At 58.4% G+C, this 57,671-nt stretch carries 39 protein-coding genes and 2 pseudogenes (1 of these 41 running past the window's edge); 25 read left to right on the forward strand and 16 right to left on the reverse strand.

From position 1 onward, the window contains the following. The first annotated feature begins 311 nt into the window (after positions 1-311). The 4 genes from recC (at position 312) to ACYASS_RS23185 (ending at position 11,093) form a co-directional block, all read left to right on the forward strand. Positions 312-3,788, forward strand: a complete 3,477-nt coding sequence (gene recC / locus ACYASS_RS23170; RefSeq protein WP_463587846.1) for an exodeoxyribonuclease V subunit gamma — start codon at positions 312-314, stop codon at positions 3,786-3,788. Continuing rightward, positions 3,785-7,489, forward strand: a complete 3,705-nt coding sequence (gene recB, locus ACYASS_RS23175) for an exodeoxyribonuclease V subunit beta (protein WP_463587847.1) — start codon at positions 3,785-3,787, stop codon at positions 7,487-7,489. The genes recC and recB overlap by 4 nt, the downstream gene beginning before the upstream one ends. Further along, entirely contained in the window at positions 7,486-9,582 is a 2,097-nt protein-coding gene (gene recD, locus ACYASS_RS23180) for an exodeoxyribonuclease V subunit alpha (protein WP_463587848.1), read from the forward strand. Before recB ends, recD begins: the two co-directional genes overlap by 4 nt. 218 nt (positions 9,583-9,800) lie before the next feature. Then, the gene (locus ACYASS_RS23185; RefSeq protein WP_463587849.1) at positions 9,801-11,093 is read left to right on the forward strand and encodes an MFS transporter; all 1,293 of its coding nucleotides are present in this window, start codon (positions 9,801-9,803) and stop codon (positions 11,091-11,093) included. Positions 11,094-11,275: 182 nt separating this feature from the next. On the opposite strand, the gene ACYASS_RS23190 is transcribed toward ACYASS_RS23185, so the two are convergent. Further along, on the reverse strand, positions 11,276-12,190 hold the full coding sequence (locus ACYASS_RS23190) for a LysR family transcriptional regulator (RefSeq protein WP_463587850.1): 915 nt from the start codon (positions 12,188-12,190) through the stop codon (positions 11,276-11,278). A gap of 186 nt (positions 12,191-12,376) precedes the next feature. Here ACYASS_RS23190 and ACYASS_RS23195 point away from each other — a divergent pair, with 186 nt between their 5' ends. Beyond that, positions 12,377-13,774 (forward strand): M20 family metallopeptidase, encoded by a 1,398-nt coding sequence (locus ACYASS_RS23195; protein WP_463587997.1) that lies wholly within the window; start codon positions 12,377-12,379, stop codon positions 13,772-13,774. Between the two features lie 143 nt (positions 13,775-13,917). Here ACYASS_RS23195 and ACYASS_RS23200 read toward each other — a convergent pair whose 3' ends face one another. The 4 genes from ACYASS_RS23200 to ACYASS_RS23215 form a co-directional block, all read right to left on the reverse strand. Beyond that, positions 13,918-15,429: an amino acid ABC transporter permease/ATP-binding protein gene (locus tag ACYASS_RS23200; protein ID WP_463587851.1), complete on the reverse strand. Its 1,512-nt coding sequence runs from the start codon at positions 15,427-15,429 to the stop codon at positions 13,918-13,920. A 133-nt stretch (positions 15,430-15,562) separates the two neighbouring features. Next, entirely contained in the window at positions 15,563-16,366 is an 804-nt protein-coding gene (locus ACYASS_RS23205) for an ABC transporter substrate-binding protein (RefSeq protein WP_463587852.1), read from the reverse strand. A 66-nt stretch (positions 16,367-16,432) separates the two neighbouring features. Then, on the reverse strand, positions 16,433-17,488 hold the full coding sequence (locus ACYASS_RS23210; RefSeq protein WP_243247087.1) for an isopenicillin N synthase family dioxygenase: 1,056 nt from the start codon (positions 17,486-17,488) through the stop codon (positions 16,433-16,435). Positions 17,489-17,502: 14 nt separating this feature from the next. Further along, complete coding sequence (locus ACYASS_RS23215; protein WP_463587853.1) at positions 17,503-18,354, reverse strand: sugar phosphate isomerase/epimerase family protein; 852 nt, start codon at positions 18,352-18,354, stop codon at positions 17,503-17,505. A 490-nt stretch (positions 18,355-18,844) separates the two neighbouring features. Between ACYASS_RS23215 and ACYASS_RS23220 the strand changes: the two genes are divergently transcribed. From ACYASS_RS23220 to ACYASS_RS23230, 3 genes are read left to right on the forward strand one after another with little or no spacing between them, the layout of a single operon-like run. Further along, a complete protein-coding gene (locus ACYASS_RS23220) occupies positions 18,845-19,297 on the forward strand; it encodes a (2Fe-2S)-binding protein (RefSeq protein ID WP_243247089.1) in 453 nt (150 codons plus the stop codon). Positions 19,298-19,308: 11 nt separating this feature from the next. Continuing rightward, entirely contained in the window at positions 19,309-21,501 is a 2,193-nt protein-coding gene (locus tag ACYASS_RS23225) for a xanthine dehydrogenase family protein molybdopterin-binding subunit (protein ID WP_463587854.1), read from the forward strand. Between the two features lie 11 nt (positions 21,502-21,512). Beyond that, on the forward strand, positions 21,513-22,727 hold the full coding sequence (locus ACYASS_RS23230; RefSeq protein WP_243247091.1) for a cytochrome c: 1,215 nt from the start codon (positions 21,513-21,515) through the stop codon (positions 22,725-22,727). A gap of 392 nt (positions 22,728-23,119) precedes the next feature. Here the strand turns inward: ACYASS_RS23230 and ACYASS_RS23235 are convergent, their stop codons facing one another. Next, positions 23,120-24,013, reverse strand: a complete 894-nt coding sequence (locus tag ACYASS_RS23235; RefSeq protein WP_463587855.1) for a GDP-mannose 4,6-dehydratase — start codon at positions 24,011-24,013, stop codon at positions 23,120-23,122. After that, positions 24,013-25,044, reverse strand: a complete 1,032-nt coding sequence (gmd, locus tag ACYASS_RS23240) for a GDP-mannose 4,6-dehydratase (RefSeq protein ID WP_463587856.1) — start codon at positions 25,042-25,044, stop codon at positions 24,013-24,015. Before gmd ends, ACYASS_RS23235 begins: the two co-directional genes overlap by 1 nt. Before the next feature lie 471 nt (positions 25,045-25,515). On the opposite strand from gmd, the pseudogene ACYASS_RS23245 reads away from it, so the two are divergent. The 13 genes and pseudogenes from ACYASS_RS23245 to ACYASS_RS23305 form a co-directional block, all read left to right on the forward strand. After that, positions 25,516-26,196, forward strand: a pseudogene (locus ACYASS_RS23245) (PAS domain-containing protein); the annotation flags it as partial. Positions 26,197-26,304: 108 nt separating this feature from the next. Beyond that, positions 26,305-26,739 (forward strand): annotated as a pseudogene (locus tag ACYASS_RS23250) (methyl-accepting chemotaxis protein); the annotation flags it as partial. A 302-nt stretch (positions 26,740-27,041) separates the two neighbouring features. Next, entirely contained in the window at positions 27,042-28,214 is a 1,173-nt protein-coding gene (gene mltA, locus ACYASS_RS23255) for a murein transglycosylase A (RefSeq protein WP_463587857.1), read from the forward strand. A 401-nt stretch (positions 28,215-28,615) separates the two neighbouring features. Next, on the forward strand, positions 28,616-29,761 hold the full coding sequence (bcsQ, locus tag ACYASS_RS23260) for a cellulose biosynthesis protein BcsQ (RefSeq protein ID WP_463587858.1): 1,146 nt from the start codon (positions 28,616-28,618) through the stop codon (positions 29,759-29,761). Further along, entirely contained in the window at positions 29,758-31,992 is a 2,235-nt protein-coding gene (bcsA, locus tag ACYASS_RS23265; protein WP_463587859.1) for a UDP-forming cellulose synthase catalytic subunit, read from the forward strand. Before bcsQ ends, bcsA begins: the two co-directional genes overlap by 4 nt. Continuing rightward, positions 31,989-34,265: a cellulose biosynthesis cyclic di-GMP-binding regulatory protein BcsB gene (gene bcsB / locus ACYASS_RS23270; RefSeq protein ID WP_463587860.1), complete on the forward strand. Its 2,277-nt coding sequence runs from the start codon at positions 31,989-31,991 to the stop codon at positions 34,263-34,265. Before bcsA ends, bcsB begins: the two co-directional genes overlap by 4 nt. 206 nt (positions 34,266-34,471) lie before the next feature. After that, entirely contained in the window at positions 34,472-35,623 is a 1,152-nt protein-coding gene (bcsZ, locus tag ACYASS_RS23275) for a cellulose synthase complex periplasmic endoglucanase BcsZ (RefSeq protein ID WP_463587861.1), read from the forward strand. Beyond that, positions 35,599-39,633: a cellulose biosynthesis protein BcsC gene (locus ACYASS_RS23280; protein ID WP_463587862.1), complete on the forward strand. Its 4,035-nt coding sequence runs from the start codon at positions 35,599-35,601 to the stop codon at positions 39,631-39,633. The genes bcsZ and ACYASS_RS23280 overlap by 25 nt, the downstream gene beginning before the upstream one ends. Positions 39,634-39,686: 53 nt before the next feature. Beyond that, positions 39,687-40,310, forward strand: a complete 624-nt coding sequence (locus ACYASS_RS23285; protein WP_243247253.1) for an SGNH/GDSL hydrolase family protein — start codon at positions 39,687-39,689, stop codon at positions 40,308-40,310. Continuing rightward, positions 40,307-40,978 carry an alginate O-acetyltransferase AlgF gene (locus ACYASS_RS23290; RefSeq protein ID WP_243247101.1) on the forward strand — a complete coding sequence of 224 codons (672 nt, stop codon included), beginning with the start codon at positions 40,307-40,309 and terminating at the stop codon, positions 40,976-40,978. The genes ACYASS_RS23285 and ACYASS_RS23290 overlap by 4 nt, the downstream gene beginning before the upstream one ends. A gap of 18 nt (positions 40,979-40,996) precedes the next feature. Then, positions 40,997-42,412 carry an MBOAT family O-acyltransferase gene (locus ACYASS_RS23295; protein WP_463587863.1) on the forward strand — a complete coding sequence of 472 codons (1,416 nt, stop codon included), beginning with the start codon at positions 40,997-40,999 and terminating at the stop codon, positions 42,410-42,412. Next, the gene (locus tag ACYASS_RS23300; RefSeq protein ID WP_463587864.1) at positions 42,412-43,572 is read left to right on the forward strand and encodes an alginate O-acetyltransferase AlgX-related protein; all 1,161 of its coding nucleotides are present in this window, start codon (positions 42,412-42,414) and stop codon (positions 43,570-43,572) included. Before ACYASS_RS23295 ends, ACYASS_RS23300 begins: the two co-directional genes overlap by 1 nt. Positions 43,573-44,026: 454 nt before the next feature. Further along, positions 44,027-44,398 carry a response regulator transcription factor gene (locus ACYASS_RS23305; RefSeq protein ID WP_463587865.1) on the forward strand — a complete coding sequence of 124 codons (372 nt, stop codon included), beginning with the start codon at positions 44,027-44,029 and terminating at the stop codon, positions 44,396-44,398. A 166-nt stretch (positions 44,399-44,564) separates the two neighbouring features. On the opposite strand, the gene ACYASS_RS23310 is transcribed toward ACYASS_RS23305, so the two are convergent. The 4 genes from ACYASS_RS23310 to ACYASS_RS23325 all read right to left on the reverse strand — a co-directional run bounded on the left by ACYASS_RS23310 (position 44,565) and on the right by ACYASS_RS23325 (position 48,427). After that, positions 44,565-45,296: a LysR substrate-binding domain-containing protein gene (locus ACYASS_RS23310; protein WP_463587866.1), complete on the reverse strand. Its 732-nt coding sequence runs from the start codon at positions 45,294-45,296 to the stop codon at positions 44,565-44,567. 200 nt (positions 45,297-45,496) lie between these two features. Beyond that, complete coding sequence (locus ACYASS_RS23315; protein WP_463587867.1) at positions 45,497-45,874, reverse strand: response regulator transcription factor; 378 nt, start codon at positions 45,872-45,874, stop codon at positions 45,497-45,499. Positions 45,875-46,170: 296 nt separating this feature from the next. Further along, positions 46,171-46,824 carry a response regulator transcription factor gene (locus ACYASS_RS23320; RefSeq protein ID WP_463587868.1) on the reverse strand — a complete coding sequence of 218 codons (654 nt, stop codon included), beginning with the start codon at positions 46,822-46,824 and terminating at the stop codon, positions 46,171-46,173. Beyond that, positions 46,817-48,427, reverse strand: coding sequence for a sensor histidine kinase (locus tag ACYASS_RS23325; protein ID WP_463587869.1), 1,611 nt, complete (start codon positions 48,425-48,427; stop codon positions 46,817-46,819). The genes ACYASS_RS23320 and ACYASS_RS23325 overlap by 8 nt, the downstream gene beginning before the upstream one ends. A 376-nt stretch (positions 48,428-48,803) precedes the next feature. Here ACYASS_RS23325 and ACYASS_RS23330 point away from each other — a divergent pair, with 376 nt between their 5' ends. From ACYASS_RS23330 to ACYASS_RS23345, 4 genes are all read left to right on the forward strand, one after another. After that, positions 48,804-49,802 (forward strand): response regulator, encoded by a 999-nt coding sequence (locus ACYASS_RS23330; protein ID WP_463587870.1) that lies wholly within the window; start codon positions 48,804-48,806, stop codon positions 49,800-49,802. Between the two features lie 3 nt (positions 49,803-49,805). Further along, positions 49,806-50,759 (forward strand): sensor domain-containing diguanylate cyclase, encoded by a 954-nt coding sequence (locus ACYASS_RS23335; RefSeq protein ID WP_463587871.1) that lies wholly within the window; start codon positions 49,806-49,808, stop codon positions 50,757-50,759. 52 nt (positions 50,760-50,811) lie between these two features. Continuing rightward, on the forward strand, positions 50,812-52,074 hold the full coding sequence (aroA, locus tag ACYASS_RS23340) for a 3-phosphoshikimate 1-carboxyvinyltransferase (RefSeq protein ID WP_463587872.1): 1,263 nt from the start codon (positions 50,812-50,814) through the stop codon (positions 52,072-52,074). A 365-nt stretch (positions 52,075-52,439) separates the two neighbouring features. After that, positions 52,440-53,366 carry a 2-hydroxyacid dehydrogenase gene (locus ACYASS_RS23345; RefSeq protein WP_463587873.1) on the forward strand — a complete coding sequence of 309 codons (927 nt, stop codon included), beginning with the start codon at positions 52,440-52,442 and terminating at the stop codon, positions 53,364-53,366. A 121-nt stretch (positions 53,367-53,487) separates the two neighbouring features. On the opposite strand, the gene argE is transcribed toward ACYASS_RS23345, so the two are convergent. The 5 genes in view from argE to ACYASS_RS23370 are tightly spaced (each overlapping or abutting the next) and all read right to left on the reverse strand, a layout consistent with a single transcriptional unit that may run on beyond the window. Beyond that, positions 53,488-54,645, reverse strand: a complete 1,158-nt coding sequence (gene argE / locus ACYASS_RS23350; protein WP_463587874.1) for an acetylornithine deacetylase — start codon at positions 54,643-54,645, stop codon at positions 53,488-53,490. Continuing rightward, positions 54,642-55,796 (reverse strand): NAD(P)/FAD-dependent oxidoreductase, encoded by a 1,155-nt coding sequence (locus ACYASS_RS23355; RefSeq protein ID WP_463587875.1) that lies wholly within the window; start codon positions 55,794-55,796, stop codon positions 54,642-54,644. The genes argE and ACYASS_RS23355 overlap by 4 nt, the downstream gene beginning before the upstream one ends. After that, complete coding sequence (locus ACYASS_RS23360; protein ID WP_463587876.1) at positions 55,793-57,169, reverse strand: FAD/NAD(P)-dependent oxidoreductase; 1,377 nt, start codon at positions 57,167-57,169, stop codon at positions 55,793-55,795. Before ACYASS_RS23360 ends, ACYASS_RS23355 begins: the two co-directional genes overlap by 4 nt. Continuing rightward, positions 57,151-57,459, reverse strand: a complete 309-nt coding sequence (locus ACYASS_RS23365) for a (2Fe-2S)-binding protein (RefSeq protein WP_122666842.1) — start codon at positions 57,457-57,459, stop codon at positions 57,151-57,153. Before ACYASS_RS23365 ends, ACYASS_RS23360 begins: the two co-directional genes overlap by 19 nt. Beyond that, positions 57,456-57,671 carry the 3' portion of an ABC transporter ATP-binding protein gene (locus ACYASS_RS23370; RefSeq protein ID WP_463587877.1) on the reverse strand. It continues 1,629 nt past the right edge of the window, so the window shows 216 of its 1,845 coding nt (coding positions 1,630-1,845); its start codon lies off the right edge, out of view; it ends in the stop codon at positions 57,456-57,458. Before ACYASS_RS23370 ends, ACYASS_RS23365 begins: the two co-directional genes overlap by 4 nt.

Below are 57,671 nucleotides of genomic sequence, written 5' to 3' on the forward strand. Positions count from 1 at the left end.
TGAATGTCAGGCAATACACAAGCTGCGGCTGTACCGCACCCCTCGCGAACAAGTTCGCTCCTACCGTCCATGCGCCCACCTCGGTAGGACCGAATTCATTCGGGAAGGCTGCATGTCAGGCGATACACAAGCTGCGGATGTACGGGCCCCTTCGCGAACAAGTTCGCTCCTACCCCTCCAGCGTCCATGCGCCAACCTTGGTAGGCCAGCGACAATTCACCCACAAATTCCCTCCTACACCCCCTCCGTTTTGCTTTAAGGTTCGGCTACAGTTTTTTCCACACCGCATTACCCCAGCCAAGGAAGCAGCCATGCCCGTAACAACCTCTCTCAGCGCCGGTTTCATGGTGGTTCACGGCAACCGCCTTGATGATCTGCGCAGTCTGGTTGTGTCCTGGATGCGCCGTTATCCGCTCGCGCCTTTAGAAAATGAAATCGCTCTGGTACAGAGCAACGGTATTGCCCAGTGGTTAAAACTGGCTCTGGCCGAAGATGCAGAGGACGACGATTTGGGTGGTTGTGGCATTGCCGCAGCAATCGATGTCCAGCTCCCGGGCAGCTTCATGTGGCAGCTGTATCGATCGGTATTGGGCAAAGATGAAATCCCGGCCGCGTCACTCTTGGACAAGGCGCCGTTGACCTGGCGCCTGATGCGTTTGCTACCCGCTTTGATTGATCAACCGCATTTCGAACCCCTGCGCCGGTTCCTCACCGCCGATACGGACCTACGCAAGCGCTATCAGTTGTCTGAGCGCCTGGCTGACCTGTTCGACCAATACCAGGTCTACCGCGCTGACTGGCTGGAGGACTGGGCAGCAGGTCGCCATCAATTGCGCAACGTCAGAGGCGAAGCCAAACCGCTGACCCCGGCAAATTGCTGGCAGGCTGAGTTATGGCGTGCGTTGCTATTGGATGTCGGCACCGAAGGCATGGCCCAAAGCCGGGCAGGAGTGCATCAGCGCTTTATCGAACGTATCACGCAGATGAATGAAGCCCCGGCGGGTCTACCGGCCCGGGTCATCGTCTTCGGTATTTCGTCACTGCCCGCTCAGGCTCTGGAAGCATTGGCCGGGTTGGCACGATTCAGCCAGGTGCTGCTTTGTGTACACAACCCATGTCGTCACCACTGGGCGGACATCGTCGCCGACAAAGACTTGCTGCGGCACCAGTACAAGCGACAGGCCCGCAAGACGGGAATGCCAATAGTGCTTGATCCACAAGCGTTGCATCAACATGCTCACCCTCTATTGGCTGCATGGGGAAAGCAGGGCCGCGATTACATCAATCTGCTGGACAGTCACGATGATCCTGGCAGCTACCGCTCTGCCTTCAAGGACGGGCGTATTGATCTGTTCAGCGAGTCTGATCCGCATACCACTCTCAACCAGTTGCAGGACGATATCCTGGAGTTGCGGCCTCTCGACGAAACCCGGGATCTATGGCCCGCTGTTGACCCGTTGCAAGACCGCTCGATTCGTTTCCACGTCGCGCACAGCGCTCAGCGTGAAGTCGAGATTTTGCACGACCAGCTACTCGCACGATTCAGTAAAGATCCTGATCTGCGGCCGCGCGATGTGATCGTCATGGTTCCGGACATCGACAGTTATGCGCCGCACATCCGCGCCGTGTTTGGTCAGATCGAGCGTGATGACCGTCGTTTCATCCCGTTCACCCTTGCGGACCAAGGGCAGCGCGGCCGCGAGCCTCTGCTGATTGCGGTCGAGCACTTGCTGAAGATTCCGGACAGCCGTTTCCCGGTCAGCGAGATCCTCGACCTACTGGACGTTCCCGCGTTACGTGCGCGTTTCAAGATCAAGGAGCGTGACCTACCGATACTTCATCGCTGGATTGAAGGTGCAGGCGTACGTTGGGGCCTGAACGCCGAGCAGCGTGAAGGGCTCGGTTTGCCTGCTGCTCTTGAACAAAACAGCTGGCATTTCGGATTACGGCGCATGTTGCTCGGTTATGCCGTGGGTGCCGGTGCTGCCTGTGATGGTATCGAACCCTACGATGAAATTGGCGGCCTGGATGCAGCCTTGATCGGCCCGCTAGTGGCGTTGATCGACGCGCTTCAGGTTGCCCACAGCGAGCTTTCCTCGCCTGCGGTAGCGACGGAGTGGGGCTTACGCCTGCAAGCACTGATACAGCTGTTCTTCCAGGCTGACAGCGAGCACGACGATTACCTGCTCGCGCAACTGGAGCAATTGCGCGAGACCTGGCTGGAGACGTGTGAATCGGTTGGCTTGCAAGACGAACTGCCACTGACCGTCGTACGTGAGGCATGGCTGGCAGGGCTTGATCAGGGCCGGCTGTCGCAGCGCTTTCTCGCAGGCTCGGTCAACTTCTGCACACTGATGCCGATGCGTGCGATTCCGTTCAAGCTGGTGTGTCTGCTCGGCATGAACGACGGTGACTACCCCCGCGCGCAGCCACCACTGGACTTCGACTTGATGGGCAGCGATTACCGTCCCGGTGACCGTTCACGTCGTGAAGACGATCGTTACTTATTACTCGAAGCACTGCTCTCAGCACGGGATCAGCTGTACATCAGTTGGGTGGGTCGCAGCATTCGTGACAACAGTGAGCGGCCGCCATCCGTGTTGATCGGCCAGTTGCGTGATCATCTGGCGGCTGGCTGGAGACTCCTGAACGCCCAGGAGCCGATGGACGCTAAAAAGCGCGATCCTGGTCAGCAGCTTCTGCACGCGCTGACCCTCGAACACCCGCTGCAGCCCTTCAGCGCGCAGTACTTTCATGAGAACACCGGCTTCTTCAGTTTCGCCCGTGAATGGCAGGTCTTGCACGAGCCCAATGTTGCCGTGCCGACGATAAGCGCACTGGCAGCCCACGAACAAGATGAGCCGCTGAACCTCGCTCAACTGCAGGACTTTCTCAGAAACCCGGTCAAACACTTTTTCAGCCAGCGCCTGAAGATCTACTTCGAAATCGCCGAAGCTCCGCTGGCTGACGAAGAACCGTTTGTGCTCGATGCTCTAGAGCGTTACAGCCTGAGTGACAGCCTGCTAAACGCCGCGCTGACCAGCTCGCAGGATAGCGATGAGGCCTTGCAGGCTCAGGCGTTAAAACTTCAGGGCAGTGGCTTATTACCCATGGCAGGTTTTGGCAGCAGCTTGCGAGAAGAGTTGATCGAGCCTTTGCCTGACTTGCTGCAGCGTTATCAGAGCATCCTTCATAGATGGCCTGAACCACTCAGCAGCGCGCTACCGGTCAGTTATGCCCATCAAAACGTACGTCTGGAAGGCTGGTTGGGTGGCTTGCATGGCAATGCTCAGGGTGAGTACTTGTTGGTCACCGCGATCCCCAACTCCATCGGCTCGAAGAAAAACCGTAAATGGCATCGCCTGATTCGCCCTTGGGTTCTGCATCTGGTGGGTTGCGCATGCGGGCTGCCGTTGAGCACTGCGCTGGTAGCCAGCGATGAAACGCTGCTGCTGGACCCGCTGGATAAATCTCTCGCCACAGCTGCGTTGAATGACTTACTCACCGCCTGGCTGAGTGGCATGCAGCGACCTTTACCTGTCGCAGTCAAAACCGCTTTCGCCTCACTTGGCCAGAACGACGAAACCAAAGCCGAAGCCGCAGCACGCAAAGCCTACGAAGGCGACGGACAAACCACTGATGGCGAGCGACGCGAAAGCACTGCGCTGGCCCGGCAATTTCCGGACTTCGATGCCCTGATCGAAAGCGAAGAGTTTGCTGGCTGGTGCGATGCGCTCTACAAGCCGATTTTCGACGCGCCTTGGCAAAGCGAAGGAGCCAGCGCATGACCGACATTCAACACACCGCATCCTTGGCTCTGCGTTTCCCGCTGCGTGGCAGCCAACTGATCGAAGCCAGCGCCGGTACCGGCAAGACCTTCACCATTTCGGCGCTTTATGTGCGACTGGTTCTCGGCCATGGCGGTCACGCGTCCGGTTTTGGTCGCGAGCTATTACCGCCGCAAATCCTTGTCGTCACCTTCACCGATGCTGCGACCAAAGAGCTGCGCGACCGGATTCGTATTCGCCTGGCTGAAGCTGCACGCTTTTTCCGTGAAGAAATCAGTGCGCCTGACGAACTGATCAACGAGCTGCGCGAGCAGTTCAGCCCCGAGCAATGGCAGGCCTGCGCCAGTCGTCTGGACATCGCTGCACAATGGATGGACGAAGCCGCAGTATCGACCATCCACAGTTGGTGTCAGCGCATGCTGCGCGAGCATGCATTCGACAGCGGCAGCCTGTTCACCCAGACTCTGGAAACCGACCACAGCGATCTGCTTGGCGAGGTGCTGCGCGATTACTGGCGGCTGTTCTGCTACCCCATGAGCGGCGATGCGCTGAACTGGGTACGAGACAACTGGAGTGGCCCTGCCGCCTTGTTACCTCGGGTACGCAGCCTGTTTGGCAGCGACCGGGCGGTCCCGACGCAAGAACCTGCCGAGTTGATCGCTGCCTCTCTGCAACAACGTCGCGAAGCGCTCAAAGCACTTAAATCTCCATGGACTAACTGGGCGGCGGAGTTACACGCCATCTGCATCGACGGCGTGGCCTGCAAAGTGGTCGATGGGCGCAAGATGCAGGAGCGCTATTTCCGGCCGTGGTTTGAAAAGCTCACTGCCTGGGCGGCTGATGACGAGCTGGAAGAGCTTGATCTGGGCACCGGCTTTACCCGACTGACGCCCGATGGCATCGCCGAAGCGTGGAAGAGCAACCCGCCTTCCCATCCAGCCTTCGAGGCAATGGTCGAACTCAAAGTCGCGCTCGATACCTTACCGACACCCGATGCCGCAGTGCTCGAACACGCCGCCAACTGGGTCGGTATGCGCTTCGAAGCAGAAAAACGTCGTCGTGCGGAAATGGGTTTTGACGACATGCTGCTCAGGCTCGACGCTGCGCTGCAAAGCTCAGGCGGCGAGCGGTTGGCAACGCTGATTCGCGAGCAATTTCCGGTGGCCCTGATCGACGAATTTCAGGACACCGACCCCGTGCAGTACCGGATTTTCGAGAGCATCTATCGCCTCGAAGAAAACGACACCGAAACCGGGCTGTTCCTGATCGGCGACCCCAAACAAGCGATCTACGCCTTCCGTGGTGCCGACATTTACACCTACCTGCGCGCACGGCAGGCCACGACCGGAAGATGGCACACGCTGGACACCAACTACCGCTCCAGCCACTCCATGGTCGAAGCGGTCAATCATGTATTCCAGCGTGCCGAGCAACGCGCGGAAGGGCGCGGTGCATTCCTCTTTCGCGAAGGCGACAACAACGATGTGCCATTTTCGGATGCGCTTTCTCAAGGCCGCAAAGACGCTCTGCAAATAGACGGCACGCCGCTGGCTGCGCTGAATGTCTGGCAACTGGCAAGCGATCAGCCGGTCTCAGGCGTCAGCTATCGCCAGCAACTGGCTGCCAGTTGCGCCAGTGAAATCGTCCGGTTGCTCAACGCCGGGCAGCAAGGTCGCGCCGGTTTCGCTGCTGTGGAAAAAGGCATGAAAGGCCTGCTGCCTGCCGACATCGCGATTCTGGTGCGTGATGGCAAAGAGGCTCAAGCGGTGCGCGGCGAATTGTCGGCGCGTGGCGTGCGCAGCGTTTACCTGTCCGACAAGGACTCAGTGTTCGCTGCCCAAGAGGCTCATGACGTACTGGCCTGGCTCAAGGCCTGCGCCGAGCCGGATTCTGAACGTACCCTGCGCGCGGCTCTGGCGTGCATCACTCTCGCGCTACCGTTGGCTGAGCTTGAGCGCTTGAATCAAGACGAGTTGGCCTGGGAATCGCGGGTCATGCAGTTCCGCGGTTATCACCAGATCTGGCGCAATCAGGGCGTGCTGCCGATGCTGCGCCGATTGCTGCATGACTTCCGTCTCCCACAGACCTTGATCGCCCGCAGCGATGGCGAACGTGTGCTGACCAACCTGTTGCATCTGTCTGAATTACTGCAACAAGCCGCTGCCGAACTGGATGGAGAGCAGGCTCTGATCCGCCATCTGGGCGAGCATCTGGCGTTGTCCGGTCAGGCGGGTGAGGAACAGATTCTGCGCCTGGAAAGCGACGAGCAACTGGTCAAGGTCGTGACCATCCACAAGTCCAAAGGCTTGCAGTATCCATTGGTATTCCTGCCGTTCATATGTTCCAGCAAACCGGTGGATGGCACGCGTCTGCCGCTGCATTTCCACGATGAAAACGGTAAAGCACAGGTCAGCCTCAAACCTACCGCAGCACTGATCGAACAGTCCGACAACGAGCGTCTGGCCGAAGACCTGCGCTTGCTTTATGTCGCCCTGACTCGCGCCGAATACGCCTGCTGGCTGGGCGTGGCTGACCTCAAGCGCGGTAATTCCAGCAGCTCGATGCTGCACCGTTCTGCGTTGGGCTACCTGTTGGGCGGCGGCATGCCGTTGGTCGAATCGGCTGGCCTGGCGTCATGGCTGCGTGATCTTGGCGAAGGTTGTGACGGGATCAGCGTCGAAGGCGTACCAGCCGCGACCGCAGAAACCTTCAGTCCGCCACGCAACGAAGCAACCCTGCTCAAACCGCGCATGCCTAAACGCCGTGCTGCAGAAAACTGGTGGATCGCGTCCTATAGCGCGTTGCGCATTGGCGACACGATCACCGCAGGCAGCGATGAGTCGCCCGACAGTCCACAAGCGCAAAAGCTGTTCGACGACGAACGCCTCGACCCCGAGGCTCCGCGTGAAGTGCTGGTCAGCGGTGGTGATATCCATCGTTTTCCACGCGGACCGAACCCCGGCACCTTCCTCCACGGTTTGCTCGAATGGGCGGGTAACGAAGGTTTTGCCAAAGCGGTCAGCGAGCCTCAGGCTCTCAAGGATGCCGTTGCCCGACGCTGTAACCGACGTGGCTGGGAAGGCTGGATCGACACCCTGACTGGCTGGCTGACTCAGGTTTTGAATCTGCCATTGTCGCTGGCCAGCGCCAGTGTGCCGATCTCTCTGGGGGCCATGGATCAGCCCAATCAGTACCGTATCGAAATGGAGTTCTGGTTCGCCTGCCGCAAAGTCGACGTCGCACACATGGACGCTTTGGTCCGTCGCTACACTCACGATAATGCCCCGCGAGCCGCAACAGAAACGGTTTCCCTGAACGGCATGTTCAAGGGCTTTATCGACCTTACCTTTGAGCATGAAGGCCGTTACTACGTGGCGGATTACAAATCCAACTGGCTCGGGCCTGATGATGAAAGCTACACCCATGACGCCATGACCAGCTCGATTCTGGAAAACCGTTACGATCTGCAATACGTGCTGTACCTGTTGGCGTTGCATCGCCAGCTCAAGGCGCGACTGGCTGATTACGACTACGACCAACATATGGGCGGCGCGCTGTACGTGTTCTTGCGTGGCGCCTACTCAACCAGCCAGGGCGCCTGGTTTACCCGGCCGCCACGGGAGCTGATCGAAGCTCTGGATCTCATGTTCCAGGGCAAGTCAGTGACTGAAGAGTTCGTCCTCACCGGAGAACCCGCATGAGCCGCTCATTCGCTGAACTGCTGCCTACGCCTCTTGATGCACAGAGCCTGGCTGACCTCGCGCCGCTGACCAACGTCCGTGATCTGCTGTTGTTGCTTGAGCGCTGGGTCGAGCGTGGATGGTTGCGGGCGCTGGATAAAGCTTTCGTGGCGTTCCTCAGTGAGCTGGATCCGTCGGCGGACTCGCTGGTGCTGCTCGCCGCTGCGTTGACCAGCCACCAACTCGGTCACGGTCATGTATGCCTGGACCTCTACGAGACCCTCAAAGAGCCGGACTTCGCCCTGTCTCTGCCCCCCGAAGGCGATGTGCAAAGCGGCCCCATGCTGCTGCCGTCGCAATTGCTGGTGGCACTGGATGGCGGCGCATGGTGCCAGGCGTTGCTGGGCAGCACGCTGGTTGCTCGAGGTGATGACTTTAGCGAAGGCGCTGCCAGTAAACCTTTGGTGTTGTCCGACCGGCGTTTGTACTTACGCCGTTACTGGACGTACGAGCGGCGCATCGGCGCGATACTGCGTCAGCGGCTGGCGGAACAGGAGGCCGTCACTGATGACCTCGGCCAGCGTTTGAATGTGCTGTTCCCGCCGGACACCACGCCGGATGCGCTGATCGACTGGCAGAAGCTGGCCTGTGCACTGGCAACTCGCGGCGCATTCAGCATCATTACCGGCGGCCCCGGCACCGGTAAAACCACCACCGTTGTTCGCTTGCTGGCATTGCTGCAAACCCCTGCCGTGCAGGCGGGCCAGCCGCTGCGTATTCGTCTGGCTGCGCCCACCGGCAAGGCCGCGGCGCGTTTGACCGAGTCCATCAGCCAGCAAGTGCAAAGCCTGACTGTCAGCGAAGACGTGCGACAGAAAATTCCTGCCGAAGTGACCACCGTGCACCGACTACTGGGCAGTCGTCCGGGCACGCGGCACTTCCGTCATCACGCCGGGAATTTGCTGCCACTGGACGTTCTGGTCGTCGATGAAGCATCGATGATCGACCTGGAAATGATGGCTAATCTGCTGGAAGCCCTGCCGCCTCACGCACGGCTTGTGCTGCTGGGTGACAAGGACCAGTTGGCTTCCGTTGAAGCGGGCGCGGTGCTGGGCGATTTGTGCCGTGATGCTGAAGCCGGGCTGTACAGCCCGCAAACCCAGCGTTGGCTCGAAGCGATCAGCGGCGAAGATGTGAGCCGTGCTGGGTTGCAGCAGGGGGATGAACAACAGCATCCATTGGCTCAGCAGGTTGCGATGCTGCGTTACTCGCGACGCTTTGGCGAAGGCAGTGGTATCGGCAAACTGGCGCGACTGGTCAATCAGCAGCAGCCTGAACAGGCTCGTGATCTGCTGGCTGCACGAAACCATAAGGACCTGCACGCACTCGCGCTCAAGAGCGAACAGGACCGCTCACTGGAGCAGCTGCTACTTGACGGTCTCGACCAAGGCCCGGAAGGCCCGCAGGGCTATCGGCATTATCTGGGCGTGATGGCCGCGCAGCGGCCGCCACAGGATGCCATGCTGGAAGATGAGCGCTGGGGCCAATGGGCGCGAGCAGTACTGAACGCATTTGATGCGTTTCAGTTGTTGTGCGCTGTGCGTAAAGGGCCGTGGGGCGTTGAAGGTTTGAATCGGCGCATCACGACTGCGCTGTTCGAAGCTCGGCTGATTGAAAGTGATCAACACTGGTACGAAGGTCGCCCGGTATTGATGACCCGCAATGACTACGGGCTTGGTTTGATGAACGGCGACATCGGCATTGCCTTGCGCCTGCCCGAGCGCGATGGGCCGGAAGCGGGCAAGCAGGTGCTGCGTGTGGCGTTCCCGCGTAATGACGGCAGTGGTGGAGTGCGTTTTGTTTTGCCGAGCCGACTTAACGATGTGGAGACGGTTTACGCCATGACGGTGCATAAATCCCAGGGCTCGGAGTTCGCCCATACCGCATTGATATTGCCTGAGGCGCTGAATCCGGTGCTCACCAAAGAGCTGATCTACACCGGCATCACCCGCGCCAAGCATTGGTTCAGCCTCATCGAACCTCGCAAAGGGGTGTTCGAAGAAGCGCTGCGCCGCAAGGTGAAGCGCTTGAGTGGGTTGATGCTGGAGTTGTAAAAACAACAACCTCTATCTGTAGGAGCGCACGAGGGGAAGTGAGCACCAATAACGCCCACAAAAGCCAAAATGTTGCAGTCAAGCTTTGCGTCAAGGGCAATGAAATGTTCTGAAATGCATAATTGTGGGAAAGGTCGCTCGCCCCTACCATCACGTCAAAGGTCAGCCACCTCGTCAGGGGTAAAAGACCCATCCTTTGACGAGTTGGAGAACCTTGCATGACTACTGCGCAGATAACTGCCCAGCCTCCCGTGGTCCGGCCTATGTCACGGGGCAAGCTTTACAAACTGGTGATCGCCTCGTCGATTGGCAATGCTCTGGAGTGGTTCGACCTGATCGTCTACGGCTTCTTCGCTATTACCATCTCCAAACTGTTTTTCCCCACCGCTGACGAGACGGTCTCGTTGCTGTTGGCGCTGGGTACTTTCGCACTTTCTTACCTGATTCGTCCCCTGGGCGCGGCCGTGTTGGGCTCCTATGCCGACCGAGTCGGGCGCAAGTCGGCGATGCTGGTGTCGATCTGGTTGATGATGCTCGGCACGTTGCTGATTGCGATCATGCCGACCTACGCGGCTATCGGTATCTGGGCGCCGATCGGGATATTCCTGGCGCGCCTGATTCAAGGCTTTTCTGCGGGCGGTGAGTTCGGCAGTGCCACGGCCTTGCTGGTTGAGCATGCCCCGGAGCGTAAAGGGCTACTTTCCAGCTTCATGTTTGCCAGCCAGGGCATCAGTGGTTTGCTCGCGTCAGGCTTCGGTTTGTTGCTGACGACGACGCTGACGGTGGACCAGCTTGAGTCCTGGGGCTGGCGCATTCCGTTTCTGTTCGGTCTGATGATCGGCCCGGTCGGCCTGTACATCCGTCGTCACATCGAAGAGGCCGGGGAGTTCAAGGAAAGCGAGCGCAGTCATGCGCCTGTGGGCGAGCTCTTCAAGGCGCACAAATATCGCATGCTGCTTGCGGTGGGCGCGCTGGTGCTGTCGACGTCGGCCACCTACGTGATCATTTACATGCCGACTTATGCCGTCAAACAGCTGGGCCTGAGCGCATCCATAGGCTTCGCAGGCACGCTGCTCAGCGGGCTGGTGCTGACCATACTGACGCCGTTCATTGGTCATATGTCCGATGTATTTGGCCGTACCCGGATCATGCTCGGTGCGTCGGTGATCTTCATCCTCAGCATCTACCCGGCGTTTTCCTGGCTGGCAGCCAACCCGACGTTGCTGGCGTTGTTGGCGGTGCTGTTCTGGATGAGCATCCTCAAGGCGATCTACTTCGGTGGCCTGCCTGCCCTTATGTCCGAGTTGTTCCCGACCCAGGTGCGTGCCACCGGTATGGCCCTGAGCTACAACATAGGCACTACGGTGTTCGGCAGTTTCACGCCTTTCATCGTGGCCTGGCTGATCAGTGCCAGCGGCAACAACCTGGCACCGAGTTACTACCTGCTCGTCACCGGTGTGCTCAGCCTGGTCACCCTGTTCGCGATCCGTCGCCAACTGAAACTGGCCTGATCTTGCGTCCTGCGTCCACACTGTAACCCTTCAAACACAGCAGCTGTAGGAGTGAGCTTGCTCGCGATTCGGTCTCTCAGTCAATGAAGATATAGCCTGTGCTGACGCCATCGCGAGCAAGCTCACTCCCACAGAAAAGCATTCCAAATCAGATAGTTATTTTTTGTTTGATACGGGCAGGATCAGCCATTGGTAATGGAGCTCGCCGTCACCAGTTGTTCTTCCAGAAAGCTCAGGAAGTAACGCACCAGCACCGGCAGTTTGCGCCCGGCCATGATCTGCACTTGCAGGCTGCGCTGGCGCAACTGCGGGTCGCTCATGGGCACCAGAACCAGATTGTCCCGGGTTGTTGAACCACTGACGGTGACGGTGCCGCACAGCGCAATCACATCCAGGGAATAGCGAACCACGCTATAGATCGTGCCCAGCGATTGACTGGTGTAGGCCGGTACTATGTTGACACCCTGCAAGTGACAGGCGATATCGAACAGGTAGCGCAGGGTCGAGCCTGTGTAGGGCAGGGCCAATGGGCAGTCGCGCAGGTCTTTCACCTCAAGGGATTCACGGCTGGCCAACGGGTGGCTGGCGGGCATGAGGGCACTGATGGGAGAGTCGCAACTCAAGGAGATTTCCACGCCTTGAGTGGGTGTCAGGCTGAAGGTCAGGGCGATATCCACCGAACCTTCCTTGACCAGTTGCGATGCACGGGCCGCGTCCACCACATGCACATCGAAACTCGCGCCGGGATGGAAATTACGAAACTCCGCCGTGACCCTTGGCAAAAATTCCCACGCCATCCCTTCCGGGCAGGCCAGCACAATACGATGCTGCTGCAAGGTGTTCACGCCGCGCATTTCGGCGATCACGTTTTTCACTTCCAGCATGTTGCGCGTGGCATAGGCGAGCAGCAGTTCACCCGGCTCAGTCAGTTGCATGCCACGTGGTTTGCGTTCGAACAACTGCAAACCGAGGTTCTCTTCAAGGTTGCTGATCTGGCGGCTGACCGCCGACACTGCGACATGCAGCTCTTCGGCCGCAGCCGATAACGAACCGGTTCGGGCCACACTGTGGAAATAACGCAGCGGCAGATCATGCATATCAGCTCCCCGTTTCTGCCTCATCACTGTGCAGATCTGGTTTGTTCTAAAGGCAAGGATGGCTTGAAAACTTGATAATTGTTGCAAGTCAGGCGGCAACGTTACCCTTGATTTCATTGCTGGTCGAGCTGCTTTCAGCGCGACTGAACGGCCCCGTGAAAGGTAATCCTGATGTCTTCAACCTCCTTGCTTACCCGAGAGCACGCCATTGAGCTTGCCGTTCACACCCTGAATTCAGGAGCGTTTATTCAGACCCTGAGCCGCCGCGTAGCTCAACGTACCGAGAGCCAGAACCCGGAGTGCGCTCAGCCGCTGCGTGACTATTTACTGATCGAGCTGCAACCGTTGCTGGTTCGCCTGGGGTTCACCTGCCGCTTCGTTGAGAACCCGCACAGCGGTAAACCACCGCTGCTCTTCGCTCAGCGCATTGAAGACCCGGCATTGCTGACCTTGCTGACTTACGGCCATGGCGACGTCACCAGCGGTCAGGACGAGCTCTGGCAGGAAGGCACTGCCCCTTGGCAATTGAGCATCAAGGACGGGCGCATTTATGGTCGCGGTACGGCCGATAACAAGGGCCAGCACAGCATCAACCTGGCCGCGCTTGAAGCGGTGTTGCAGGCGCGCGAAGGCAAGCTCGGCTACAACCTGAAAATCATTTTCGAGATGAGTGAGGAAGTCGGTTCACCGGGTCTTGAACAAGCCTGCCGTGACAACGCCGAAGAGCTGGCCGCTGACCTGTTTCTGGCCTCCGATGGCCCGCGTGTACGACACGATCTGCCGACATTGTTCCTCGGCTCCCGTGGCGTCTGCCAGTTCCGTCTGATGCTGGACACCGGTAACGGCAGCCGTCATTCGGGCAATTGGGGCGGGATTATTACCAACCCGGCCATCGTGCTGGGCCACGCCTTGTCATCGCTGGTTTCTGCTCAGGGCGAACTACTCGCTGAATGCCTTCGTTCGGCGCCGATGCCGGAATACGTGTCGACACTGATTCGTGATCTTCCCGTGGGGGGCGAAAGCTTTGACCCGCAGCTCAACCCGAACTGGGGCGAACCGGGCCTGACCACAGGCGAAAAACTGTTCGGTTGCAACACTCTTGAGGTCGTCGGCTTGTCGTCCGGCAGCACGGTCAAAGTGATCGGTGCGATTCCGGGGCGGGCCGAAGCGGTGTGCCAGTTGCGTTTTGTCGACGGTACTGACTGGCAATCGCTGGAGAGCAACCTGCGCAAGCATCTGGACCAGCATGGTTTTGAAGACGTGCAGGTCAATATCGAAGGGGGGTATGCCGCTACTCGTCTGGACCCGCGTCACCCGTGGGTTGGCTTTGTGCAGCGTTCAGTGAGCCAGAGCCTTGGCGAGCCAGTGAGTATTTTGCCGAACCTTGGCGGCACGATTCCCAACCACTGCTTCGCTGACGTATTGGGATTGCCAACGGTCTGGCTGCCGCATTCCTACCCGTCCTGCAAACAGCATGCGCCTGATGAGCATTTGCTTGAGAGTGTTGTGGAACAAGGCCTGAGGGCTGCGACCGGATTGTTCTGGGATCTGGGCGAAGCGCCCGCGAAGTTGCTGAAGCCCTGATCGCTTTCACCGACACGCTTTATTTGCAGTCGCGCACGATCCTTGTGGGAGCCGGGCTTGCCCGCGATATGGGCGACGCTGTTCTGTTGTGAACCGCGTCAGCCCTATCGCGGGCAAGCCCAGCTCCCACAGAGAGGAGTGTATTAGTGGTCCAGCCCCATAAACTGCATCACCCGCTCGCCTGCCTGACCCGCACGAATGGTCTGCGGTCCGGCGTCAGCCTGCACCACGCCGTTTTCCATGAAAATCACCCGGTCGGAGATAGACATCGCGAAGTCCATTTCGTGGGTGACGATCAACATGGTCATGCCTTCCTTCGCCAGGTCGCTGATGACCTTCAGCACATCGCCAACCAGCTCCGGGTCCAGCGCCGAGGTGGGCTCGTCGAATAGCATGATCTGCGGATCCATCGCCAAAGCGCGGGCGATAGCCACACGTTGCTGCTGACCACCAGACAACTGATGTGGATACTTGTGGGCATGCGCGAGCAGGCCAACCTTGTCCAGCAGTGCATAACCGCGTTGTTCGCTGATCACCCGGTCGCGTCCGTGATAACGCGGGGCGAGGGTGACGTTGTCGAGGATCGTCCGGTGCGGGAACAGGTTGAAGTTCTGGAACACCATGCCGATGCGCTGCACCCCGCGCCGGATCTGCGCGTTGTTGGGCTTGTCGCCGGCATGAATAAAACTCTCACCAAACAGAATGATCTCGCCGTCATCAATACTTTCCAGACCATTGACGGTACGGATCAGCGACGTTTTACCCGAGCCAGACGGACCGATGATGGAGATTACCTGACCGGCATTCACGTCCAGATTGATGCCCTTGAGCACCTCATGATTGCCGTAGCTTTTATGAATGGTGTGCAGCTGCAGCGCTGGAGCAACGCCGTTTTCGACGGGAACTGCGGCTTTTGAAACCGCTGGCGGAAGACTGCTGCGCAGCTGCAACACGCTGGCGTCATCCAGTGTTTGCGGCTTGCGATTGTTCAGTTCCAGGTGTTGCTCAAGCCAATGGAACAGCCAGCCGAACACGGTGACGATCATCACGTAATACACCGCCACGGCCGACAGCGTTTCCATGACCAGAAAGTTTTGCGCGTAGAGGCGTTGGCCCACTGTCAGCAATTCGGTCAGGGAAATAACCGAGATGATCGAGGTGAGTTTCACCACGGTGATGTATTCGTTGATCAGGGTTGGCAGCGAGATACGAAACGCCTGCGGGATCACGATCAGCCGCTGCATACCCAACACGCCAATACCTAGCGCACGTCCGGCTTCTTTTTGCCCCTTGGCGACTGAGATCAAACCGCCCCGGTGGATTTCCGCCATGTAGGCGGCTTCTGTCACCACCAGCGCAAACAGACCTGAATAGAACGGGTCGGAGAACACTTCACGGGTGAACGGCAGCATTTGCGGCAGGTTGTAGACGAAGATCACCAGCACCAGCAGCGGAATGCTGCGGAAGAACCAGATATAAAGCGACGCCGGAACACTGACCCAGCGCGAGGTTGACAGCTTGGCCGAGGCGAGCAGGAAGCCCAGCAGCATGCCGATGAACCAACCCAGCGCGCTGAGTTGAATCACCGTGATGCACGACTTCCAGAAGTCCACCATCGAGAACAGAGAAAAAAAGTAGGACCATTCGAATTGCATGTACACCGCATCCTGATTAGCGCAGATCTCTGTGGGAGCGAGGCTTGCCCGCGATAAGGTTTAGGTGATTGACCTGAATACCGTATCGCCCTTATCGCGGGCAAGCCTCGCTCCCACAGGGTTATGCTGTGAATTAGTTACTCGGCGCTTCCAGGTTGTATTTCTTCAGCAGCGCATCGTATTCACCAGACTTCTTGGTCTCGTCGAAGGCCTTGAGCAGCGCTTGATACAGCTCCTCGTTGCCTTTCTTGACGTAGATGCCCAGCGTCTGCTGATAGATTGAGTGCTCGGTGCTGACCACCACGCGACCTTTGGTGCGTTCGGCGATCATGCCTGCGGCGCCGTCGATTTCCACTTGAGCCTGAACGTTGCCGGACAGCAGCGCTTGAGTCACTTCAGGTGCCGATGGGAATTCGCTGACCGAGATTGCGCCTTTGTTGTTCGGCACGCAGTAATCCACTGACAGCTTGTTGAACTGGGCAACCCAGGTGGTGCCTTTTTCCAGACCGATCTTCAGGCCGCAGAGGTCTTCGGGCACCTTGGGTTTAATCTTGCTGTCTTTGAGCACCATGATCGCTGCGCCGGTTTTGGCGTAAGGGATGGTCTGCGCCTGGGTCTGACGCTCCGGGGTGATGTACATGCCAGAGATGATCGCGTCGTAGTGACCCGAGTTCAGGCTGAGGATCAGGCTGGAGAATTTGGTGTCGACGAAGTCCGCTTTGAGGTTCATGTGTTTGGCGAGCATGTGTGCAAGCTCGGGGTCGGAGCCAACGACATTTTTCTTCTCGTCGTAGGATTCAAATGGCGGATAGGTGATCTCCATACCCACTTTGAACACGCCCGGTGTAACAGTAGGGGCGGCGTGCGCCAGCGTCGCGCCGAACACGGCGGCGGCAAGCACGGTCAAGCGGACAGCAATGTTCTTTTTATTGCGCATCGTCGAGGACTCCAAAGTAGAGAAAAGTAAGGCACGTCAGGGTTGGAAAAAGGGTATTCAGACAAATCAGAGCGGTTCTGACGCCTGGTTTTTCAAGTGGCCAAAGCTCGAAGGCTTGCGGGCTTTTTCATAAAGCTTCAATTCGCCGTTCTCCACTTTTCTGCGCAGGTACTGATAGGTCTGCAGTGCCTGGCCGAACATGTGTTCGCCGATGGTGATCTCCTCGTAATCCTGTGCGCCTGCCTTGGCGAACTGCGGCAACGGTTTGATTTGCGTGTGGAAATCGCAGGCGTAGAACAGTGGAAACGAATAGCGTTCTTCGCTGACGGTTCTGACCCGATGGGCTGTTGCAACGAACGTACCAGCGGTCATCACTTCGAGCATGTCACCAATATTGACCACAAACGCGCCTTCCACAGGCGGTGCGTCGATCCATTGACCCAGATCGTTCATCACTTCCAGGCCCGGCTTGTCAGCCAGCAAGATCGTGAAGCACTCGTAATCGGTGTGCGCACCAATACCGGGCGCGTCCTGGGCGGCGTCATCGAATGGGTAATGAATCAAACGCAACTTGGAAGGTGGCCGCGTCACCATGGCATCGAAGTAACCCTCTTCCAGACCGAGTGCCAACGCGAAGCCATCAAACAGCCGCCGACCCAAGGCGAACACTGCCGCGTAATAGGCTTGCACCGCTGGCTTGAAGCCTGGCAGGTCCGGCCATTCGTTGGCGCCGATCAGGGGAGTTTTGGCGATCACCAGCGGGTCTTCATCACCCACTTCAAAGCCGATATCGAAGGCTTCCTTGTGATCCGGTTTACCCTTGGCGTACACCTCTTCACCTTCCGGTACGAAGCCTTTATGGCTGCGCGACGTGCCGATGTAGTGCTGCATCTTGTAATCCAGCGACTGAGCGAACAGGTCCTTGGCCGCCTGACGCAGACCATCGATCAACTGCGTATCGATGCCATGATTCTTGATGTACAGAAAGCCGACTTCCCGCGCCGCTTTGCCGAGTTCTTCGGCAACGGCCTGACGCTTGGTTATGTCGGTGCTGAACAGAGCGGCGATGTCCACCACCGGAATGCTGTTGAAGTTGGCGATGGCTTGAGAATGATCCGGCATGACAACAGGCTCCATTAGCGGTGGGTGGATTGAGTGAAGCGCTGGAAGTGTTCGCGTTCGGTCTTGCCCATCCAGGTGTTCAGCGACCATAGATCGGCCACCGGGACATTGGTGAAGGGCAGGTGGTGCAAGTAGCCATCGGCACCGAATTCCGGCGTTAGCGTGGTGACTTGATAGCCGCGCTCCTGTTGTGAGCGCCAGATTGCTTCCCAGTGTTGTTGGTGGAAGGCCAGCTCTTTTGCGTATTCCGGTGCGGCAGGGTGGGGCACCTGTGGGCCCTGGTCGTAGCCGACACGTGCCTGAATGTGATGGACGCGTTCGACGAAAGCGCTCAGGTCATCTTCGGGGTCGTTGAGCAGACGCTCGCAGGTCACGATCCAGTGGCTGATGTCGCTGGTGAAACGCAGGTCCGGCAATTGCCGAATCAGTTCAAGGGTCACCCACGGATTAAACAGCGAGCGCGAGCGATGAGTTTCGAAGGTGCATACCTGACCGTGCTTGCGTGCCAGTTCCAGGGCCTGACCGAAGAACTCTACTTGTTGTGGTAATTGCCAACGATCATTGCCCGCCAGTACGTTGACGAAACGCGGCGACAGTTCGCTGGCCCAGCCCAGTTTCTTGTCCAGATCAGTGAGATGTTCGGCGACCGTGGCTGATTGTTCTGGCAGCACGTCGTAAGCGGTGAACACAGTGCTGATATACCCCACCCGATTGGCACGCAAGAACGCCGCAAACTCGGCCCGCTCGGCGGCGGCCAGTGGGAGTCGAGCTTCCATACCGTCGAATCCTGCTTCAAGCAGTTCTTCCAGGGCCTGAGTTTTACTCGCGGTATAACCCCAGAGGGTGCGGAATATTTCCAGCTTCATCGATCGACCTCAAAGATTGCACGGGCATGTGGCGCAGCTTGATCTTAGGTGGGCGTGATGATCGGAAAGAATAGGAAAGCTCAAATCGATAGTTCAGAGATTTGTGAAGTATCAGCGGCAAGCACCGCTCCCACATGAAGTCGCGTTCCACTCCAAACCCGGTGCTTAAAGCACGAAACCCGGAGTTATAGGCATTTCGTCCCCGGCAAGCACAAGCGTACTATTCGCGCACGAACGTATTGCTGACGATCCTCGTCAAGGTATTGCGCAAGTCACGCCGTAGAGCGTCTGCCATACCAACTGTCTTTCTTTTTTGCTTCTGCCGACCGGATTAATCCCTCCGGGGTTGTCATAGGCACGCTACTTTTAAATCACCCGGCAACGTTCCGGGTGATCACAGAAAAACCGTACAGAACCGACACCGCTGTGGACCAGCGTCGCCAACGCGACGCATCAGCGGTTAACCGTGATGAATGCCAGAGGTTTTACGATGCAAACACTACTGATCAATGGTCAGGAGCATGAGCTGGATGTCGCTGAAGACATGCCACTGCTCTGGGTCCTGCGCGACGTGCTGGGCCTGACGGGCACCAAATATGGCTGCGGTATTGCCCAGTGCGGCGTGTGCACGGTGCATCTCGATGGCCAGGCCGTGCGCTCTTGCGTGTTGCCGGTCAGTGCCGTGGCCGGACGCAAGGTCACCACCATTGAAGCGGTCGGCGAATTGCCGGTCGGTCAGGAAGTGCAAAAAGCCTGGCTCGCGCACGAAGTCGTGCAATGCGGTTACTGCCAGCCGGGGCAGATCATGTCTGCTGTGGCGTTGTTGCAAGCGCATCCTGACGCCAACGATGAACAGATCACCGAGGCCATGGCCGGGAATCTGTGCCGTTGCGCGACCTACACGCGGATTCGTGCCGCTATCAAAAGCGTCAGTCAGGCCTGAAGGAACACACCATGTCAGAAGTAAAAGGATCTGCAGCGACGGTGTCGCGCCGCGGGCTGCTCAAGGGTGGCGCGCTTTCTCTCGGCGGGCTGGTGATCAGCACCTGGCTCCCGCCTATGGCAACACGCAGCATGGCTGCCGAGGCTGTCAGCGCTGCACGGCTGGGTGACAAGGCTTCACCGGGTTTTGGTGCCTTTGTACGGGTAGCGCTCGACGGCCAGGTGACCGTTATCTCGCCGAAAATCGAAATGGGTCAGGGCGTGCAGACCGGCATCGCGATGATGGTCGCCGAAGAACTGGAAGTGCCGCTCAGCTCGGTCAGGATCGAAGAGTCGCCGCCCGACGCTGCGCTTTACACCGATAACATTCTGCAGTTCCAGGCCACTGGCGGTTCTTCATCGACCCGCTACACTTGGGAGCCACTGCGTAAGGCTGGCGCCACAGCCCGTGTGCTGCTGATCGAAGCCGCCGCCGTTCGCTGGAACGTCGCGCCAAGCCTGTGCCGTGCCGAAAACGGCAAGGTGCTGGGTCCGAACGGTAAGTCACTCGCCTATGGCGAACTGGTAGAAGCTGCCGCCGCGCTCCCGGTCCCCAAGGATGTGCCGCTCAAGGCTATCGCCGACTTCAAATTGCTGGGCACCTCGGCACAACGGCTGGACACGCCGCACAAGGTCAACGGCTCGGCGCAGTTCACCATCGACGTGAAAATCCCCGACATGCTGATTGCTTCGTCGCTGACCTGTCCGGTCCACGGCGGCAAGCTGCGCAGCGTGAAAGACGAGGCGGCCCGTAAAGTCCCCGGCGTGCGCGATGTGGTCCGCCTGGAGAATGCTGTCGCCGTTACTGCGACCAATTTCTGGTCTTGCCAGCAAGCGCTCAAGGCGCTGGAAATCGAATGGGACCTCGGTCCGCATGCGTCGATTGATTCCGCACAACTGGATAAAGAACTGCTGGATGCCAGTTCCAAAGATGGCGTGTTTGCCAAGCAGACCGGTGATATCAGCGCGGCGCTAAAGAACTCTTCAAGTCAGTTCGAAGCCGTGTACCAGCAGCCGTTCCTTTCTCACTCGCCGCTGGAACCCATGACCTGTGTTGCTCACGTTCGCCCTGACATGTGCGAGCTGTGGGTCGGTTGCCAAGCGCCGGGCTTTGCGCAAATGGGCGCCGCGAAGGTGGCCGGTTTGCCTGTGGATAAAGTAGTTATCCACAACCAGCTCATCGGTGGCGGCTTCGGTCGACGCCTGGAGTCGGACTTCATCTTCCAGGCCGTGGACATCGCCCGCCAGCTCAGCTACCCGATCAAATTGATCTGGAGTCGCGAAGAGGACATGACCCACGACAAGTACCGCCCGCACTATGTGGATCGCATGAATGCGGCGCTGGGCAAAGACGGTAAACCGGTCGGTTGGGAGCATCGCATCGCTGGCGCTTCAGTCATGGCCGCCTACGTCGGCAAGCTGCCGGAAAGCGGCGTGGATGCTGACGCTGTGGAGGTTGCGATTGATCCGGTCTACAAACTTGACAGCCTGCAAGTGCGCTACATCCGCCAGGACCCGGACGTCATCCCCGTTTCCTGGTGGCGTGGCGTTGGCCCGTTGCGCAGCACTTACGCGGTCGAAAGCTTCATCGACGAGCTGGCGCACAACGCCAAGGTTGATCCGGTTGAATACCGCTTGAGCCTGATGCAGGAACAGCCTCGCGCTCAGGCTGTATTAAAGAAAGCCGCAGAACTTGCGGACTGGAAAACCCCTTTGCCAGCAGGCCACGGTCGTGGCGTAGCAGTCAGCGCAGTATTTGGCAGCTTTGTGGCGACTATCGTCGAGCTGGAAGTGCAGGCTAATAAAGGGCTGCGCATCAAGCGCCTGATTACCGTAGTCGATTGCGGCTTTGCCACTAACCCGAGGTCTGTCGAGTCGCAGATGGAGGGCGGCACGTTGTTCGGCCTGTCGGCTGCGCTGTTCAACGAAATCCTCATCGAGAAAGGCCAGGTGGTTCAGACCAACTTCCACGCCTATCGGCAGATCCGCATGAGTGATGCTCCTCCCGTGGAAGTGCATGTGATCAAGAGTGAAGAAAGCCCCGGTGGTGTCGGTGAGACCGGTGCAGTGCCTGCCGCTGCCGCGTTGGTCAATGCCGTGTTCGCCGCGTCGAAAGTACGCGAGCGTCGTTTGCCACTGAGCCGTTTCGGCTATTTCACTCTTTAAGGAGCGCGATCATGAAAACGTTGAATTATGCGCTCGCCGTGCTGGGTGCAAGCTTTGCGCTCACGGCTCAGGCTGCGGATCAAAGCCTCATCAGCAAAGGTGAGTATTTAACCCGCGCGGCTGATTGCGTGGCCTGTCACGTGGTTCCCGGCGGCAAGCCCTATGCCGGTGGGCTGGAATTCAAGCTGCCGTTTGGCACGCTGTATTCGCCCAACATCACCCCCGATAAAGAAACCGGTATTGGTAACTGGACCGACGACGAGTTCGTCAGCGCCCTGCAAAAAGGTGTCGGCAAAGACGGCAAGCATTACTACCCGGCTTTCCCGTACACCTCTTACACGCTGATGCCGCGTGAAGACATTCTGGCGATCAAGGCCTATCTGTTCAGCCTAGAGCCGATCAGCCAGAAGCCGAAGGAAAACGATCTGGCGTTCCCGTTCAACCAGCGCTGGGGCATGTTCTTCTGGAACGCAATTTTTGCCGGTAACGAGCGTTTTGTGCCCGACAGCAAGCAGTCGGCCGAATGGAATCGTGGCGCCTATCTGGTTCAAGGCCCCGGCCACTGCGGCGAATGCCACACGCCGCGCAATATCTTCCAGGCCATGAGCAGTGGCAAATCCCTGGCCGGTGGCGAAATTGGCAACTGGCGTGCTTACAACATCAGCTCTGACCCGAAACACGGGATCGGTGCATGGCCGCAAGAGGCGCTGGTTAGCTACCTCTCCAAAGGTTACGCGCCGGGTTATGGCGGTGCTGGTGGGCCGATGGCGGATGCTGTCGAACACAGCCTGCGCTACCTGACGCCGGAAGATGTGAACGCCATCGCCGTGTACCTCAAGTCCACACCTGCACGTAGTGAAGGTGTGCCGCGGCCGACGGCTGCCGTTAACGACAAGTCGGAAAAAGGCCTTGGCAACAAAGTCTTCACCGACTCTTGCGTGGGCTGCCACCGCCTCGACGGTACGGGTAATCAGTCGGCCATTGCGACCTTGATCGGTCTGAAAACAGTCAACGATCCGGCAGGCACCAACCTGATGGCGACGTTACTGGAAGGCCACACCCAAGGCATGCTCCGCGCCGACCAACGCATGCCCGACTTCGCCCGCGCCTACAACGATACCGAGCTGGCAGCGGTCAGCACGTTTGTACTGCGCCGGTTTGGGCAGAGCAATGGTGAAGTGAAGGCTGAAGACGTAGCGAAATCGAGAGAGGCTTCGTTGCACTGATTGGTAAACAAAAGCCTCCATAGCGCTCACGAGCAGTATGCAGCTACCTGATTTGGAGTGCTTTTTACTGTAGGAGTGAGCTTGCTCGCGATAGCGTCAGCACAGGCGATATCCTCATCGTTTGACAGACCTGATCGCGGCCAAGCGCGCTCCTACCGGTCCCCGTTTGCTGCGCAACAGCGTGGTGTCAGGGACGCCGGGTGGCTCTTGTCAAACAAATATGGCCACCTGATTTAGCGTGCTTTTACTGTAGGAGTGACCGGGGTGGCGATCCACATTGCTCGCGATAGGAGTTGACCGGTTGAGAAATTATCGTCTTACCTGACGCTATCGCGAGCAAGCTCACTCCTACAGATATGTATTCCAGTTTAGCTGTGTGGATTATCTGCAGGTTACCGCTTCAACATCCACCGCAACGTCTCTTTCAGTGGCGGTGTCTGCCAGTTCGGCAACAGGCCGCGCAGGCGCGAGTTATCTCCGCACAACGTCTTCACTTCATTCTCCCGGACAAACGCCGGATTCACTTCGGTGATGATTTGATGGCCGGTGATTTCGCTGCACATGTCGATCACTTCGCGTAGCGAGTGAGTGACCCCCGAGCTGACGTTGATGGTCTGGCCAATAGGCTGAACCTCCAGCAACCCCCGATAAGCACTGACCACCGCGCGCACGTCACTGAAGTCTCGCCACACATCAAGGTTGCCCAGCTCGATCTGCCCGGCTTTGCGCAAAAAGTGGGAAACGATCTTGGGCAGCAGGAAATTCTCGTCCTGACCCACACCGGTGTAGTTGAACGGGCGGGTGATGACGACAGGCAGGCGGCTATGCCAAAGGCTGGCCATGTACTCCATGGCTATTTTGCTGACGGCATAATCATTGGCCGGCGAAGGCGCGGCTGCCTCATTCAGCAACCCTTCTGACGTGTTGCCGTAGACATTCGCGCTGCTCGCGACCAGCACGCACTCCGGGGTTTTACCGCAAGCGTCAATGGCCTCCAGCAGATTGCGGGTCCCTATCAGGTTGACTTGATAAAAAGCGTCGGCCACGCCGTGTCCAACAAAAGCTACCGCAGCAAGGTGCACCACGATGTCCGGCTGGAGTTCTGCCAACAATTTGTGCAGCGCTGGCGCATCGGCCAGGTCGGCCTGAAAGTAACCCGCCTGCTGCGAAGGCTGGCGACCTATGCCGATGACTTCGCAGCCCTGAGCTGCCAGCTCGGCGGCCATAAAGCGTCCAGTGAAACCCTGGATACCGGTAATCAATGCGCGCTTGCCAGCAATACTCATCAGAAGCTGATGCCTCTTTCGTTACGCAGCAGGTCTGCTTCAACCATCATTCGGCAAAGCTCCTCAAGCGTGGTTTTAGACTCCCAGCCGAGGATTTTCTTTGCCTTGGCCGGATCACCGATGAGCAGTTCGACTTCATTCGGACGATAAAATTTCGGATTGACCGTCACCAGAACCTTGCCTGTTTCGCTATCCAGCGCGTGCTCTTCTTCTCCTTTGCCTTTCCACTCGATGTTCATGCCGACGGATTTGAACGTCATGGTGACGAAGTCCCGCACGGTTTCCACGCGGTTGGTAGCAAGGATGAAGGTGTCCGGCTCGTCAGCCTGAAGCATGCGCCACATGCCTTCCACGTACTCTTTGGAGTAGCCCCAGTCGCGTTGGGCGTCCATGTTGCCCAGTGAAAACGACTCCAGTTGGCCCAGTTTGATCTTGGCCACCGAGTCCGTGATCTTGCGGGTCACGAACTCCAGCCCGCGCAGAGGCGATTCGTGGTTGAACAGAATCCCGCTGGTACCAAATATGCCGTATGACTCGCGGTAGTTGATCGTCATCCAGTGCGCATAAAGCTTGGCCACCCCATAAGGGCTGCGTGGGTAAAAAGGCGTGCTTTCAATTTGCGGGATGGCCTGCACCTTGCCGAACATCTCGGAGGTGGATGCCTGATAGAAGCGAATCTTCGGGTTAACGATACGAATGGCTTCCAGCAGGTTAACGACGCCGACGCCGGTAATTTCTGCCGTCGTGAACGGCTGCTCAAACGAAACGCCGACGAAGCTCTGGGCGGCCAGGTTATAGATTTCCGTGGCTTCGGTTTTCTGCAGCAAGCGGATGCTGGCCGACAAATCAGTCAGGTCGTATTCAACCAGGTGCAGGTTGGGGTGGTTCTGAATGCCCAGCTCATTGATACGCCAGAAATTGACTGAGCTGGTACGGCGATAGGTGCCATAGACGGTGTAGCCTTTTTCGAGCAACAACTCGCTCAAGTAGGCTCCATCCTGTCCTGTAATACCGGTAACGATTGCTTTCATACGATGGCTTTCAACTCCATTCAAGAGGATAGAGCGGTCACCGCTTCTGGGTCTTCATGACCTGAACGGCATGGGGCGACCATCCTTGAGACTGCGGGGAGACGTAACGCGAGACCCTAGCCATGCTAGACGACGTACCCGCCAAGTAAAGGTGGCAGGCAACATCTTGCAAAAAAACCGCGCCGTTGCGGAAAGTCTGCTTTATTCATTCATACGGGGGTAAGTGGTGAGCGCGAAACAGTCCAACCTCAGGCATGCGGCGGTCTGTAGCGCGTTTGCAGGGCGGGACTTGAAATCTGACCAAGGGTCATTCAGCCGTTCTCACCACGTGCCGATAACCGGAAACAAACTTACACACTTAACAGATTGATCGGTGGCCTAATGTTTAACACTCGCTTGAAAAAGGAATTACAGGCGCAACAAGCCGAGTTGGATATTTATAGGCAGATGGAGGTCGGCATGAACGCGCAGATGCTCTCCATCACCCTCGATCCCAGCTATCGCGTTACCCAGATTAATGACAACTTCCTCAAATCGCTGGGCTACAGCGCCGAGCACGTGCGTGGGCGCTCCATGGATGAACTGGTGCCTTCCTACGTTAAACAGCTCGATTGTTACCGCAATTTGAGGGCTGCGGTGGATGCGGGCACATCGGTCATCGATAACTACCGCTTCCTCAAAGTGGATGGCAGCCTGGCCTGGGTGAGGGCTATCTGGTATCCGATCATGGGCGCAGACGGTAAGTTGTCGCAGATCCGTTGCTTCGGTTCAGACATCACCGAGGCGATTGAGCTGGCGACGGAAAACGCCGGGTTCATTCAGGCGCTGCTGCGCTCGACTGCGGTCATCGAGTTTGATCTTGGCGGGCATGTGATTACCGCCAACGATCAGTTTCTGCGCGGTATGGGATACAGCCTTTCGCAGATCAAGGGCAAGCATCACAGTATGTTTTGCGAGACTGAAGAAACCTCTTCATCGAAGTACAAAGAATTCTGGGCGACGTTGAACCGTGGCGAATTCGTCGCCAGCCGATTCAAGCGTATCGACGCTAATGGTCGCGTGGTCTGGCTTGAGGCGACGTATAACCCGGTTCACGACGCTCAGGGCAAGCTCTATAAGGTCGTGAAGTTCGCCACCGTAGTGACGGATCAGGTCGAGCGCGAGGTGGAGGTCAGCGAGGCGGCGGGCATTGCTTTCGAGATATCCCAGCGCACCGATTTGAGCGCCCAGCGTGGCGCGACGGTGGTGCAGGACACCGTGGACACCATGCGCAAGATTTCCGTTGAGATGCAGTCGGCCTCCGAGGGCATTGAGGCGCTGGGCAAGCAATCGTTGCTGATCAGCTCTATCGTGCAGACCATCGGTGGGATTGCCCAGCAAACCAACCTGCTGGCACTCAACGCGGCCATCGAAGCGGCGCGCGCCGGTGAGCAGGGACGAGGCTTCGCGGTGGTGGCCGACGAAGTCAGGCAACTGGCCGGTCGGACGAGTACCGCCACCGAAGAAATTGTCAGTGTGGTGCAGCAAAACCAGAACCTGGTGGATGCTGCTGTACGCGGCATGGCCAACAGTCGAGGTCAGGCTGAGCAGGGATTGGGTCTGGCAAATGACGCGGGTTCGGTGATTGTCGAAATCCAGGAAGGCGCCCGACAGGTGGTAGGCGCCGTGAGCCGGTTTGCCAATCAGCTGAAGTGAATCCTTACTGCAATATTTCCTCGTAGCCAACTTGTTGGTGAAGCGATCGGCCTGCGTTGACTGGGACATTGTTTCGCGAACAAGTTCACTCCTACAGGGGGGCGCGGTGTGTGTTGGCTTCGCGTATCACCTGTAGGAGCCAACTTGTTGGCGAGACGTCGGGCCTGCAAACACGGGAAGATCGTCTCGCGAACAAGTTCACTCCTACAGGTTCGTCGTTAACTGCACGATGCCGGGTTTCGCCCGGCGTAAGCATTGAGTACCCTTGCCAGCCAAACCGCTCCAGGGGAGCCTCGGTGCTCATGAACCTCTCTTTCAAGCAATGGCGCAAGGGTTTTGCCTTGGCCATGCCTTTTGCCATCCTGCTCGCTGGCTGTGATAACGGTGATAAACAGCCCGCACCGCCGCCAGAACCACCGGCACCGCCGCACACCACTTATACCCAGGCGAACTGGGATGCTTTGCCTGCTGTCTCGGATTCGGATCTGCAGGCCGGTTTCGCCTCATGGCGTAGCGCCTGTGTGCGACTCAAGGCCGATGCGGTCTGGGGCGCGACCTGCGCTGTCGCTGCTGCAGTGCCCCTGGATGCAGGTGCTGCGCAGATTCGCAGCTTCCTGCAGGAAAACCTGCAGGTCTACAGCATGCGCTCCGCAACCGGCAGCGCCGATGGTTTGATCACCGGCTACTACGAGCCGGTCTATCCCGGCAGCCTGACCAAGACGGCCAAGGCCTCGGTACCGATCTACGGCGTACCTGACGATCTGATTATTGTGAATCTGGAAAGCATTTACCCGGAGCTCAAGGGTAAACGTCTGCGCGGGCGTCTCGAAGGCCGTGTACTCAAGCCTTACGATGATGCCGCCACCATCAATGCCCAAGGCCTGAATGCGCCCGTGGTTGCCTGGTTGACCGACCCGATGGATCTGCAGTTTCTGCAAATTCAGGGTTCTGGCAGGGTACGCCTGGATAACGGCAAGCAGATTCGCATCGCTTACGCGGACCAGAACGGCAGGCCTTACCGGGCCATTGGTCGCTGGCTGGTAGAGCAGGGCGCGATTCCCAAGGAAGACGTCACCATGGGCAGCATCGCCGCATGGGCCAAAGCCAACCCGTTACGCATCCCCGAGCTATTGGGCAGCAACCCCAGCTATGTATTTTTCACCCGTAACCCTGACAGCAACGAAGGGCCTCGCGGCTCATTGAATGTGCCGTTGACGGCGGGTTACAGCGTCGCGATCGACCGTAAAGTGATCCCGCTGGGCAGCCTGCTCTGGCTATCAACAACCCGACCGGACGGTACCGCTCTGGTTCGCCCGGTTGCTGCTCAAGATACCGGCGGCGCGATTGCCGGAGAGGTTCGTGCCGATTTGTTCTGGGGCACGGGTGATGAGGCAGGCCACTTGGCCGGTGATATGAAACAGAAGGGCAATATCTGGTTGCTGTGGCCCAAGGGGATGCCTGTACCTCAGGGATAGTCGCCAAATACACCTGCGGCCGAAGAGTAATACTTTAGTAAGCCCCGACACGGTGTCCAAGCACCGTGTCGGGGCTTCTTTTTGAGCAAAATCTGATTATGCCCAACAACGCCGCGCTTTCGTTCATAGCGCATTAACGATGCATCAAACAAGTGCAAAAAATGGTTAGCTGACGAGCTGCAGGCCATGCTCTATATGGTTTTGAGGGTATCAATCGTTTTTGCATGACGTCTTTCCGTCGCCAAAGATATGACGTTTTTCTGTCGCTGACACCGCTCATCTGGAAAGTTCATTCAGGGTGTTACAGAATATTGACACCATCATATTGATATCACACAGTTGGTACTAATATTTTCGTATGAGCTGATGCTCAGCTAGCTGGTAGTCAGAGGTCGGCTTCAATGAAACGCGTAGATGACGTTGGAAATTTATTCCGAAGTTTCGGGGCAAGTACGGACAGCTACCTGGAAATTGAAGGCGACTTCGACTACAAGGAAAAGCCTTCCGCAGTGCGGCCGTCAGATATACGAGCGGTGTCGCCAGATCTAACGCCAGGCGAACCCCAGTCCTCGACTCCCCAGTCTTTGCAGGCACAGAGTCTCGCAAGCGAGCCCGCTCACGCTGAGACGATCCAGCCGCGTCCTGCTTCGACCCCGCTGCAGAATCTATTGCGGGAAGTGGCTCGCGCACGTGAAGCGGAAGCAGCCGCGCGTAACCAGCAAGCACTGCTGCAATCCCTCGGTAAAGAACCGCTCAAGCCTTTGAAGGCACAGGTTGTCGCCGTCGTCTCCCCCAAAGGCGGCGTGGGCAAGACCACCCTCAGTGCCGGCCTTGCAACGGTGTTGCGGCTACAAGGCGGGCAGACCCTGGCCATCGACCTCGACCCGCAAAGTGCCTTGCAGTACCACCTGCAAGTCAGCCCGGATGTTGCGGGTATGGGCAATGCCAGCCTGCTGGGCGAGAACTGGCGCTCCTTGTTGCTGCCAGGTTCGGCGGGCACGCAATTGCTGCCGTACGGCATGTTGAATGAAGAAGAGCGCCGCACTCTGGAGCGCTTTCTGGACAGTGATCCGCAGTGGCTTGCCCGTCAGTTGGCGCACATGGATCTGGGAGAGCGTGACGTCGTGGTGATCGACACGCCTCCAGGCCGTACGGCTTATCTGGAGCAAGTGCTGACCGTGGCGGACCACATTCTGGTCGTCGCCACCGCAGACGCCGCCTCCTACCAGACGCTCGATCAAATGGAACGTCTGCTCTCTACAAGCAGGCCGCGCTCAACTCCGTTCACGTGCAGTTATGTCATCAACCAGTTCGATGCTTCGCGAGCGTTCTCGCGCGACATGCTGGTGGTGCTTGAACGCCGCTTGGGCAGGCAATTGCTGGGTGTTGTGAATGTCGATCATGACATCAGCGAGGCCCTGGCTTATGGTCGCAACCCGCTCGAAGGCGCCTGTGCCTCTGAAGGTTGCAAGGACATGCTGGCCCTGGGCCGAGCCATGACCGCTCAACTAATGACGCAGAAAGCCAAAGAGTCCTACATCTCATGACCTCGGTAGTACCTGAAGTGTCCCGACCGCGGACACGCGCAGAACTGTGCCTGAATGCCCTTGTGAAGACTGTCGACGGCTTGCCCGTTGGCCTCGCCCGGGCGCTTAAATTCGCCGCTTTCGCGGTTGGCCTGGTACTGATGCTATTTGTCGTCACCGCCCCTCTGGAGTTGTATGCCCAGTGCGCTTTCGGCCTGCTGTGCTTCGCCGCCATGATGGTCCTTCGCAAGTTCCCGGGGCGAGTCTCGGTGCTGGCGTTGATCATGCTGTCGCTGACGGCATCGCTGCGCTACATGTACTGGCGCCTTACCTCGACCCTGGACTTCGACAACTGGCTGGACAGCTTGCTGGGCTACGGCCTGATCGTGGCGGAGTTCTACACCCTGGTGGTTATCGTGCTGGGTTACGTGCAGACCGCCTGGCCGCTGCGTCGCAAGCCGATGATCATGACTGGCCCGCCCAGCGAGTGGCCGACCGTCGACGTATTTATTCCGTCTTACAACGAAGCCTTGAGCATCGTGAAGTTGACCATTTTTGCTGCCCAAGCCATCGACTGGCCTAGGGACAAGCTCAATGTCTATGTGCTTGATGATGGGCGTCGTGAGGATTTCCGCGAGTTCTGCGAGCAAATCGGTGTGGGTTACATCGTGCGCGACAACAACCGTCATGCGAAAGCCGGCAACCTCAATGAAGCACTCAAGGTTACCCATGGCGAATACATCGCCATGTTCGACGCGGACCACGTGCCGACCCGTTCTTTTCTGCAAGTGACGATGGGCTGGTTCCTCAAGGACCCTAAGCTCGCCATGCTGCAGACGCCGCACTTTTTCTTCTCGCCAGACCCGTTCGAGAAGAATCTGGACACGTTCCGCTCTGTGCCCAACGAAGGTGAGCTGTTCTACGGTCTGCTGCAAGACGGCAACGACCTGTGGAACGCGACTTTCTTCTGTGGCTCCTGTGCCGTATTGCGTCGTACCAGCTTGCTGGAGGTCGGCGGCGTTGCGGTCGAAACCGTCACCGAAGATGCCCATACCGCTCTCAAATTGAACCGTAAGGGCTACAACACCGCTTACCTTGCGATCCCGCAAGCTGCCGGCCTGGCAACTGAAAGCCTCTCGCGACACATCGCGCAGCGTATCCGTTGGGCGCGGGGCATGGCGCAAATCTTCCGTACTGATAACCCTTTGCTCGGCAGAGGACTGAAGCTGGGCCAGCGCCTGTGTTATGCCAACGCCATGCTGCACTTCTTCTACGGTTTGCCGCGACTGGTGTTCCTCACTGCTCCCCTGGCGTACCTGCTGTTCGGTGCGGAGGTCATGCACGCATCGGCTCTGATGATTACCGCCTACGTGCTGCCGCATATTTTCCACGCCAGCCTGACCAACTCCGCCGTTCAGGGCCGGTTCCGGCATTCGTTCTGGAACGAGGTCTACGAGGCTGTGCTGGCCTGGTACATCATGGGCCCGGTGTTGATGGCCATGATCAACCCCAAGTTCGGCGGCTTCAACGTGACCGACAAGGGCGGGATCGTTGACGAGAAATACTTCGACTGGACGCTGGCGCGTCCCTACATCATCTTGCTGGGGCTGAATGCCACAGTGTTCTGCATCGGCATCTACACCCTGTTCCATAGCGGGTGGAGCAACGATGCGGCCACGTTGACCCTGGTGATCAACATGGCGTGGACCATCTACAACATCATGATCACCAGCGCTGCGATCGCGGTTGCCAGTGAGACACGTCAGGTCCGTACCGAGCCTCGTGTGCAAGTGCAATTGCCGGTGCGTGTCACCCGGGCCGACGGCAGTGAGATCGACGGCGTAACACAGGACTTTTCCCAGACGGGTCTGGGCATGAAGTTGCCTGCCGATGCCGGTATCCAGAATGGCGAAGTCATCCAGATCGCGCTGTTCCGCAAAAACTACAGCAGCGAGTTCCCGGCCAACGTGGTGTTTACCCGTAATGGCGATATCGGCGCTCGCTTCATCGACCTGTCGCTGCGTCAGCAAAGCGAACTGGTACGTCTGACGTTCGCCCGTGCCGACACCTGGGCCGCGAGTTGGGGGCAAGGCAAGCCCGACTCCCCGTTGGTGGCCTTGCGCGAAGTGGGCCAGATCGGCTGGCGCGGTGTCTGCGAGCTGTTCAGCGCCACACGAAACGATATCGGTCGACTTCTCTGGTGGCGTCGCCGCTCTTCCAAAACTTCTGAAAACTCTCTGGAAATGCCATGACTTCTTCGTATTTCGTACGCGGGAACCGGCCCGTTAATGGCAATACGCTGAAACGGCTTTCTTCCGTGCTGGCTTTACTGGTCAGCACTTCGGTATTGGCGGACACCGCTGCTGTGACAAGCGAGACTCCGGCTGCCAGCAGTGACTACAGCCTGACGTTCAAGCAGCTTGGCCGTGTTTACCCGATGGTGTTGCGCGGCGTTGAATCCGCCGACGGGGTCAACTTCGATATCCGTGCCGACCAGATTGTCACCGGCGCGCGACTCAAGCTTGAGTACAGCTACTCACCGGCCCTGCTTGAAGACATGTCGCAGCTCAATGTGATGGTCAACGATGAAGTGGCCGCCAGCCTGCCACTGAGCAAAGAAGGCGCAGGCAAGCCGCAGACCCAGATCGTCGAGATCCCTTCGCACCTGATCACCGAGTTCAACCGCCTGAGCCTGCAGTTCATCGGGCACTACTCGATGAGCTGTGAAGACCCGCTGCACTCCAGCCTGTGGGCGAGGGTGGGCAATACTTCGCAACTGGAGATTCAAGTCACGCCGCTGACGACGGCAAACGATCTGGCGGCATTGCCTCAGCCGTTTTTTGATCGTCGCGATGCCCGTCTTTTGAATCTGCCTATCGTGTTCGGCGCTGCGCCGGATAACGGAACGGTGGAAGCAGCCGGTGTGCTGTCGTCCTGGTTCGGCTCGCTGGCAAGCTACCGTGGTTCGGTGTTCCCTGCCCAGATCAACAGCTTGCCAGCCACTGGCAATGCCGTGGTGCTGGTCAGTGGCAGCACCGCGCATGACATCGGCGGCTGGAATATCCCTGCGGCCAAAGGCCCGACGTTGTCGGTCGTGACCAACCCCAACGATACCAATGGCAAGATTCTGGTCGTCAGTGGGCGCGACACGGCAGAGCTCAAGCGCGCAGCCACCGCTCTGGTGCTGGGGCGCCAGACACTGTCCGGTGAAAGTGTGGTCATCGACAGCCTTCAAGCCTTGCCGCCGCGCAAGCCCTACGACGCGCCGTACTGGGTGCCAAGTGATCGTCCGGTGAAACTGGGTGAATTGCTCGAAGCCAAAAAATTCAATGTCGCGGGCTACAACCCCGGGGACATCGTCGTTCCGCTCAACTTCCCGCCGGATCTGTCCAGCTGGCAAGAAGACGGCGCGCCGCTGAATCTTAAATATCGCTACACGCCTCAGCAGACATCGACCAACTCGTCGCTCACCGTCAGCCTCAATGATCGCCTGATTGAAGCCAAGCAGTTGCCGTCCCTGGAAAAGCTCGACAAGAGCCTGCTGGCAAAGATCAAGAAAGAAGATGACAGCCTGTCCCGTGAGACGCGCATGTTGCTGCCGCTCAACTCGGTGGCTCTGCAGTCGCGTCTGCAACTGCGCTATATGTTCGACTACATCCGTCAGGGTGAATGTCAGGACATCATCATCGACAACATGCGTGCTGGTATCGACCCGGATTCGACGCTCGACCTGAGCGGCTACAAGCACTTCATCGCAATGCCTAACCTGGGTGTGTTCAAGGACTCGGGTTTCCCGTTCACGCGCATGGCTGACCTTTCGGAAACCGCCGTTGTGTTGCCTGACAATGCCGGTGCCGCCGAGTTGAGTGCCTACCTGACAATCCTTGGCCGCTTCGGTCAGTCAACGGGTTATCCGGCGACTGCGGTCACCGTCACTCAGGCCGCGCAAGTGGCGTCCGTCGCCGGTAAAGACTTGCTGGTCCTGGCCTCTGGCGATAACCAGCCGCTGCTCAAGCAATGGGCCAATCAATTGCCCATCGTTGCCAATGATGCTCAGCAGAGTTTCAAGCTTTCCAACCTGTCGTTCCGCCTGCGTGACTGGGTGAGCCCGGATCTGGAAGCCAATCAGCGTAATGCGCGCATGGCTCTGGCGTTCTCCGGCGAAAAACGCAGCTCTTACCTGACCGGCTTTGAATCGCCCCTGCAGAGTGGTCGCAGCGTCGTGGTGATTTCCAGCGGCACGCCGGAGACCTTGCAGGACGTCACCAATGCGGTGACTGGCGGTGAGGACTACACCCAGGCGATTCAAGGCAGCCTGGTGCTGGTACACGGTAAAACCGTCGAGCCGTTACTGGCCGAGGAACTGTATCACGTAGGCACCCTGGGCTTCTTCAAGGACCTGCAATGGCAGTTGTCGCGCAATGTGCTGCTGATGATGGTTGTATCTGCTTTTGGTATTACGTTGCTGACCCTGCTGTCTTACCTGGCACTGCGTGCCCGTGCTCGTGAACGGGTCGAAGGCTGATGTTTTTCATCTCGAGCCGTCGCCTGCCTGTTGGCGCCGCCACATTGGATGTGGATGCAGATTCTTGTAGGAGTGAGCTTGCTCGCGATGGCGGCAGGGCAGATAACAATTTTTCTGATGACACACCGTATCGCGAGCAAGCTCACTCCTACAGAAAAATGCAGCAAATTCAGAAAAGCATTCGTGCTCTCGCTCTGGGAATGTCGATGCTGCTACCTACGCTGGCCCAGGCCCAGGCACGTACTTGCGAAGTCACAACCTGGCCGTTGTGGCAAACCTTCGATAAACACTTCGTGCAGGCCGATGGCCGTGTGCTGGACGCCAGCACCCCACAGCTAAACAGCTCCTCCGAAGGCATGTCCTACAGCATGTTCTTTGCCCTGGTCGCTAATGATCGGGCAAGTTTTGATCTGTTGTGGCACTGGGCGCAGAACAATCTGGCGGCTGGCGATATCAGCACGCATCTGCCTGCATGGCTCTGGGGCAGGGACGATGCGGGCGCGTGGCGCGTGCTGGACGACAATTCGGCATCCGACGCTGATTTGTGGTTTGCCTACGCGCTGCTCGAAGCCGGGCGTCTTTGGGAAAACGACGAATACACCGAGGCTGCCCGCAAGATTCTGCACAACGTGGTCACTCAGGAAGTCGCCGATCTACCCGGTCTGGGCAAAATGCTCTTGCCGGGTTTTCGCGGTTTCGTGAAGCCTGATCAATGGATGCTCAACCCCAGCTATATGCCGATCCCGTTGCTAAGGCGTTTTGCCGAGTTCGACCGCAGCGGTCCGTGGGCTGAAATTGCCGCCAACACCGCGACCCTGATCAAGGCCGTCAGCCACAAGGGCTTTGTGGCTGACTGGGTCAGCTATCGCGCCACCGGGCCGGGCAAGGGCGAGTTCATTGTCGACCCGATCAAGGGCGAGCAGGGCAGCTACGACGCTATTCGCGTTTACTTGTGGGCGGGCATTACGCCGAGCAAGGATCCGCTGGCAGCGCCCATTCTGAAGCACCTCCGCGGCATGCAGCGCGCCATCGCAGCCAATGGCGTACCTCCCGAAAAAGTCCAGGTCAGCAGTGCAAAACTCAGCGGCGACGGCCCTTGGGGTTTCTCCGCAGCGCTGCTGCCATACCTCGATGCGCTGGATGAAGATTCTGAACGCGACCGGCAGGCCAAACGCGTGCAGACATTCATGGCGCAAAGCCTCACGCCTGAGGCCGTCAAGATCGCGCAACCGCCGTATTACCACTTCGTGCTGGGTCTGTTTGCCCTCGGTCACATGGATCAGCGCTACCACTTTCTCGACGACGGAAAGTTACAGACTTTCTGGGAGAAGACATGCTCTCGCACCGCCACGCAGTAATCTCAGGGGTGTTCGCCGCCCTGCTCAGCAGCAACAGTTTTGCCGCACTCGACAGTGCCGGGCAGGCCTTGCTGCAGCAGGGACGTTACTGGCAAGAGCATAACGACACAGCCCGGGCGACCGAGGTATGGAACAAGCTATTGCTGATCGATCCTCAGCAGGCTGATGCATTGCATGGTCTAGGGATGCTTGGCGTTACCACCAAGCGCCCGGCTCAGGCCGAGCAGTATTTACAGCTCATGCGCAAGTTTCATCCTGATGCACCGTTGACCCTGCAACTGGAGCAGGCGATCAACCTGCAAGGCGATTCCAACGAGCAACTGCTGGACCAAATCCAGATGGCTATGGCCTCTGACGAGCAGGACAAGGCGATCAGCTTGTACCGTCAGTTGTTCGCCGGCAAACCGCCGCAGGGTGAACTGGGTTTGAGGTATTACTCGTACCTCGGCTATTCGAAAGATGGCCAGAAAGAGGCGCGTCAGGGCCTGGAACGTCTACTGCAACAAACGCCCAATAACCCGCGTATCAAACTCGCTCTTGCAAGAATCCTGACGCTGGACGAGTCGACCCGCATCGAAGGCATTCGGCGCCTGGCACAGTTGTCCACTGTGCAGGAGCTTGGCGGTGAAGCGACCGAGAGCTGGCGTCAGGCGTTGCTTTGGATGGGCTCGGCAGGTGCTGTTGAAGGGCCGTTGTACGAGAGTTATCTCAAGGCCTACCCGGATGACAGTGAAGTTCGCGAGCACTTGAACACGCTGCGCAGCGAAGGTGTGGCTGCAGAGAACTCCAATCTGAGCAGAGCTTTCAAAGCGCTGCAGGACAACCAGTTAGGTGTGGCAGAACAGGCATTTCTGACACGTCTCAAAGACGAGCCTCAAGACAGCGATGCGCTGGGTGGCCTGGGTCTGGTGCGTCAAAAACAAGGGCGTACCAGCGACGCCAATGAACTGCTCAAACGCGCTGCGGCCAGTGGAAAGAATACCCGCTGGCAAGCCGCGCTGGACAGCAATCGCTACTGGGATCTGCTGACTCAGGCCAGCCGTGCGCGAGCCGAACAGGATTTGCAGGGCGCACGTCGTTTGCTGCAACAGGCCATCGCCAGCAAACCGCGTCAGGTTGAAGGTTATGTGGCGCTGGGCGGTGTTCAGGCCGACCTGGACCAACTGGACAGCGCCGAAGCCAGTTATCGCCAGGCCCTGACGCTGGACGCTGATAATCCTGATGCGCTGGCTGGGCTGGTCACTGTTCTGTCGCAGGGCGGCAAGGCCAGCCAGGGGCTGCGTTTAATCGAGGGGCTCAACGCTGATCAGCAAAAGCGCATTGGCGATTTGCGTCCGCTACGTGCTGCCGTTGCCGTAGGCCAGGCGAAAAACGCCGAGCGCTCGGGCGACCTCAAGGGCGCCGTTGCTGCCCAGCAGGACGCGGTGCGTAATGACCCGCAAGACCCTTGGGTGAGCTTCGATCTGGCACGTCTGTATGTGTTGACTGATGCGCCGGACAAGGCGCGTCAGACCGTGGCGGAACTGGTCAAAACCAATCCGCAAAAGCCCGAAGCGTTGTACGTCAGTGCGCTGATTTCGAGCCAGCTTGGCGAATGGTCAGCAGCGCAAACTACGCTGGATCGTATACCTGCCGGACAACGTTCATCGGCCATGCAGCAACTGGCCAGGGACGTGCAAGTGCAGGCGCTGATCAGTCAGGCTTCGACGCTGACCAAACAGGGTAATCGTGCCCAGGCATTGAGTGTGCTCCGCCAGGCTGAACTCAACGTCGGCGGTAAGCCCGATCTGCTCGGCGCGGTCGCTGCCGGTTTTGCCGATGCGGGTGATACCGATCACGGTCTGGCGATCTTGCGCAGTGCCATTGCACAAAGCAGCTCTCCGTCTCCGGCGCTGCAACTGGCCTATGCCGGGATCCTGCTGAAGACCGGTGATGATGTGCAGGTGAACCAGATCCTGCGTGACCTGCGGAACCAGAAACTGCAGGCATCCGAACAGCGTAGCTACGACGATTTGCTGTTCCTGTACACCGTGCGTCAAGCCGATCTGCTACGCGAGAAGGGCGATCTGGTCGCCGCTTATGACACGCTGGCTCCTGCCCTCGCGCAACGGCCTGATGACTCGCTGGCCGTTGCTTCGTTGGCGCGTATGTTCCTCGCCAACAACGATGCCAAAAAAGCTATCGAGCTTTACAAACCGCTGCTGGCGAAAAAGCCTCAGGACCCGGAACTGCAAATCGGTATGGCGCAGGCCCTGAACAAGTCCGGTGATTATCGCGGTGCAGAAGCCGCCATCGATAAAGCGTTGGCGCTGGCCCCGAACAACCCACAGATCCTGGCCACAGCAGCGAGCTTGTACCGCGCGCAAGGCAAGAACGCCAAGGCGTCTGAGCTGTATAGCCGTGCGCTGGCGTTGCAGGAACCGGTGAAGAAGGCGGATGCCAACCCGTTCGCGGGCGTAGTAGCCGCCAACCCCTTTGTGGGCGCTCGCGGTCAACGCAGCGAATCGCGCCTGAGCGAAAGCAGCATCAATCAGATTCCCGAGCCTGCTGAAGTACAGGTCGCCTCGGCTGAAGAAACGGCTGCTGCGCCGGTGGCATCCAATGGCCGTACGTTCAATCAGACGGCTGCCTATTCGCAGCTGTCGCCTCGCACTGATGGCAATGGTCGGATCTTGCCGGGTAAAAGCACGGCAGACTCGCCCGACCCGCGTCAGTCGATGCAGCGTGCGCTGGATCAGATCCAGCAAGAACGTAGCCCACGCGTAACGCAGGGCGTCACGTATCGCGGCAACGACAGCGAGTCCGGTCTGAGCAAAATGACCGAAGTACAAGCGCCACTGGAAATCAGCTGGCCGCTGGACGACAACCGCATTGCCTTGCGTGTCACGCCGGTCTGGCTGAATGCCGGGAGTGTGGGTTCCGATTCGGAAAACCGCTTCGGCAGTGGTCCTGCGATTCCTGGCGCTCAGTTGACTTCAGGTCTTAGCGCTACCGATGCCGCCAACTTGCAAACGGCTCTGAATGCCAGCCCTGGCAGCGCAGTGCTGAACTCGCTGGCGGGCTCCACAGGTGGCTCGATTGGTCGTCAGCAAGACAATGGTATCGGCCTGGCCCTAGCCTATGAAAACCCGTCGCTGGGCTTGAAAACCGATCTGGGCACCAGCCCGATGGGCTTCCTCTACAGCACCGTAGTTGGTGGCATCAGCCTGGATCGTTCGTTTACCGATGGCAGTGATTTCCGTTATGGCATCAGCCTGTCGCGGCGTTCGGTCACCGACAGCCTGGCATCTTTTGCAGGTGCTGAGGATCGTCGCAGTGGCTTGAAATGGGGCGGCGTAACCGCCAATGGCGGGCGTCTGCAGCTGGGTTATGACGACGGTGATGTCGGTGCATATGGTTACGGCTCGGTGCACAAACTGGTGGGCAACAACGTTGAGTCCAACAGCCGTCTGGAAGGCGGTACCGGGGTTTACTGGTATCTGCAAAACAACGACAGCAAGCAGTTGACCGCAGGCCTGAGCCTGACTGGCATCAGCTACGACAAGAACCAGAGCAACTTCACCTACGGCAACGGCGGCTACTTCAGCCCGCAGAACTTCTTCGCCATTGGTGTGCCGGTGAGCTGGTCGCAACGTACGGATCGTTTGAGCTATTCCCTGCGCGGGTCGGTCGGCCTGCAACACATCGAGCAGGACGCTGCGCCGTACTTCCCGAACGACAACGCTTTGCAGGCCGCGCTGGAGCAGGTCTCGCAGGTCTACGCCGCGTCCGGTATCAGCGTGCCGACTCAATACAGCGGACAGAACAAAACCGGGGTTGGCTACAACTTCGGCGCCAATGCCGAATACCGCTTCGGCAGTAACTTCTTTATGGGCGGTAACTTCGGCATCGATAACGCACGTGACTACAAACAGTTCACCGGTGGTTTGTACCTGCGCTACATGTTCGATGACTTCAACGGCCAGATGGCCTTGCCGGTCAGCCCTTACCGTTCCCCTTATTCCAATTAAGCGACAGGAGATTCACCGTGGCAGCATCGATTCTGGCAGGCATGACGATCTTGATGATCGGCGACAGTCATCTGGCAACGCCTGATTACCTGATTTCCACTTTGCATGATGACCTGGTCCAGCAGGGCGCAAAAGTCCACACCCTGGGCGTCTGTGGTTCCAACGCCGGTGACTGGCTCAAAGTCACTCCGGGCACCTGTGGCGGCGCCGAGCGTCGTGGCACTGAAAAAGCCGTGGTGCTGGGCGGCAAGGCTGCGACCCAACCGATCAGCGAATTGCTGGCCAGCGACAAACCGGATCTGGTGCTGATCGTCTTGGGCGACACCATGGCCAGCTACCCGAAACCGGCTTTTCCGAAGGCCTGGTTGTGGCAGCAAACCACTGCGTTCACCAAAGCTATCGCAGCCACCGGCACCCAGTGCGTGTGGGTCGGCCCGAACTGGGGGACTGAAGGCGGCAAGTACGGCAAGACTTTTGCCCGCGTTGAAATGATGTCCAAGTTCCTCGCCAGCAACGTTGCGCCGTGCAGCTACATCGATTCGCTCGCCTTCTCCAAGCCAGGCCAGTGGGCCACAGTCGATGGTCAGCATTTGACCTCGCAAGGTTACAAAACCTGGAGCGAAGACATCAGCAAAGCCCTGCTAGCAGCGCCGGCCTTGAAGGACGCTAAAAAATGATCAAGCCACTGACTGCATTTCTGGCTGTTCCTGCGCTTGCTCTGAGCAGTCTGGCCAGCGCTGAAATCGCGCTGTACCCGAGCGGACCTGCCGAGGACTCGGCCTTCATCCGCTTCATCAATGCCGCGCCTGCGCCGCTGCAGGTCACTGCGCAGGAAGGGGCTGCGCCTTTGCAACTGGACGCCGCAAAACCCGCATCGGCGTTTTTCCCGGTTCAGGCCAGTAGCCCTATCAAAGGCACCCTGGCCAGTGGTGCGCAAAAAATACCGCTGACACTGAGTGTTGAACCGGGCGAATTCGCCACTGTGGTTGCGATTGCTGACGGCGCCAAAGGCGTGAAGCAAGTTGCGGTGCGTGAGCAGCCGGATGACTTCAACGGCCTCAAGGCGTCGCTGGCTTTTTTCAGCCTTGATGCCAGCTGTGCCGATGCGAGCCTGCGTCCTGCCGGGCGTACCGCCGATCTGTTCAAAGCTGTGCCGGAAGGCACCCTGCAACGACGTTCGATCAACCCGGTGAGCCTTTCGGTGCAACTGGTGTGTGCCAACGCCAATGTCGGTTCACCGCTGGCACTGGGTGAGCTTAAAGCAGGCGAGCGTTACAGCGTGTTGTTGGTGCCTTCGGCCAACGGCCCACAACTATTGTCGGCCACGGACGCTTTGGCCCACTGATCGGATTGCGCATTCGCCATGGTTTTCGCCTCACTCGAGTTCCTGACGTTATTCCTGCCAGCCTTCTTGCTGGTGTATTCGCTGGCCAGACCGGCCTGGCGTAACGTCATCCTGCTGATTGGCAGTTGGTTGTTCTACGGCTGGCTGAGTCCGTTGTTCCTGTCCTTGCACATCGTGCTGACCATCGTCGCCTTTGTTGGCGGTTTACTGGTTGACCGTGCGCAAGAAGGATCACGCGGGCGCATGCGTCTGTTGATCGGCTTTATCGTCCTCAACACGGCGGTGCTCTGCTGGTACAAGTACGCCAATATTGTGGCCGGAACCTGGAGTGAGCTGATCACCTATTACGGCGCGATGCCCCTTGAGTGGCAGCGCGTGGCGTTACCCGCCGGGCTGTCGTTCATCGTGTTGCAGGCGATTTCCTATCTGGTGGATGTGCATCGGCATACCGTGCCGGTAGAGCGCAGCTTCATTAACTACGCGACCTACATTTCCATGTTTGGTCACTCCATCGCCGGGCCGATCATTCGCTATGACTGGGTTCGTCGAGAGCTGAGCGAGCGTTATTTCGACTGGCAGAATTTCTCCCTCGGTGCGCGCCGTTTCATGATCGGCATGTGCATGAAGGTGCTGGTGGCTGATACGTTGTCGCCGCTGGTAGACGTGGCGTTCCATCTGGAAAATCCGTCGTTTGTCGACGCCTGGATCGGTTGCCTGGCCTATTCGCTGCAGCTGTTTTTCGACTTCGCCGGTTACAGCGCCATGGCCATCGGTCTGGGCCTGATGCTGGGCTTCCACTTTCCGGAAAACTTCAACCGGCCGTATCTGGCCATTAGCATTCAAGACTTCTGGCGGCGCTGGCATTTGTCGTTGTCCAGCTGGCTGCGTGATTACCTGTACATCGGCCTGGGCGGCAACCGTAACGGCGTCTGGAAAACCTATCGCAATCTGTTCCTGACCATGGCCATCGCGGGCTTGTGGCACGGCGGCGACAGCTGGAATTACCTGCTGTGGGGTTCAGCACACGGCATTGCTTTGTGTGTCGACCGCGCCTGGTCGCGTTCGAGCCTGCCGCGCATTCCAGCGCTGCTTTCGCACACCTTGACGTTGCTGTTCGTGTGCCTGGCCTGGACGCTGTTCCGCGCACCGGACTTCCATTCGGCAATGAACATGTACGCCGGTCAATTCGGTCTGCATGGCATGGCTTTGGGGGATGCGCTGGCCGTGACTCTGCGTCCCGTACACGGCCTGGCGGCATTGCTGGGCGTGTTCTGCATCGTCGCGCCATTGCTGCAAAAACGTTGTGAACAACGATTCGGAGGCAGCGCGCTCTTTGCCCTGACTGCCGCCCTTTGGCCCGTGGCCGGTTTCATGCTGTCGTTCGCTCTGATCGCCAGCCGCGAAGCCGTACCCTTTCTGTACTTCCAATTCTGATGACTACGCCAAAGATCGTTTCGCCCAAGATCCCGGTAACACCCGTACCGCCTAGCGAGCTCGCCACCCGGATCAGCCCGGTGGCGGGTTTTACGCTCGCAGCTTTCATGGCCGTTGGCCTGTTGTCCTGCGCATGGCTTTTCTGGAATGGCAAAGTCGAATTGTTGCCGCCCAACGTCACCACTGATGAAGTGCTGCATGGCGATGTCACTCACAAAATCGCCAAGCAGCTCTCCGGCGCCACTTTGGCGCAACAAGCTGCCAACCTGGAACGCGCTGCCAGCTGGCTGGTGTTCAACGACACGGGGCCGCGTGTACGTCAGGGTTGTCCAGGCTGGTTGTTCATTGCTGATGAGCTGAAAATCAACCGCCATGCCCAAGCGAATGCCGATGCCAAAGCTCAAGCCGTCATCGACCTGCAGCAGCGGTTGGCCAAGCGTGGTGTGAAATTGCTGGTGGCGGTTGTGCCGGATAAAAGCCGGATTGCTACCGAGCAACTGTGCGGTGTGAGTCGCCCGGCACAACTGCGTGACCGGGTTTCCAGCTGGACCGCTGCGTTGCACAGCAAAGGCGTCAACGCGCTGGACCTCACGTCGACCCTGCAACCGATTGGCGCCAAAGCCTATCTGCGTACCGACACACACTGGAGCGAGACCGGTGCCGACGCTGCTGCCAAGGCGGTCGCAGCCCAAGTCCAGGCTTCAGGTATGCAAGCCACGCCGCAAAAAAACTTCGACGTACGCAACGCGCCACCGGCCCCGCGTCCTGGCGACCTGGTGCGTCTGGCCGGGATCGACTGGCTGCCCGTTTCATTGCAGCCGACTCCAGAAAGCGTCGCCGCCAGTGAAATCACCGAGCGAGCTCAAACCGTGCAGAACGGCGGTGACAACCTCGACGACCTGTTCGGGGATGACAATCTGCCTAACGTCGCCCTGATCGGCACTTCGTTCTCGCGCAACTCCAATTTCGCGGGCTTTCTGCAGTTGGCCCTGGGAGCACCGATTGGTAACTTCGGTAAGGACGGTGGGGAGTTCTCCGGTGCCGCCAATGTCTATTTCGACAGCCCGGCCTTCAAGCAGACTCCGCCTCAATTGCTGATCTGGGAAATTCCGGAGCGTGATTTGCAGACGCCGTATGAGGTCATCAAGAGCGGGTTGTAGGCGCCTCGCGATAAACGATGGCACGGTTTGCCAGACAAACCTGCGGGAGCGGATTCATCCGGGAAGGCGGTATTTCAGGCGCTACATCTGCGGCGTATGGACTGGCCTCTTCGCGAATGAATTCGCTCCCACCGTTGCAGCGCGGTGGATTGGCTCGTCGCTTTCGGGTAGGAGGCAACTTGTTGGCGAGGCGGTGTGTCAGCGACATATTTCGCGAACAAGTTCGCTCCTACCGGGATGGGTTTACAGGTCTGCGCGGTCTCGTGCCCTCTATATTGCATGGCAGCGCCGTCGCCCGATTCTGTCCAAATGGTCAATATTTAGCCCGTCGGTCGTTTTAATCCGTGCTTTATACGTGGGTATGATTTCAGGAACGTGCCGGGCTGGTTACCGTGCAGGCCATGAGTGCGCAGATCATCGGCACTTCTACTCATTGGTATTGAAGGTAACTGGTTTGGCTAAATCCCCGGTGATCGCGGTCGTCGACGACGACACTGCTGTCCGCACTGGCCTTGATAGTCTTGTTCGCTCCTTGGGTTTCGTCGCCTGCCTGTTTGCTTCGGCCGAGGAGTTCCTGATTTCCCCTTGCCTGAAAAAAGCAGATTGCCTCATTACCGATGTGCAAATGCCTGGCATGAGCGGCGTTGAACTGCACGAGCAACTGAACCGTCAGGGTGTGCAGATCCCGACCATCTTCATCACTGCCTTCCCTGAAGAGTCCGTGCGCAAACGCGCCATGACCGGCAGTGCCGTCGGTTTCTTTGGCAAGCCCTTCAATGCCACCGTGCTGATTGACTGCATCGAATCGGTCCTGCCTGTGGTTTGATTCTCCCGACAAAATGACGTGCAGCAGCGCCCTCGGTGTCCATGGCACCGCGCCGTTTGTGGGAGCAGGGCTTGCCCGCGATGCATGAGACGCAGCTAGAAGCCATACCGCGTTATCGTTGATGCCAACAGCGTGGATCGCCACCCGGTCGTTCCTGCAGAGGACTTCACTCCCCCAAAAACATCCTGCACCGCGAGCGCAGCCAGCGCCCGGCCGGGTCATTGTTTGCCTGGACGCCCCAGCTCATGACCAGATCGAAATCCATCGCGGGCAAAGGCAAGGGATCGCTGCGCAGCCCACCCTGAGCAACCATCGCCTGCGCCACATAATCGGGCACCAGAGCGAGCATGTCTGTTTGAGCCAGCAACGCAGGCAGAACATTGAATTGCGAGACGGATAGCAGCACTTTGCGCTGTAACCCGGCGTCTCTCAGTGTCTGATCGATATCCCGGTCCATATTCGATGCAAAAGACACCCGTGCGTGCGGGCGGCGGCACAGTTCGCTCAGGCACACCTGATCAGGCATTGTGTCGGTGCGCAATACGACCGGGCGTACCCGTCGTAGTGATGCGCGATGATGAGTGGCATCAGATGCGGTGCTGAGGCCAATACTCAAGCTGACTTCGCCGGACGCCAGCAACGCTGGCATCTGCTCGGGATCGGCCCGCACTACGGTCAGCGAAACACCCGGCGCTTCAACCCGCAGGCGACGCAACAGCATGGGCAGCAGCGCATACTCGACGTCGCTGGACACGGCCAGTCGAATGGACGCCTCGCAGGTGGCGGCGATAAACGCGGCAGGTTTACTGAGCGACGAGAATACCCCGTGCATGTGCTCAAAAGCACCCAGACCCAGCAGCGGATTGTGGTCATTGCCCGTCACGTCATATCTGTTCATCGCATTTGCTACCTGGGCCGAAGCCATTGTGCATGGACTGATCGATAGAGCCGGTTCCATGAACACTCAGAAGCTGAATCCGGCATGCAATTACTTTAAGTAAAGTAAGTAATAAATGCGCTTGTACATGAGGGGCAACATCTAATGCATGAGTTCAGATTTTTATACGTGAGTTTAATCACGGCTTAACTACGTAACGATTAGTGCACCCTGGAATTCACGGCGTTTTCAATATGTTCAAGCATGGTTTTACCGCAGAATGGTTTGGTCAGGAAGGCCTTGGCCCCGGCATCCAATGCGCGTTTTTCGATGGGCTTTTCCGGGAAGGCAGTGATGAAAATGATCGGGATCTGACTGCCCTGTTCATTAAGTCTGTCCTGCAGCTCCAGGCCGCTCATGTCAGGCATCTGCACGTCAGTAATCAAGCAGGCGCTGCTGGCCCGCGAGGCCGAGCCGAGGAACTCCAGAGGGGATGAAAACAAGGCCGAGTGGTAGCCGACAGAGCGCACAAGACTGTCGATCGCGATTCGAACGGATTCGTCATCGTCGACGATTGAAATGGTCAGTGGAATAGACATGCCGCATTACCTGATGGAAATCGAGAATGAAGTTAACGAATGTCTCGATTTAATAACTTAACGATACGCGGTATTGCGGCAATTCAACATCATACGGGTGTATAGAAACTTAGGGTTATTGGTATCAGTGTGGATACATTGGAGTGGTGGGTTTTGCCACGGCCCTCGTTATGCCCGCTGTCCTGAAACTGTAGGACCGGCTTTAGCCGGGAGGGCGTCAGCACATTCGCTTTATCAAGTGCGTCTGAAAGATCGCCCTCCCGGCGAAAGCCGGTCCTACGGCTAGCATGAAAAGGCTATTTCCCCAGCTCCAGCGCCTCGGCCATGCGCACCAGCTCAGCAAACGACTTGGCGTTCATCTTTTTCATTGCGTGGCCGCGATGGATCTTGACGGTGATTTCGCTCAGGCCGATTTCTCCAGCGATCTGCTTGTTCATCAACCCCGAGGCCGCGAGGCCCATGATCTCTTTCTCCCGGGCTGTCAGAGTTTCAAAGCGCGCGCGGATTTCATTGGCGTTCTTGTTGGCCTGGCGTCCGTTCTTGTCTTTCTCCAGCGCCGAGGTCACCGCGTCCAGCAAGTCCTGCTCGCGGAAGGGTTTCGCCAGAAAGTCCACCGCCCCGGCCTTCATCGCCCGGACAGTCATGGCGATATCGCCGTGGCCAGTCATGAACACGATGGGCAGGTTGACGTTGGCGCGTACCAGTTCGTTCTGGAAGTCGAGGCCGCTGGTCCCTTGCAGACGAACATCGAGCACCAGACAACTCGGCACATCGGGCCGCTGAAACTGAGTGAAGTCTGCCACCGAAGGAAACGTCTCGACCCGCAGGCCTATAGAGCGCAGCAGGCTGCTCAAGGCATCACGCAGGGCAGCGTCGTCATCGACAATGAACACGATCGGATCGTGGCTGACTTTGACCGCACTTCTGTTCATCGGGTGATCGTCATTCATCGTCTGTTTCTTCTTGTTGGGGGAGGGCGAAGAGCAGCGCGGCCCCTGCGCCAGGTTGGCTCTGGGCCCAGATCCGACCGCCGTGCGCCTCGATAATCGAGCGACAGATCGACAACCCCATACCCATGCCTTCAGGTTTTGTGGTGAAAAAAGCGTTGAACAAACGACCCATGTCATCCGGCTGAATTCCCGGACCGCTGTCACGCACTTCTATGACGACTTCGTTTTGCGACTCATGGCTTAAACGCAGGCTCATTTTGCGCGACGAACCATGATGACCACTCATGGCCTGCATGCCATTGATCAGCAAGTTGATCAGCACTTGCTGCAACTGAATACGGTCGCCCATCACACAGGGCGCGTCACTGGCGATCTCTTGCACCAGCTCAACCCGGGCTCGCTGGATTTCACGGGCAACCAGGCTCACAGATTCTTCTATTACTTCCCGCAAGTCCACTGGCGCCCGTTGTGGATCGGCTTTGCGAGACAGGGCGCGAATACGACGGATCACTTCGCTGGCCCTGAAGGTTTCGCTGAGGATGCGCTCCAGCGCCTGAGCTGCTTCATTGATATCCGGCTCTCGGCGATTGAGCCAGCGTAGCGAAGCCTCAGCGTTGGTCGTGACCGCGGCCAATGGCTGATTCACTTCATGAGCAATCGATGCGGCCAGCTCGCCAAGGGTTGTAACGCGGGTCACGTGCGCCAGCTCGGTTTGCGAGCGGTGCAGCGCTTCCTCGGCTTGCTTGGCGGCCGTTACGTCCATCAACGCTCCGACGTATTCGCAATGACCATCCTGATCGTGGGTCAGGTGCGCAAGCATGTGCAGGTATTTAATGCGCCCGTCAGGCATGAGCAGACGGTGTTCGACGCTCAGGTCCGGCGTCAGGTCCCGGGCCTTGGCAATGGCGTCCACCACCAGTAGCAAGTCATCGGGATGAGTTCTTTGCAGGACCCGATCAATGGACGCGTGAGAGCCCGCTTCGTACTCGAAGATCCGCTGGGTCTCTTCCGACCAGTGCATCTCCAGATCCGGAACACGGAAACCAACACTGCCAGTGCGGCTCAAGCGCTGAGCATCAATCAGAAACGCTTCACTGCGACGCAATGCTTGATGCGCTTCGGCGAGCAGACAGACCTGCTCCTGCAACCGGTCATTGACCGCTTTGTTGCTGCGCGCCAGCACCGTCGTGATGCCTATTGCAGCAATGCTCACCAGACAGCGGGCAACGGCAGGCAACTCGGCGTCCTGGCCGTGAGTCAGCAGAAAGGAAATGATCGTCAGCGACAGGCAACTCAGGGCAACGATCGTCAAACCGTGTCGACTGAAGATATTCACCGACAACAAAATAACCGCGACATAGAGCACCGCCACCGCGACGTCCAGCGACGTCACCGTATCGATGATAAACACCACCGTGGTAATGGCGACCGCGACCAGACGAAGCAAAAACGATGAGGACCGGGCGTTGAGCCCTGAGCCGGTGTGCCCGGCAGACAACGTAACGGGTGTATTCATACTGAACGCATCATGCCCTTGAACGCTGCCCGACATCGCACTGAACAGCATCTGATCCTTGAATGGGCGCAGCGGTGCAAACGACAACGACCGTGTGCCAGTGTGGCAAGGATTCTAAGGGCCGACTGTGAAAGAGCCTATAGCCAGAATGGTTATTTTTGGTACGTTTGTGCTTTTGGTTGCGATGGGGCGGGGGGTAACGATGCATGAAGGTCACGATAGAACTCAATTACGCTCACGAATGCTGTTTCGTTGGCGAGTTAATTGCAGAATTATCAGGCACTGCCGATGTATGAATAGATGAGCACGGATATTGATTGTTTGTAAGCGAGTGAACGTAATTATTTGACGCCAGTTAAATGCTCTAAACGGTTGTTTAATAAGACATGTGTTAACCACTCGCTTATGAAATGAAACCCGCTGATACTTGCGCCAGAACTCTTTTGCAGTGAGAAGCAATGCAATGCCGATGATTCCCTTGGTGATTTGCGACGACTCCAACATGGCCCGCAAGCAGTTGCTGAGGGCGTTGCCTGCGGAGTGGGGCGTGTCGGTTACGCAGGCGACCAATGGGCTCGAAGGCCTCGATGCGGTGCGTCGTGGCTTGGGCGAGGTCATGTTGCTGGACCTGACCATGCCGGTCATGGACGGCTATCAGACGCTTGCCGCCATTCGCGCTGAAAACCTCGACGCCAAGATCATTGTTGTTTCCGGGGACGTTCAGGACGAAGCCGTGCGGCGGGTCATGGAGTTGGGCGCACTGGCGTTCATCAAAAAGCCGGCTGACCCCGATGAGCTGAAGCAGACGCTGACCCGGCTGGGTCTGCTGGGCGAGCCTGCTCCGGTCCCGACTATTGCGCCCGCCATGACCGGCGCGATCATCAGTTTTCAGGACGCGTTTCGCGAAACCATCAACGTCGCCATGGGTCGCGCCGCAGCCCTGCTGGCCAAGGTGTTGGGCGTGTTCGTGCAGTTGCCGGTGCCAACCGTCAACATGTTCGAGGTCGGTGAGTTGCACATGGCGTTGGCGGACGCGCACAGCAGTGACCGGTTGACCGCAATCTGCCAGGGCTACATCGGTGGCGGCATCGCGGGCGAAGCGCTGTTGATCTTCCATGACTCGGACATCGCCGACATGGGCTCGCTGATGCACCGCGACTCGGCGGACTACACCGACGAGGAAATGCTCCTCGATCTGTCCACGATCCTGATTGGTGCGTGTCTGAGCGGGATTGCCGAGCAGATCGACGTGGAATTCTCCCAAGGGCACCCGCAGATGCTGGGTTCACAGGTGGGCATTGACCAACTGATCAGTATCAATCAGGCACGCTGGCAGAAAACCCTGGCCGTTGAGCTCAGCTACAGCGTTGAGGGGCATAGCATCAACTTCGACTTGCTGATGTTGTTCACCGAAGATTCGGTCGATCGCCTGACGAAAAAACTCGCGTACTTGATGAGCTGACCCATGAGCAATCAGATCGATATCAAAGAGCTTCATTGGCTGCTGACCGTCACCCAGAACATCGACGTCGGTATTGTGGTACTCGACCGCGATTATCGTGTGCAGGTCTGGAACACCTTCATGGAGAACCGCTCTGGCGTGGTGCCTTATGACGCTGCCGGGCAGTCGATCTTCAAGTTGTTCCCGGAGCTCAATCCTAAGTGGTTCAGCAAAAAAGTCGACAACGTGATTACCCTGGGCACGCCTGCGTTCACCATATGGGAGCAGCGGCCTTATCTGGTGCGGTTCAAGAACTACCAGCCGATCACTGGCCGCGAAGACTTCATGTACCAGAACACCACGATGTTCCCGCTGCGCTCGACCAACAGCGAGATCACCCACATCTGCCTGGTGATCTACGACGTGACGGATGTGGCCACTAACCGCCATCTGCTGCAGACGGCCAACCACGAGTTGGCAAAGCTTTCCAGTACCGATCACCTTACCGGCCTGTTCAATCGTGGGCATTGGGAAGAGTTGCTCAAGCTGGAATACGCTCGGCACACGCGATACAGCGGCGTGTCCTCCCTGGTGATGTGCGATATCGATCACTTCAAACGGGTTAACGATGCGTTTGGCCATCAAGCGGGTGACAAGGTGATTCAACGCGTCGCTCAGGTCATGCGCAAGCATGTGCGTGATGCCGACATTGCCGGGCGTTATGGTGGCGAAGAATTCGCGGTGCTGCTGCCTGACACCAATAAAGCCGGTGCCAAAGTGTTCTGCGAGCGTTTACGCCTGGCGGTGGAAGCTGAGACCGTGCAGCACGAGGGTCATGCGATCAAGTGCACGATCAGCCTTGGCGTTGCCGACCTGTCCAAGCCGACCAGCGAATATAAAACCCTGATTGAATGGGCTGACCGGGCGCTTTATCTGTCGAAGAAAAACGGTCGCAATCAGGTGTCGGTGGACGAATAAGCCGCCGATTGCTGGTAGGATCGACGTTTTTCCGGCGACGATCACGGACATCATGCGACCACAATCCACACTCACAGTAACCCCTGTCGACCAGCCATTGATCGGGCGTGTGAGCCCGCCAGGCTCGAAATCCATCACCAACCGTGCGCTGTTGCTCGCAGGCCTGGCCAAAGGCACCAGTCGCCTGAGCGGTGCGCTTAAAAGTGACGACACGCGTGTGATGTCCGAAGCCTTGCGCCTGATGGGCGTGCAGGTTGACGAGCCGGATGACAGCACCTTCGTGGTCACCAGCAACGGCCAGTGGCTTGCACCTTCGCAAGCGCTGTTCCTGGGTAACGCAGGCACGGCTACGCGTTTTCTGACGGCAGCGCTGGCTAATTTCCAGGGTGACTTTGTCGTTGATGGCGATGAGTACATGCGCAAGCGTCCTATTGGTCCGCTGGTTGATGCTCTGCAGCGCATGGGCGTCGACGTCAGTTCGCCCACCGGCTGTCCGCCTGTGGCAATCAAGGGGCAGGGTGGTCTGGCTGCGGGACGTATCGAAATCGATGGCAACCTGTCCAGTCAGTACGTCTCTGCGCTGTTGATGGCTGGAGCCTGCGGCAAAGGCCCGATTGAAGTCGCGCTGACCGGCAGTGATATTGGCGCGCGCGGTTATGTCGACCTGACACTGGCGGCGATGAAAGCCTTTGGTGCTGAAGTCGAAGTTATCAGTGATACGGCGTGGAAAGTCTCGGCCACCGGCTACAAAGCCACTGATTTCCACATCGAGCCGGATGCGTCTGCAGCCACTTACCTGTGGGCCGCGCAGGCTATCACCGGCGGTAATATCGATCTGGGTGTTGCGACCGAAGATTTCACTCAGCCTGATGCCTTGGCCAGCCAGTTAATCGAGCGCTTCCCGAACATGCCGTCAGTGATTGACGGTTCGCAAATGCAGGATGCGATTCCAACCCTGGCCGTGCTCGCTGCGTTCAATAATCAGCCAGTGCGCTTCGTTGGCATCGCGAATCTACGGGTCAAGGAATGCGACCGTATTTCCGCGTTGTCCCATGGGCTGTGTGCGATTGCACCGGGGCTGGCGGTGGAAGAGGGTGACGACCTGATCGTTCACGCGAACCCGCAGTTGGCAGGCAGTACCGTGGACGCGTTGATCGACACCCACGCTGATCACCGCATTGCCATGTGCTTCGCGCTGGCCGGGCTGAAAATCGCAGGCATCCGGATTCAGGACCCTGATTGCGTCGGCAAGACCTACCCGGGTTACTGGGACGCGCTGCAATCGCTGGGGGTTCAGGTTCAGCGGCAGGATTGAGGCTGGATACGGCAACCATACTTTGCATCAGACTTTTTACTGTAGGAGTGAGCTTGCTCGCGATGGCGTCAGAACAGGCGATATCTTTATCGACTGACAGACTGAATCGCGAGCAAGGTGGAGCGCCACCCCGGTCGCTCCTACAGGTCCGGTGTTTGCTGCGTGACTGATGCATTTCAACCCCAGAGTTTGTGTTTTTTTGCAGAGCTGCACGTTCCAGTTGAACACTACGCCTCGAACAGATATTGAATCTTTCGCGCCACCTCCCATAAACAGCACGCTACGCCGTTGCCACGGTGCTTTCAGCCAATGCTGCTTTGCATCTCAGGCATCATGAATGCCTTCCTCATGTTCAGGACTCATTCATGGCGCTGCTCTACAAAGCTGATCCCGCACGGGGTGAACAGTGGAAAGCACTGTTTGCCGAACACGCTCCGGATATCGAGTGGCGCGCCTGGCCGGACATCGGCGATCCTCGGGACATCACATACCTTGCCGCCTGGCTTGCCCCGGATGATCTGCAAACCCTGCTGCCGAACTTGCAGGTGGTGTTTGCCTTGTCGGCAGGTGTCGACCAGCTGGATTTGAGTCGCCTGCCCGAGGCGTTGCCGGTGGTACGTTTGCTGGATCCCGGGATTGGCCGGGGCATGTGCGAGTACGCGTGCTTCGCCGTGTTGAGCTTGCACCGGGACATGCTGCGTTACCGACAGCAACAGCTTGAAGGCCACTGGCAGGCGCATCGTCTTGTGCCAGCGAACAAACGTCGCGTGGGCGTGATGGGGCTTGGGTTACAGGCGCAGCAGATTCTCGCCAGCTTGCAGAACTTTGGCTTTGAGTTATCGGGCTGGGCGCGCAGCGAGCACCAGATCGAGGGCGTCGTGTGCTATGCGGGCAGTGCAGAGTTGCCGACGTTTCTGAATCAGTGCGACATTTTGGTGTGCGTGCTGCCATTGACCGAACAAACCACGGGCATTCTGAACCGTGAACTGTTCGAGCAACTGCCCAAAGGGGCGGCCTTGGTGAACATGGGCAGGGGCGGGCATTTGATTGAACAGGATCTGCTGCAAGCCCTGCACAGCGGTCACGTCAGCGCGGCAGTGCTTGATGTGTTGCAACAGGAGCCTGCTGACCCTGAGCATCCATTCTGGAGTCACCCACAGATATTACTCACACCGCACATCGCGGCAATGACCCAGCCGGATAGCGCATTCCCCGGCCTGTTGGAAAACATCCGACGCTTCGAACGCGGCGAGCCGATGCTCGGGCAAGTGGATCGCGGGCAGGGTTACTAGTGCCCACAGATATCTGTGGAGCTCACGAGCAGCGCGAGGCAGCGATAGCGTTCTATCTGACACTCCGCTATCGCTGGCCTCGTAAACTCGGTGAGCTCCTACAGGTCTCAGGTTGATCAGTTCAGCGCACCAACGACCCCAGCAAACCCCCCAGAAACTTCTGCCCGGCAATCATCTGACTCACCTCGATGAACTCGTCCGGCTTGTGTGCCTGCTCGATGGAGCCAGGGCCGCAGACCACCACGGGTACGTTCAGGCGCTGAGCGAACAGGCCGCCTTCTGTGCCGTAGGACACTTTGACGCTGCCAGTGCCCGCAGGTGCAAACGCCTGCAGCATGCGCACGGCTTCGACGCTGGGATGAGTGTCCAGGCCGGGATATTCGTTCAGGGTTTCGATCTCGATGGCTGCTATGGTCGAAACCTTACGTGCTTCTCGAACGATTGCCTCCGCCTGTTCGCGCAACTGATCGAGAAACAGTTCCGGATCATCCGCATTGAGATTGCGCAGCTCGAAATCCAGCGTGCATAGATTCGGCACGATATTCAGCGCCTTGCCGCCATCGATCCTGCCGACGTGTACCGTGCTGTACGGAATGTCGTAGTCGGCATCCTGTGCGCCATGTTGTTGCAGTTGTTTTTGGCTGAGGCGCAATGAAGCAATGAAATCGCTGGCCAGATGAATCGCATTGACGGCCAGCGGCGCGAGAGAGGAGTGCGCTTCCTGACCACGACAGAACGTCCGGAACGAGCTTTTACCTTTGTGGCCCAGCGCGAACTGCATGTTGGTGGGTTCACCGACGATGCACAGAAAAGGGCGCTGAGGCGCAAGATGCAGAACGTCGAGCAGACGTCGCACACCGACGCAGCCGATCTCTTCGTCGTGGGACAACGCCAGTTGCAGCGGACGGGTCAGATTCAGGTCGGCTGCATCCAGCATGCTATCGATAGCCAATGCGATGAAGCCTTTCATGTCGCAACTGCCGCGACCGTAAATCCGCCCATCCCGCTCGGTAGCCTTGAACGGTGGCAGGGTCCATGCCTGCCCTGCGACCGGCACCACATCGGTGTGGCCTGAAAGCAAAATCCCTGGCTGATCGGTTGGTCCGGTGCTGGCGAACAGGTTGGCCTTGTGCCCGGTTTCATCCTTGACGATCAGCGCCTCGATGCCCTTGGTCGCCAGCAAATCCCGAACGTATTCAATCAGTGCCATGTTCGATTCAGAGGACACTGTATCGAATGCCAGCAGGCGGCTGAGTATCTCTCGTACACGCGGCTTCATGAGGCTTTGCTCTGTTGAGTATTAGCACTGGCGAAGCGGCGGATGTCGAAGGGCGCAATCGAGGTACTGGTGCTGCCGGTGCTGAGCAGTTCGGCCATCACATCACCCACGCCGGGACCCAGCTGAAAGCCATGGCCGCAGAAGCCGAAGGCGTAAAACAAACCGTCGACAGTGCCGCTACGGCCTATGACTGGTAATGAATCCGGCAGATAGCCTTCGATGCCGCTCCACACCCGAATGATGTTGAGGTTGGCGATGCCCGGCAGTAAACGCCGCATCTGCTGCAATTGATTGATGGTGCTGCGGGGCTCTACTGCGACCCGTTTGTTGACCATGTCCGGTTTGCTGCGAAAGCCGCCGCCAATGATGATATTGCCACGGGGGATCTGCCGGAAATAAATGACCTCTTCGGCGATTTTGGTATAGACGCCGATGACGGTCGGCAGCGCGTAGGGCACCGGTTCGGTGACGGCCATTTGCGGGCCGAAGGTGTCCAGCGGCACCGGCTCACCGAACTGCGCTGAAAGCTTTTGCCCCCAGGCTCCCGCGGTAATCAGCAATTGGTCGGCGCTGAACACGCGGCCGTCACTGGTCGTGACTTCAAACTGATTACCGACTTTCTGTACCTCGGTGACTTCAGTGCGTTCCTCAATCCGCGCACCGGCACGGATCGCTGCGCGGGCAAAAGCGGGCGCAGCCAGACGCGGATTGGCGTGCCCGTCGTGAGGGGCGTAAGACCCCCCTTTGACCACCGGGCCGAGAAATGGAAAACGCTGATGCAGTTCGCGGCCACTGTAGATACGCAGATCCAGTTCGCGGGCCTCGGGTGCTGCGGCATAAGCCTCCAGCTCGGCGATTTCATCCTCGCGATAGCAGACGCGCATGTGGCCGCTCGGCAGAAACTCCAGATCCTCGCCAATCAGTTCCGGCAGCCTGCCCCACAAGGCGCGGGAGCGGTTAGCCAGTTCCAGTTGACCGAGGAAACGACCCTGACGCCGCACGTTGCCGAAGTTAACGCCGCTGGCGTACTGGCCGATCATGTCGCGCTCAAGAAGGGTCACCGACTGGCCACGCTGGCGCAGGAAAAACGCGGTGGCCGAACCCATGAATCCGCCGCCGACAATCAGTACATCGGATTTTTGCTGTTTCATGACACGACCTCATCAGTGAGCATCGACAACGGCTTGATCGGTGCCTGACCTCGTTGACGGCCTACCAGCTCCACGGAGACGCCCGCCTCGGCGGCGATCACTTCTGCCCCGGCCTGCGAACAATAGCGCCCCTGGCAGCGGCCCATGCCGACCCGGCTGAAGGCTTTGGCGCGGTTGACTTCACAGGCACCTTTTTCCCGGACTACGCCACGTAGTTCGCCTGCGCTGATCATTTCGCAGCGGCAGATGATTGTTTCGTCTGGCAGCGATTTGGCTTGCGCCGATGGCCAGGGGAAGGCTTCGGCCAACCCGACCCGGAAGCGATCCATGACGGCCAACTGGCGCGTTTGCGTTTGCATCACGGTGATATCTACCGGGAGTTTCAGGTCTTGCAGAACGGCCAGTGCCGCGAGGCGACCGGCTTGCTCCGCGGCATCTGCGCCACGGATTTTCGCACCGTCGCCTGCGGCGTAAACACCACTGACTGAAGTACGTCCGACCTCATCGACATCCAGCAGCCACTGGCTGGAGACCTCGTCAAAACGCAGACGACAACCCGCCAGATCAGCCAGCTGAGTTTCCGGTCGTAGGTGATACCCCAGTGCCACGGCATCGCAGTCCAGATGTTGTGTGTTGCCTTTGCCGTCTTTGAAATGCACGCCGCTGACACCGCTTTGAGCGTCGCCCATTACCTGCGAAGGCTCGACACCCAGATGCACCGGCACCTTGGCGCTGCGCAGGCGCGCGAGTAATTTCATGCCTTCGAGCAGCACACCGGGGCGCGCCAGCAGCTTGGGCGTAGCCATGATCCGCTTGCTCAGCGGCGAGGTGTCCAGCACGGCAGCCACTTCTGCCCCGGCTTTCACGTATTGGCTGGCGACCAGGTACAGCAAGGGACCGCTGCCCATGAACACGACTTTGTGACCGATGGAAACGGATTGCGCCTTGAGTGCAATCTGCGCGCCGCCGAGGCTATAAGTCCCTGCCAGTTGCCAGCCCTTGATGGGCATCAGCCGGTCTGTGGCACCGGTGCAGAGAATCAGCGCGTCGTAGTTCAGTACGGAGTGCCGGCCCTGATGGACGCAGCACAACTGTCCTTGGCTGAGGTTCCAGACCAGTGTGTCGGGGCGGTAATCGATGTGCTCGCGCAGTCGGTCAAAGGTCTGGTGCAGATCCCGGGCCTTATCGGCTTCGGTGCCATACAGCGCCGCGTAATCGCGTTTGAAACCTTCGGGCTGACGGCGATAGATTTGCCCGCCGTCGCGACGGTTTTCATCGATCAGAATCGGTTTGATCCCCGCCGCAATCAACGTCTGAGCACAGCGCGTACCGGCTGGCCCGGCGCCTACAATCACTACCCGTGGAGTGGCCATGTCGCCTCCGGTTGTGTGGTGACGATATCCAGCCCTTCACGGGCTTCACTTGAGCAGGCGCGCAAACGCTCGCCGGAGCGGGTCCAGACCCAGCAGTCCTGGCAGGCGCCCATCAGGCAGAAACCGGCACGTCGGCCGGGATCGAATTCTGACTGGCGCAGCGATACGCCTTGGGTCAGCAGTGCGACCATCAAAGTATCGCCCTGCAGCGCTTCAATCGGTGCGCCGTCCACCACCAGGCTCACCGTGGCCCGGTCGCGCTCGCCCAGCCTTACAAAACGCCCTTTCATGCGTAGGCTCCCACGGTTATGTCTTCCAGATCCTGTTGGTTTTTGCGCAGCGCGTTGCTGTCCAGATGGCAGAGTACTTCACTGCCTCCGGCTATTTCACGACGGCCAGGCGCGGTGCGATTGCACAAGCCTTCGACGCGTTGCGGGCAGCGATTCAAAAAGGTACACAGCTGCGGCATGTTGATCGGCGGGCTGATGGGCGGCAGCGTGCC

The sequence above is a fragment of the Pseudomonas sp. HP_14 genome, from assembly GCF_055283875.1.

Excerpts from the sequence above, each read along its gene's own strand:
- recB (WP_463587847.1), top strand. The coding sequence starts at position 3,785 with ATGACCGACATTCAACACACCGCATCCTTGGCTCTGCGTTTCCCGCTG.
- ACYASS_RS23230 (WP_243247091.1), top strand. The coding sequence starts at position 21,513 with ATGAAAACGTTGAATTATGCGCTCGCCGTGCTGGGTGCAAGCTTTGCG.
- recD (WP_463587848.1), top strand. The coding sequence starts at position 7,486 with ATGAGCCGCTCATTCGCTGAACTGCTGCCTACGCCTCTTGATGCACAG.
- ACYASS_RS23365 (WP_122666842.1), bottom strand. The coding sequence starts at position 57,459 with ATGAAAGGGCGTTTTGTAAGGCTGGGCGAGCGCGACCGGGCCACGGTG.
- ACYASS_RS23290 (WP_243247101.1), top strand. The coding sequence starts at position 40,307 with ATGATCAAGCCACTGACTGCATTTCTGGCTGTTCCTGCGCTTGCTCTG.
- ACYASS_RS23185 (WP_463587849.1), top strand. The coding sequence starts at position 9,801 with ATGACTACTGCGCAGATAACTGCCCAGCCTCCCGTGGTCCGGCCTATG.
- ACYASS_RS23200 (WP_463587851.1), bottom strand. The coding sequence starts at position 15,429 with ATGCAATTCGAATGGTCCTACTTTTTTTCTCTGTTCTCGATGGTGGAC.
- ACYASS_RS23210 (WP_243247087.1), bottom strand. The coding sequence starts at position 17,488 with ATGCCGGATCATTCTCAAGCCATCGCCAACTTCAACAGCATTCCGGTG.
- ACYASS_RS23225 (WP_463587854.1), top strand. The coding sequence starts at position 19,309 with ATGTCAGAAGTAAAAGGATCTGCAGCGACGGTGTCGCGCCGCGGGCTG.
- ACYASS_RS23295 (WP_463587863.1), top strand. The coding sequence starts at position 40,997 with ATGGTTTTCGCCTCACTCGAGTTCCTGACGTTATTCCTGCCAGCCTTC.
- recC (WP_463587846.1), top strand. The coding sequence starts at position 312 with ATGCCCGTAACAACCTCTCTCAGCGCCGGTTTCATGGTGGTTCACGGC.
- bcsB (WP_463587860.1), top strand. The coding sequence starts at position 31,989 with ATGACTTCTTCGTATTTCGTACGCGGGAACCGGCCCGTTAATGGCAAT.
- bcsZ (WP_463587861.1), top strand. The coding sequence starts at position 34,472 with ATGCTGCTACCTACGCTGGCCCAGGCCCAGGCACGTACTTGCGAAGTC.
- ACYASS_RS23285 (WP_243247253.1), top strand. The coding sequence starts at position 39,687 with ATGATCGGCGACAGTCATCTGGCAACGCCTGATTACCTGATTTCCACT.
- ACYASS_RS23310 (WP_463587866.1), bottom strand. The coding sequence starts at position 45,296 with ATGAACAGATATGACGTGACGGGCAATGACCACAATCCGCTGCTGGGT.
- ACYASS_RS23335 (WP_463587871.1), top strand. The coding sequence starts at position 49,806 with ATGAGCAATCAGATCGATATCAAAGAGCTTCATTGGCTGCTGACCGTC.
- ACYASS_RS23220 (WP_243247089.1), top strand. The coding sequence starts at position 18,845 with ATGCAAACACTACTGATCAATGGTCAGGAGCATGAGCTGGATGTCGCT.
- gmd (WP_463587856.1), bottom strand. The coding sequence starts at position 25,044 with ATGAAAGCAATCGTTACCGGTATTACAGGACAGGATGGAGCCTACTTG.
- ACYASS_RS23205 (WP_463587852.1), bottom strand. The coding sequence starts at position 16,366 with ATGCGCAATAAAAAGAACATTGCTGTCCGCTTGACCGTGCTTGCCGCC.
- aroA (WP_463587872.1), top strand. The coding sequence starts at position 50,812 with ATGCGACCACAATCCACACTCACAGTAACCCCTGTCGACCAGCCATTG.
- ACYASS_RS23360 (WP_463587876.1), bottom strand. The coding sequence starts at position 57,169 with ATGGCCACTCCACGGGTAGTGATTGTAGGCGCCGGGCCAGCCGGTACG.
- ACYASS_RS23315 (WP_463587867.1), bottom strand. The coding sequence starts at position 45,874 with ATGTCTATTCCACTGACCATTTCAATCGTCGACGATGACGAATCCGTT.
- ACYASS_RS23345 (WP_463587873.1), top strand. The coding sequence starts at position 52,440 with ATGGCGCTGCTCTACAAAGCTGATCCCGCACGGGGTGAACAGTGGAAA.
- ACYASS_RS23215 (WP_463587853.1), bottom strand. The coding sequence starts at position 18,354 with ATGAAGCTGGAAATATTCCGCACCCTCTGGGGTTATACCGCGAGTAAA.
- ACYASS_RS23320 (WP_463587868.1), bottom strand. The coding sequence starts at position 46,824 with ATGAATGACGATCACCCGATGAACAGAAGTGCGGTCAAAGTCAGCCAC.
- mltA (WP_463587857.1), top strand. The coding sequence starts at position 27,042 with ATGAACCTCTCTTTCAAGCAATGGCGCAAGGGTTTTGCCTTGGCCATG.
- ACYASS_RS23235 (WP_463587855.1), bottom strand. The coding sequence starts at position 24,013 with ATGAGTATTGCTGGCAAGCGCGCATTGATTACCGGTATCCAGGGTTTC.
- ACYASS_RS23300 (WP_463587864.1), top strand. The coding sequence starts at position 42,412 with ATGACTACGCCAAAGATCGTTTCGCCCAAGATCCCGGTAACACCCGTA.
- ACYASS_RS23280 (WP_463587862.1), top strand. The coding sequence starts at position 35,599 with ATGCTCTCGCACCGCCACGCAGTAATCTCAGGGGTGTTCGCCGCCCTG.
- argE (WP_463587874.1), bottom strand. The coding sequence starts at position 54,645 with ATGAAGCCGCGTGTACGAGAGATACTCAGCCGCCTGCTGGCATTCGAT.
- bcsA (WP_463587859.1), top strand. The coding sequence starts at position 29,758 with ATGACCTCGGTAGTACCTGAAGTGTCCCGACCGCGGACACGCGCAGAA.
- bcsQ (WP_463587858.1), top strand. The coding sequence starts at position 28,616 with ATGAAACGCGTAGATGACGTTGGAAATTTATTCCGAAGTTTCGGGGCA.
- ACYASS_RS23355 (WP_463587875.1), bottom strand. The coding sequence starts at position 55,796 with ATGAAACAGCAAAAATCCGATGTACTGATTGTCGGCGGCGGATTCATG.
- ACYASS_RS23190 (WP_463587850.1), bottom strand. The coding sequence starts at position 12,190 with ATGCATGATCTGCCGCTGCGTTATTTCCACAGTGTGGCCCGAACCGGT.
- ACYASS_RS23330 (WP_463587870.1), top strand. The coding sequence starts at position 48,804 with ATGCCGATGATTCCCTTGGTGATTTGCGACGACTCCAACATGGCCCGC.